At 67.9% G+C, this 57,671-nt stretch carries 45 protein-coding genes (2 of these 45 only partly in view); 33 read left to right on the top strand and 12 right to left on the bottom strand.

Features of this window, described 5'->3' with window-relative positions; translation table 11 throughout:
* On the bottom strand, positions 1-689 hold the 5' portion of the coding sequence (locus tag ACSFBF_RS30140) for an ABC transporter substrate binding protein (RefSeq protein WP_435473432.1). The gene continues 382 nt to the left of window position 1, outside the view; 689 of the gene's 1,071 nt are visible here — the first part of the coding sequence; it begins with the start codon at positions 687-689; its stop codon lies beyond the left edge, outside the window.
* A gap of 154 nt (positions 690-843) precedes the next feature.
* On the bottom strand, positions 844-2,733 hold the full coding sequence (locus ACSFBF_RS30135) for an ATP-binding response regulator (RefSeq protein ID WP_435473430.1): 1,890 nt from the start codon (positions 2,731-2,733) through the stop codon (positions 844-846).
* 162 nt (positions 2,734-2,895) lie between these two features.
* Here ACSFBF_RS30135 and phnD (ACSFBF_RS30130) point away from each other — a divergent pair, with 162 nt between their 5' ends.
* The 31 genes from phnD (ACSFBF_RS30130) (at position 2,896) to ACSFBF_RS29980 (ending at position 46,788) form a co-directional block, all read left to right on the top strand.
* Positions 2,896-3,933, top strand: coding sequence for a phosphate/phosphite/phosphonate ABC transporter substrate-binding protein (phnD, locus tag ACSFBF_RS30130; RefSeq protein ID WP_435473428.1), 1,038 nt, complete (start codon positions 2,896-2,898; stop codon positions 3,931-3,933).
* Positions 3,934-3,935: 2 nt separating this feature from the next.
* Positions 3,936-5,018: a phosphate/phosphite/phosphonate ABC transporter substrate-binding protein gene (gene phnD, locus ACSFBF_RS30125; protein ID WP_435473622.1), complete on the top strand. Its 1,083-nt coding sequence runs from the start codon at positions 3,936-3,938 to the stop codon at positions 5,016-5,018.
* 143 nt (positions 5,019-5,161) lie between these two features.
* A complete protein-coding gene (gene tssK, locus ACSFBF_RS30120; RefSeq protein ID WP_093077066.1) occupies positions 5,162-6,493 on the top strand; it encodes a type VI secretion system baseplate subunit TssK in 1,332 nt (443 codons plus the stop codon).
* Between the two features lie 32 nt (positions 6,494-6,525).
* Positions 6,526-7,875, top strand: a complete 1,350-nt coding sequence (locus tag ACSFBF_RS30115; protein WP_435473426.1) for a DotU family type VI secretion system protein — start codon at positions 6,526-6,528, stop codon at positions 7,873-7,875.
* Entirely contained in the window at positions 7,872-11,474 is a 3,603-nt protein-coding gene (tssM, locus tag ACSFBF_RS30110; RefSeq protein ID WP_435473424.1) for a type VI secretion system membrane subunit TssM, read from the top strand. Before ACSFBF_RS30115 ends, tssM begins: the two co-directional genes overlap by 4 nt.
* Complete coding sequence (gene tagF / locus ACSFBF_RS30105) at positions 11,471-12,118, top strand: type VI secretion system-associated protein TagF (protein WP_435473422.1); 648 nt, start codon at positions 11,471-11,473, stop codon at positions 12,116-12,118. The genes tssM and tagF overlap by 4 nt, the downstream gene beginning before the upstream one ends.
* Before the next feature lie 604 nt (positions 12,119-12,722).
* Entirely contained in the window at positions 12,723-14,630 is a 1,908-nt protein-coding gene (locus ACSFBF_RS30100; protein ID WP_435473420.1) for a protein kinase domain-containing protein, read from the top strand.
* Between the two features lie 55 nt (positions 14,631-14,685).
* A complete protein-coding gene (gene mltA, locus ACSFBF_RS30095; RefSeq protein ID WP_435473418.1) occupies positions 14,686-16,314 on the top strand; it encodes a murein transglycosylase A in 1,629 nt (542 codons plus the stop codon).
* Positions 16,315-16,427: 113 nt separating this feature from the next.
* Positions 16,428-17,087, top strand: coding sequence for a hypothetical protein (locus tag ACSFBF_RS30090; RefSeq protein WP_435473416.1), 660 nt, complete (start codon positions 16,428-16,430; stop codon positions 17,085-17,087).
* Positions 17,088-17,114: 27 nt separating this feature from the next.
* Positions 17,115-18,296 (top strand): hypothetical protein, encoded by a 1,182-nt coding sequence (locus ACSFBF_RS30085; RefSeq protein WP_435473414.1) that lies wholly within the window; start codon positions 17,115-17,117, stop codon positions 18,294-18,296.
* Positions 18,293-20,386 carry a caspase family protein gene (locus ACSFBF_RS30080; RefSeq protein ID WP_435473412.1) on the top strand — a complete coding sequence of 698 codons (2,094 nt, stop codon included), beginning with the start codon at positions 18,293-18,295 and terminating at the stop codon, positions 20,384-20,386. Before ACSFBF_RS30085 ends, ACSFBF_RS30080 begins: the two co-directional genes overlap by 4 nt.
* A gap of 54 nt (positions 20,387-20,440) precedes the next feature.
* Positions 20,441-20,998 (top strand): type VI secretion system tube protein Hcp, encoded by a 558-nt coding sequence (locus ACSFBF_RS30075; protein WP_435473410.1) that lies wholly within the window; start codon positions 20,441-20,443, stop codon positions 20,996-20,998.
* A 31-nt stretch (positions 20,999-21,029) separates the two neighbouring features.
* Entirely contained in the window at positions 21,030-21,869 is an 840-nt protein-coding gene (locus ACSFBF_RS30070; protein WP_435473409.1) for a type VI secretion system accessory protein TagJ, read from the top strand.
* On the top strand, positions 21,862-22,377 hold the full coding sequence (gene tssE / locus ACSFBF_RS30065; RefSeq protein WP_093058744.1) for a type VI secretion system baseplate subunit TssE: 516 nt from the start codon (positions 21,862-21,864) through the stop codon (positions 22,375-22,377). Before ACSFBF_RS30070 ends, tssE begins: the two co-directional genes overlap by 8 nt.
* Before the next feature lie 7 nt (positions 22,378-22,384).
* Positions 22,385-24,277: a type VI secretion system baseplate subunit TssF gene (tssF, locus tag ACSFBF_RS30060; protein ID WP_435473406.1), complete on the top strand. Its 1,893-nt coding sequence runs from the start codon at positions 22,385-22,387 to the stop codon at positions 24,275-24,277.
* 8 nt (positions 24,278-24,285) lie between these two features.
* Positions 24,286-25,338: a type VI secretion system baseplate subunit TssG gene (gene tssG / locus ACSFBF_RS30055; RefSeq protein WP_435473404.1), complete on the top strand. Its 1,053-nt coding sequence runs from the start codon at positions 24,286-24,288 to the stop codon at positions 25,336-25,338.
* Complete coding sequence (gene tssH, locus ACSFBF_RS30050; RefSeq protein ID WP_435473402.1) at positions 25,335-28,046, top strand: type VI secretion system ATPase TssH; 2,712 nt, start codon at positions 25,335-25,337, stop codon at positions 28,044-28,046. Before tssG ends, tssH begins: the two co-directional genes overlap by 4 nt.
* A 324-nt stretch (positions 28,047-28,370) precedes the next feature.
* Positions 28,371-31,178, top strand: a complete 2,808-nt coding sequence (locus ACSFBF_RS30045; RefSeq protein ID WP_435473400.1) for a type VI secretion system Vgr family protein — start codon at positions 28,371-28,373, stop codon at positions 31,176-31,178.
* A gap of 12 nt (positions 31,179-31,190) precedes the next feature.
* Complete coding sequence (locus ACSFBF_RS30040) at positions 31,191-33,788, top strand: DUF2169 family type VI secretion system accessory protein (protein WP_435473398.1); 2,598 nt, start codon at positions 31,191-31,193, stop codon at positions 33,786-33,788.
* Positions 33,785-34,837: a pentapeptide repeat-containing protein gene (locus ACSFBF_RS30035; RefSeq protein ID WP_435473396.1), complete on the top strand. Its 1,053-nt coding sequence runs from the start codon at positions 33,785-33,787 to the stop codon at positions 34,835-34,837. The genes ACSFBF_RS30040 and ACSFBF_RS30035 overlap by 4 nt, the downstream gene beginning before the upstream one ends.
* Positions 34,838-34,871: 34 nt before the next feature.
* The gene (locus ACSFBF_RS30030; protein WP_435473394.1) at positions 34,872-35,486 is read left to right on the top strand and encodes a DUF3540 domain-containing protein; all 615 of its coding nucleotides are present in this window, start codon (positions 34,872-34,874) and stop codon (positions 35,484-35,486) included.
* Between the two features lie 21 nt (positions 35,487-35,507).
* Complete coding sequence (locus ACSFBF_RS30025) at positions 35,508-35,903, top strand: DUF4150 domain-containing protein (protein WP_093058752.1); 396 nt, start codon at positions 35,508-35,510, stop codon at positions 35,901-35,903.
* Between the two features lie 73 nt (positions 35,904-35,976).
* Positions 35,977-38,322, top strand: a complete 2,346-nt coding sequence (locus ACSFBF_RS30020) for a type VI secretion system Vgr family protein (protein ID WP_435473392.1) — start codon at positions 35,977-35,979, stop codon at positions 38,320-38,322.
* A 3-nt stretch (positions 38,323-38,325) separates the two neighbouring features.
* Entirely contained in the window at positions 38,326-38,799 is a 474-nt protein-coding gene (locus tag ACSFBF_RS30015) for a DUF6484 domain-containing protein (protein ID WP_435473390.1), read from the top strand.
* 17 nt (positions 38,800-38,816) lie between these two features.
* The gene (locus tag ACSFBF_RS30010; RefSeq protein ID WP_435473388.1) at positions 38,817-39,884 is read left to right on the top strand and encodes a DUF2169 family type VI secretion system accessory protein; all 1,068 of its coding nucleotides are present in this window, start codon (positions 38,817-38,819) and stop codon (positions 39,882-39,884) included.
* Between the two features lie 39 nt (positions 39,885-39,923).
* A complete protein-coding gene (locus ACSFBF_RS30005) occupies positions 39,924-40,997 on the top strand; it encodes a beta-ketoacyl synthase N-terminal-like domain-containing protein (RefSeq protein WP_435473386.1) in 1,074 nt (357 codons plus the stop codon).
* 3 nt (positions 40,998-41,000) lie between these two features.
* On the top strand, positions 41,001-41,966 hold the full coding sequence (locus ACSFBF_RS30000) for a DUF4150 domain-containing protein (protein ID WP_435473384.1): 966 nt from the start codon (positions 41,001-41,003) through the stop codon (positions 41,964-41,966).
* Between the two features lie 12 nt (positions 41,967-41,978).
* Complete coding sequence (locus ACSFBF_RS29995; protein ID WP_435473382.1) at positions 41,979-42,908, top strand: type VI immunity family protein; 930 nt, start codon at positions 41,979-41,981, stop codon at positions 42,906-42,908.
* Positions 42,905-44,173 (top strand): TIGR02270 family protein, encoded by a 1,269-nt coding sequence (locus tag ACSFBF_RS29990; RefSeq protein ID WP_435473380.1) that lies wholly within the window; start codon positions 42,905-42,907, stop codon positions 44,171-44,173. The genes ACSFBF_RS29995 and ACSFBF_RS29990 overlap by 4 nt, the downstream gene beginning before the upstream one ends.
* Positions 44,174-44,261: 88 nt before the next feature.
* Positions 44,262-45,953: a type VI secretion system-associated FHA domain protein TagH gene (gene tagH / locus ACSFBF_RS29985; RefSeq protein ID WP_435473378.1), complete on the top strand. Its 1,692-nt coding sequence runs from the start codon at positions 44,262-44,264 to the stop codon at positions 45,951-45,953.
* A 40-nt stretch (positions 45,954-45,993) separates the two neighbouring features.
* Positions 45,994-46,788: a PP2C family protein-serine/threonine phosphatase gene (locus ACSFBF_RS29980; RefSeq protein ID WP_435473376.1), complete on the top strand. Its 795-nt coding sequence runs from the start codon at positions 45,994-45,996 to the stop codon at positions 46,786-46,788.
* 61 nt (positions 46,789-46,849) lie between these two features.
* Here ACSFBF_RS29980 and ACSFBF_RS29975 read toward each other — a convergent pair whose 3' ends face one another.
* From ACSFBF_RS29975 to tssA, 5 genes are all read right to left on the bottom strand, one after another.
* The gene (locus ACSFBF_RS29975; RefSeq protein ID WP_435473374.1) at positions 46,850-47,350 is read right to left on the bottom strand and encodes a peptidoglycan-binding domain-containing protein; all 501 of its coding nucleotides are present in this window, start codon (positions 47,348-47,350) and stop codon (positions 46,850-46,852) included.
* A gap of 85 nt (positions 47,351-47,435) precedes the next feature.
* Positions 47,436-47,915: an Hcp family type VI secretion system effector gene (locus ACSFBF_RS29970; RefSeq protein ID WP_435473372.1), complete on the bottom strand. Its 480-nt coding sequence runs from the start codon at positions 47,913-47,915 to the stop codon at positions 47,436-47,438.
* 151 nt (positions 47,916-48,066) lie between these two features.
* On the bottom strand, positions 48,067-49,563 hold the full coding sequence (gene tssC, locus ACSFBF_RS29965; RefSeq protein ID WP_435473370.1) for a type VI secretion system contractile sheath large subunit: 1,497 nt from the start codon (positions 49,561-49,563) through the stop codon (positions 48,067-48,069).
* A 43-nt stretch (positions 49,564-49,606) separates the two neighbouring features.
* Entirely contained in the window at positions 49,607-50,125 is a 519-nt protein-coding gene (gene tssB, locus ACSFBF_RS29960) for a type VI secretion system contractile sheath small subunit (RefSeq protein ID WP_093058765.1), read from the bottom strand.
* Between the two features lie 51 nt (positions 50,126-50,176).
* Positions 50,177-51,214 (bottom strand): type VI secretion system protein TssA, encoded by a 1,038-nt coding sequence (gene tssA / locus ACSFBF_RS29955; protein ID WP_435473367.1) that lies wholly within the window; start codon positions 51,212-51,214, stop codon positions 50,177-50,179.
* A 71-nt stretch (positions 51,215-51,285) separates the two neighbouring features.
* Here tssA and tssJ point away from each other — a divergent pair, with 71 nt between their 5' ends.
* Positions 51,286-51,798 (top strand): type VI secretion system lipoprotein TssJ, encoded by a 513-nt coding sequence (gene tssJ / locus ACSFBF_RS29950; RefSeq protein ID WP_435473365.1) that lies wholly within the window; start codon positions 51,286-51,288, stop codon positions 51,796-51,798.
* A 26-nt stretch (positions 51,799-51,824) separates the two neighbouring features.
* Here tssJ and ACSFBF_RS29945 read toward each other — a convergent pair whose 3' ends face one another.
* Together ACSFBF_RS29945 and ACSFBF_RS29940 are read right to left on the bottom strand one after the other, a co-directional pair.
* Entirely contained in the window at positions 51,825-52,946 is a 1,122-nt protein-coding gene (locus tag ACSFBF_RS29945) for a type VI secretion system protein (protein ID WP_435473363.1), read from the bottom strand.
* On the bottom strand, positions 52,943-54,277 hold the full coding sequence (locus tag ACSFBF_RS29940; protein ID WP_435473362.1) for a DotU family type IV/VI secretion system protein: 1,335 nt from the start codon (positions 54,275-54,277) through the stop codon (positions 52,943-52,945). Before ACSFBF_RS29940 ends, ACSFBF_RS29945 begins: the two co-directional genes overlap by 4 nt.
* Positions 54,278-54,520: 243 nt before the next feature.
* On the opposite strand from ACSFBF_RS29940, the gene ACSFBF_RS29935 reads away from it, so the two are divergent.
* The gene (locus ACSFBF_RS29935; RefSeq protein WP_435473360.1) at positions 54,521-55,210 is read left to right on the top strand and encodes a LuxR C-terminal-related transcriptional regulator; all 690 of its coding nucleotides are present in this window, start codon (positions 54,521-54,523) and stop codon (positions 55,208-55,210) included.
* On the opposite strand, the gene ACSFBF_RS29930 is transcribed toward ACSFBF_RS29935, so the two are convergent.
* The 3 genes in view from ACSFBF_RS29930 to ACSFBF_RS29920 are tightly spaced (at most 33 nt apart) and all read right to left on the bottom strand, a layout consistent with a single transcriptional unit that may run on beyond the window.
* Entirely contained in the window at positions 55,207-56,508 is a 1,302-nt protein-coding gene (locus tag ACSFBF_RS29930; protein ID WP_435473358.1) for an MSMEG_0569 family flavin-dependent oxidoreductase, read from the bottom strand. The two genes, ACSFBF_RS29935 and ACSFBF_RS29930, sit on opposite strands and share 4 nt — an antisense overlap.
* A 33-nt stretch (positions 56,509-56,541) precedes the next feature.
* Positions 56,542-56,826: an MSMEG_0570 family nitrogen starvation response protein gene (locus ACSFBF_RS29925; protein ID WP_435473356.1), complete on the bottom strand. Its 285-nt coding sequence runs from the start codon at positions 56,824-56,826 to the stop codon at positions 56,542-56,544.
* Positions 56,817-57,671, bottom strand: the 3' portion of a protein-coding gene (locus tag ACSFBF_RS29920; protein WP_435473354.1) for a sll0787 family AIR synthase-like protein. The gene runs 156 nt beyond the window's last position; the window shows 855 of its 1,011 coding nt (coding positions 157-1,011); its start codon lies off the right edge, out of view — the gene reads right to left on this strand; the stop codon is at positions 56,817-56,819. The genes ACSFBF_RS29925 and ACSFBF_RS29920 overlap by 10 nt, the downstream gene beginning before the upstream one ends.

Genomic DNA, 57,671 nt, shown 5'->3' with positions numbered 1-57,671 from the left:
GCGAGCGACTTGGCGTCGGGCGCATATTCCACGCGCAGATCCCACGGCGGGTTCGCGCCTTGCGCCGCGCGCTGCAGTTCGCGCACCAGCGGCTCCGACTCGGGCGTGGCGACCACGCCGATGCGGTGCTTCTGCGGCAGCACGGCGGTGATCAGCGCGAGCTGGTCGGCCATGGCCGGGTCGCGCAGCAGCACGCCCACGCGCCGGTCGCCGCGCCGCAGGGCAGGGCTGCTGGCCTTCAGGGTTTCGTATTCGAGCCGGCTCAGCATCGCCAGCACCAGCGGCTCCTGGCCCGGCCGCTCGACGGCGGCGCGCGCGGCGGCGGGGCCCACCGCCATGGTGAGCGGTGCGTCGGAAGCCGTGCGCAGGCTGCGCGTGCGCACGCCGGCGTTCGCGGCGCGCTCAGTGTCCGCGGCCTCGGTGGACGGTTGCGGCTCGGCGCCCCCCGGCGTGAGCCGCACCAGCTCGAACTTGCCGCCGGGCTCCTGGTCTGCGCGCAGCTGCTGCACGAACTCGGAAGACGCCGCCGCATCGTCGCCCATCAGCACCGTGAGGCTGGTGGCCGAGGCCGGGGCAGCGAACAAGACAGACGAGACAGCAGCACCGGCCCACGCGAAGCCCACGGCCAGCACGGCGCGGCGCAACCTTCCGGAGAAGGGCGAGAGAAAGGAATTCACGGCAACAAACATGGACTGCTTCCGCAGCGAGGGGCGATAGTCCAATGTAAGGACGGACCCGGCTTGGCGCGATAAGGCGGAGGGCTTATGTCCGTGTCGGCGAGGGCCTGCTCGTGTGACGGATTTCACACGGTGGCAGCCGCACGGTCTATGTCCGATGGACTACCTACGCACCTACCGCCAGGGCTGCGACGGCCCTTTGTGCCTGGATGGCCTGGCGCAGCACGCGCGGCGACACCGGCTTGTAGAGCACCGTGATGCCCGCGCTCGCCACTTCGCGCAGGCGGTCGGGCTTGGTCTCGCCGGTGACGAGCAGGCGCGCGGTGCCGGGGCCGATGCCGCGCGGATGGCGCTCCAGCGCGGCGATCACGTCGAGCCCGTTGTCGCCGCCTTGCAGCAGCAGGTCGCTGATGACCACGTCGGGTGGCTGCTCCCAGGTGTCGGCCAGCGCCAGCGCCTCGGCGCGGTTCTGCGCGGGCAGCACTTCGGCGCCCCAGTTCGACAGCACCACCGTCAGGCCTTCGAGGATGGTGCGCTCGTCGTCGATCACGAGGATGCGCACGTTGGCCAGGCTTTCTTCTTCCTCGATGGCGGCAACGGCGGGCGAGCCCGCTGGCGGCGGCAGTACGGCTGGGGCCGAGCGCACCAGCACTCGCACGCAGGTGCCCTTGTGCAGCTTCGAGCTCAGCTCGACGCGCGTGTTGAGCAACTCGGCCAGGCGCTGCACCGTGGCCAGGCCCAGCCCCATGCCGCGCGCGCCGCGCGCCGCCTGGCGGCCGGTGGGCTCCACCTGGTAGAACTCCTCGAACACCCGCGCCTGGTGCTGCGCGGCAATGCCCACGCCGGTGTCGACCACGTCGATGCGCACGCCCCTGCCGCGCCGCCGCGCGCCGATCAGCACGCCGCCCTCGATGGTGTGGCGCAGCGAGTTCGACACCAGGTTGTTCAGGATGCGCGACAGCATCACGTAGTCGCAGCGCACCCACATGTCGGTCTTGCGCACCACCAGCCGCAGGCCCTGCTGCTCGGCCACCGGGCGGAAGTTGCGGCTGATCTCCTCGAACAGCCGGTCGAGCGGAAAGTCGATCCACTGCGGCTGCAGCACGCCCGCGTCGAGCTGTGACAGGTTCAGCAGCTCCGAGAACAGCCGGTCGAGCGAATCGACGCATTCGCGGATGTGGCCGATGCGCTGCAGCTTCACCGGGTCGTGCTCGCCGTTGGCCAGCCCGTCGGAGAACAGCGTGAGCGCATGCAGCGGCTGGCGCAGGTCATGGCTGGCGGCGGCCAGCAGGCGGGTCTTGGCCTGGCTGGCCACTTCGAGCTGCTGGTTCTTGCGGGCCAGCTCGGCCGTGGCCTCGTTGATGCGGCTTTGCAGCAGCCGGTGGCTTTCCGCGAGCGCGCGCGCGGCCTGGTTGAAGCCGTGCTGCAGGTGGCGCACTTCGGAGGTGCCCTCGATGGCCACGCTCGCGTCCTCGCCCGCGCCGAGCCGGTCGACCGCCTTGCCGAGCGCGCGGATCGGCTCGCTGATGCGCCGCGCTGCCCACCAGCCCGCCAGGCTCACGCCGAAGAGGCTGATCGCCAGCACCAGTCCCACGTTGAACCAGACCGAGCGCCGCGCGCTTTCCACCGCGGCCAGGCTCATCTCGACCATCACCTGGCCGTTGTGGCGGCCGTCGTCGCCCACGATGGGCACCACCACCTGCAGGCCGTCGGCGCGGGCGCGGTCGACGGTTTCGGAGTTGGCCACGATCTCGCCGTCTTCCGTCCAGATCTGCACCTGCTGCACGTTGGGCTGGTAGGTGCCCGACTGGGCGGTGCGCGCCAGCGCGCGGCGGTCCATGCGCGCCAATGGCGCCTGCGCCACCGTGGCCACCTGCAGGGCCACCGTTTGCGCATTGGCGCGCATCAGCTCGGTGAGGTTGCCCAGGTGTTGCCGCGTCAGCACGGTGATGGCCGCCAGCGTGGCCAGCGCCGCCGGCACCAGCGCCAGCAGGATCAGCTGCTGGGCAAAGGTCAGGCGGGCCAGGCCGCGCAGGACGCGGAAGTTCCAGTTCATGGGGGCAGCGGACGCATGGGCGCCGAGCTTGGGGGAGCGGTCCGGAACTGGCAAGACAGGAAAAACATCACAAAAATTGCTTGCAATTGATATTTAATGGCGTCCGCGTTGCCCATGTTAGACCCGCCGGTGCGCAACGGCCCTATCTCTTTAGGACCAGAAATGCAGGCTTCCATGCGCCGATTCGTCGGTTTCTCCGGTGCCCTCCGAGCGGCGGCACTGGCCTTGTTCATGGGCTTTCCGCTGTGGGCCGCGGCCCAGGCTGCCCCCCCGCCGGACGCGCCGATCCGCTTCGGCATCCTGCCGCTCGGAGGCGCCTTCGAGTCGCGCAGCGACTGGGAGCCGCTGCTGGCCGAACTGAGCCGCGCCATCAACCGCCCGGTGAGCGTGCTGTCGGTCAACTCGTACGAGGCGCTGGAGCAGGCCATCCAGCGCGACGAGGTCGACATGGCCTTCCTGTCCGGAAAGATGGCGCTCGACGCCGTGACCCAGCGCCGCATGAAGGTGGTGGCGCAGGTGGTGCGGCACGACGGCCTGCCCGGCTACCGCGCGCTGCTGCTGTCGCGCAAGGCGCCGCCCTTCAACTCGATGAAGAACATGCTGGACCAGCCCGAGCGCTGGCGGCTGGCGCGCGGCGAGAAGCAGTCGATGTCGGGCTTCATCGTGCCCCAGCTGCAGTTCTTCCTGCCGAACCACATCGTGATGGAGACGCGCTTTCGCAGCGAGATCGTGGGCACCCACCAGGCCAACGCGCTGGCCGTGGCCAACAGCGAGGCCGACGTGGCCACTAACAACACCGCCGACTTCGAGCGCTTCAAGCTGCGCTTTCCGGCCGAGACCGAGCGGCTGCAGGTGCTGTGGGAGTCGGACCTGATCCCGCACGCGCAGATCGTGGTGCGCCGCGAATACACGCCCGAGCTGCGCAAGCGCGTGCAGACCTTCCTGACCAGCTACGGCCGCGCCAAGGGGCCGCGCGGCGACGCCGAGCGCCTGGTGCTCAAGTCGCTGCACGACCTGGCCGGCTTCGTGGCCGCCGACAACAGCTCGCTGCAGCCCGCGGCCAAGCTGGCCTACCAGCTCGCCAGGCAGAACGCCATGACCGCGCAATGGGTGAACGACGCCGCGCGCGAAGCCCGCCTGCAGCGCATCGAGAGCGGCTATGCGGAACAGGTCAGCGTGCTCAAGGACGTGACGCCGTGACGATGAAGGCCTGGCGCGTGGCGGCCGTGCTGGTGCTGGCCTTCGCGGCCATGCTGGCCGGGCCGCTGCCGGCCATGGCGCAGGGCGCCGCCGCATCACCTGAGAAGACCGCCGAGAAGACGGTCGAGAAAACAGCAGAGAAGGCCGCACCGGTGCCGATCAGGATGATCCGCTTCGGCGTGCTGCCGCTGGGCGGTACCGTCGAGTCGCGCGCTTTGTGGACGCCGCTCATGGCCGACATGAGCCGCAGCCTCGGCATGCCGGTGAGCGCCTATTCGGTGCCCACGTACGAGGAGCTCGACCGCGCCATCGGCCGCGACGAGATCGACATGGCCTTCCTCTCGGCCAAGATGGCGCTCGACGCCGTGATGCAGCGGCGCATGAAGGTAGTGGCGCAGATCGCGCGGCACCCCAGCGTGCCCGAGCACCGCGCCGTGCTGCTGGTGCGCAAGGCCGGGCCGCTCAACACCCTCGAAGGCGTGCTCGCACAGCCGGAGAAGTGGCGGCTCGCGCGCGGCGACAGCCGTTCGGTCACCGGCTTCATCGTGCCGCAGAGCCAGCTTTTCCTGCCGAACAACATCGAGATGGAGACGCGCTTTCGCAGCGAATTCGTCGGCACCCACCAGGCCACCGCGCTGGCCGTGGCCAACGGCGACGCCGACGTGGCCACCAACAACACCACCGACTTCGAGCGCTTTCGCGATCAGTTCCCGGTGGAGGCCGGGCGGCTGCAGGTGGTCTGGCAATCGGAGCCGCCGCCCGGCGCGCCGATGGTGGTGCGGCGCGACTTTCCGCCCGAGTTCCAGGCGCGGCTGCAGAACTTCCTGACCGGCTACGGCAAAGGCAAGGGCCCGCGCGCGGACGCCGAGCGCGAAGTGCTCAAGACCCTGCGCGCGGCCTACGGCTACGTTGCGGCCGACGACAGCGCACTGCTGCCGGAGGCGCGGCTGGAGCACCAGCTGGGCAAACAGCGCGCCATGGCCGCCTCGTGGGTCAACGACGCCGCACGCGAACAGCGGCTGCAGCGCATCGAGAAGACGTACGCGGAGCAGGTCGAGATCCTGCGCGCGGCTCCGGCGCGCTGAACGCCCGGCCCTAGTCCCTTCGCCGTAGCTCCAAATCCCCCCGCCTAGGCCATTAGCTAGGCCTTAAGGCGGATTTGCCTCCCGTCCCCCGCGCCGGAAACTTCGTGTTTCTTTCAGGCACCCTTGCCGTTGACGGAGTGCGGATGAGTTGGCGAACAAAAGTGGTCTGGAGCGAGGGGATGCTGTTGCAGCCTCAGCACCTGCAGCAGAGCGAGCGTCATGCCGATCATGCGAGGCATGTGCTCCTGCGTTCGACCACCCCCTACGCCTGGGGCTTTGCCGAGCTGGAGATCGACCCCGCCGCGCTCACGCTGGGCAAGCTGGCGCTGGTGCGGGCGGTCGGCGTCTTCGGCGACGGCACGGTCTTCGACATGCCGGCGGTCGACCCGCTGCCCGAGCCCATCGACATTCCTTCTTCCATGCGCGACGAGGCCGTGGTGCTCGCGCTGCCGCTGCGCCGTGCCGGTGCGCGCGAGGCTGACGCCGAAGAATATGAAGAGCTGGTGCGCCACCGCGTGCTCGAATCCGAAGTGCCTGATTCGAACACCGCCGGCGAGCGCACGGCGATGCTGCAGCTGGGCCAGCTTCACACGCGCCTGATGCGCGCCGGCGAAGCCACCGACGCCTGGACCACCATCGGCGTTGCCCGCGTGGTCGAGCGCCGCGTCGACAACCAGGTGCAGCTGGACCGCGCGATGCTGCCGCCGCTGCTCGACGTGGCCGGCCATGCCGTCATCCGCGCCTGGCTCGACGAACTGCTGGGTTTGCTGCGTCAGCGCGGCGAAGCACTCGCGGGCCGCATGACGCAGGGCGGCACCGGCGGCGTGGCCGAGATCGCAGACTTCATGCTGCTGCAGGCCGTGAACCGCAACGAGGCCATCTTCGCGCACCTGGCAAAGAGCGCGATGCTGCACCCGCAGCATTTCTTCGAGCATGCGCTGGGGCTGGCCGGCGACCTTTCGAGCTTTCGCGACTCGCGCCGCGTCGCACGCTTCGGCCCCTACATCCACGACGACCTCGCGCTGAGCTTCCGCCCGGTGATGGACGACCTGCGCCGCAGCCTCTCGATGGTGTTCGAGCAGTCGGCCATCCGCATCGAGCTGCACGACCGCAAGCACGGCGTGCGCGTGGCGATGGTGACCGACGTGGAATTGCAGCGCAAGGCGACCTTCGTGCTCGCGGTGAACGCGAACATGCCGAGCGAAGCGCTGCGCGCTCGCTTCCCCACGCAAGTGAAGATCGGCCCGGTCGAGCGCATCCGCGACCTCGTCAACCTTGCGCTGCCGGGCGTCACGCTCACGCCGATGCCGGTCGCGCCGCGGCAGATTCCCTTCCACACCGGCGCCAACTACTTCGAACTCGAAACGCGCAACAGCGACCTGTGGCGCCAGCTCGAGCAATCCGGCGGCATCGCGATGCACATCGCCGGAGATTTCCCGGGCCTCGACCTCGCGTTCTGGGCCATTCGTTCCTAGCCACATCGGGCTGACGGAAACGGAACACCATCATGAGCACACCTCCCGACCCCTTCGCCGCCTTCGAGTCGGAACGCACGGTCATCAAGCCCAAGCCGCGCACGCCTGGTGGCACGCCGCCCGCGCCGGCACCGGCGCCTTTCTTCGGCGGTGCCGACCCGACGCCGGCCGCCGATGTCGGCGAACTCGGCCTGCTCAACCCGCTGGTGTCGGCGGCCGGCAAGCTGCTGGTGCTGATCGGCAAGCTGCGCAACCTGGCGCAGCCGCCCAACGTGCCGGCGCTGCGCGCCTCCACCGCCGATGCCGTCAACCAGTTCGATGCCAATGCGCGCCGCGCTGGCGTGAGCAATGAATCGGTGCTCGCCGCGCGCTACGTGCTGTGCACCGCACTCGACGAAGCCGTGGCCAACACGCCCTGGGGCGTGCAGGCCGGCTGGAACAAGCAGAGCCTGCTGGTGCAGTTCCATAACGAAACATGGGGTGGCGAAAAAGTCTTCCAGCTGCTCGCCAAGCTCGCGCAGGACGTGCCCACGCACCGCCAGCTGCTGGAGTTGATCTACAGCGTGCTCGCGCTCGGCTTCGAAGGCCGCTACCGCGTGGTCGACAACGGCCGCGCGCAGCTCGACTCGGTGCGCCAGCGCCTGGCCGACCTGATCGCGAAGGACCGGCCGGCCGTCGAGCCCGAGCTTTCTCCGCACTGGCGTGGGCAGGGCGCAGGCACGGTGCGCCTGCGTGAGTCGCTGCCGCTGTGGGTGTTCGCGGCCGGCTTTGCGCTGCTGCTCGCGCTCGCGTGGTTCGGCCTGCGGCTCACGCTCAACTACCGCTCCGACACCACCTACGCCGCGGTGTCGAGCCTGCGTGCGCCCAACATCCAGATCGCGCCGCCCGCCTTGCCGGCGAAGACGCCGCGCCTGGCGCGCTTTCTCGAGCCCGAGATCAAGCAGGGCCTGGTCACGGTGACCGACGAGGCCGACCGCAGCGTGGTGCGCCTGCGCGGCGACTCCTTCTTCGGCTCCGGCAGCGCCGAGCCGATGGTGCAATCGCTGCCCGTGCTGCGCCGCATCGGCCAGGCGCTGTCCGAAGTGAAGGGCGAGGTGCTGATCACCGGCCATTCAGACAACCAGCCGATCCGCTCGCTGCGCTATCCATCGAACTGGCATCTCTCGGCCGCGCGGGCCGATGCGGTGAAGGGCGCGCTGACGACACTGGTCGACCCCGCGCGCATGCGCTCCGACGGCAAGGCAGACGCCGAACCCGTGGCCGCCAACGACACGCCCGCCAACCGCGCGAAGAACCGCCGCGTCGACATCGTGCTGCTGACCGAACCCGACCGGCTCGCCGCCGCCGCGCCGGCTGCTCCCGTTCCAGGAGCGACGAAATGATCAAGAAAATCTTCGGCTTCCTGTTCAGCCCGCTGCTGCTGACACTGCTCGCGCTGATCGTCGTCGCGCTGCTGATCTGGTGGATCGGCCCGCTGGTGAAGATCGGTTCGCTCGCGCCGCTCGAAGGCGAAATGACGCGCGCCATCGTCATCGGCGTCATCGTGCTCATCGTGGTGCTGCGCGCGCTGTACCGCCGCTGGCGTGCGCGCCGTGCGAGCCAGCACTTGACCGACGGCCTCATGAAGGCGCCGGCCGCCAAGACCGATGCACCGGTCAACGGCGAACAGAAGATCCTCGACACGCGCTTCAGCGAAGCCGTTGCCACGCTCAAGCAAATGCGCCTGCACGCCGCTGGCAAGAAGCCCGGCTGGCGCGACTGGATGTCGATTTCGGGCGGCAGCTACCTGTACGACCTGCCGTGGTACGTCTTCATCGGCGCACCGGGTGCGGGCAAGACCACGGCGCTGGTCAACTCCGGCCTGAGCTTCCCGCTCGCCGAGAAGTTCGGCCCCGGCGCCATTCGCGGCGTGGGCGGCACGCGCAACTGCGACTGGTGGTTCACCGACGAGGCCGTGCTCATCGACACCGCCGGGCGCTACACCACGCAGGACAGCCACCAGTCGGAAGACAAGAGCGCATGGGAAGGCTTCCTGGGCCTGCTGAAGAAGGCGCGCCCGCGTCGTCCGCTGAACGGCGTGTTCCTTACCGTCAGCGTGGCCGACCTGCTGAGCCAGGGCCCCGAGGCGCGCACCCAGCTTGCGGCCTCGATCCGCGCGCGCCTGCTCGAACTCGACAGCAAGCTCACCACGCGCCTGCCGGTGTACGTGCTCGTCACCAAGAGCGACCTGCTCTACGGCTTCACCGACTACTTCGACGACCTCGGCAAGGAGCAGCGCGCGCAGGTCTTCGGCTTCACGCTGCCGGCCAACGAGAACGTGCAGCTGGAAGAGAAGGGCCTCTCCACGGCCTTCAACCGCGAATTCGCGCTGCTGCACAACCGCGTGAACGACGGCCTCATCGCGCGCATGCAGCGCGAGACCGACGGCACGCGCCGAGCGGCCATCTTCGGTTTTCCGGCGCAGTTCGGCTCCATCGGCTCGCTGCTGTCCGACCTGCTGGAGCAGGTGTTCACCGGCTCGCGCTTTGCGCAGCCGCCGTGGGTGCGCGGCGTGTACTTCACCAGTGGCACGCAGGAAGGCAGCCCGATCGACCGCGTGATGGGCAGCCTTGCGCGCAGCTTCGGCATCGAGCGCGCGATGCTCGCGCCGCAGAAGTCGAGCGGGCGCAGCTACTTCCTCACATCGCTGCTGCGCGAAGTGGTGTTCCCCGAGCAGCGCCTGGCCGGCGCCGACGTGAAGCTGGAGCGCCGCCGCCACACGCTGCGCGTGATCGGCGTGACGGCGATGACGCTGCTCACAGTCGGCCTGCTCGCAGCCTGGGGCTACAGCACGCTGCAGAACATGAACTACCTGAAGTCGGTCGAGGCCCGTGTCGAGCCCGCCAAGCAGAACCTTGCGGCGCTGCCCGCGCGCGTGCAGAACCTGGTCGAGGTCGCGCCCGTGCTGCAGAGCCTGCGCGACATCTGGAAGACGCCCGACAACCACCAGGGCGACGAGCCGCTGTCGATGACGCTGGGCCTCTACCAGGGCGACAAGCTCGACGCCGCCGCCATGCTCACGCACCAGCGCGCGCTCAACGACGCCTTCCTGCCGCAGATCGCCAAGCGCATCGAAGACCAGCTGCGCACCGCGCAGAAGGACAACCTCGAGTACACGTACGAAGCGCTCAAGAGCTACCTGATGCTCTACCAGCCCGAGCACTTCGACGCCGAGGCGCTCAAGGCCTGGATCACGCTCGACTGGTCGCGCAACCTCGACCGCGGCATTCCCGAAGACCAGCGCAAGGCGCTCGAAGACCAGCTCGACGTGCTCATCGCCCAGGGCCCGCCGCGCTCGCCGCTCAAGATGGACGAGAACCTGGTGCGCAGCGTGCGCGCCGTGCTCGCGAGCTACCCGCTGGAGCAGCGCGTGTTCAGCCGCCTGAAGCGCCAGCGCGCCACCAAGGACATTCCGGCCTTCAGCGTGGCCACCGCCACCGGTCCCTCGGGCCCGCTGGTGTTCGAACGCATCAGCGGCAAGCCACTGACCGATGGCGTGCCGGGCATGTTCACCTACGACGGCTATCACAAGCGCTTCCAGAACGAAGTGACCGTGCTCACCGGCCTGCTCGCCAACGAAGACCCGTGGGTGCTGGGGCAAGACCGCAATGCCGCCGACCGCCTGCGCGACGTGACCGCGCTCGGCGCGCTGACCGACCGCGTGCGCCGCCTGTACCTGGAGGAATACGTCAAGCAGTGGGAGGCGCTGCTCGCCGACGTGCGCCTGATCCGCGCGACCGGCCTGGAGAAGAACATCGAGACCGCGCGCATTCTCTCGGGCGTCGATTCCCCGCTCGCGAACTTCCTGCGCGCGGTGGTCAAGCAGACCACGCTGATCCCGGCGGCAGACGCCAACAAGGACGTCGTCAGCAAGGCGACCGAGACAGTGCGCAACACGCGCAAGGGCCTGGAAGACCTGTTCGGCAGCGACCCCGGCCGCCAGGTGGCCCCGGGCAAGCGCATCGAGAGCATCGTGGACGACCGCTTCGAGTCGCTGCGCCGGCTCGTCACAGCCGGCGGCCCCAACCAGCCCGCGCCCATCGACGACGCGCTGAAGCTCTTCAACGAGGTGTACGTGTACCTCAATGCGGTCGACACGGCAGTGAAGGGCCGCACCTCGCCGCCGCCCGGCGACGTGGCCGGCAAGCTCAAGTCCGACGCGGGCCGCCTGCCCGAGCCGGTGCGCTCGATGGTCGAGAACCTCAGCCAGTCGGGCGCCGCGCAGGCGCAGACCGCCGAGCGCGGCAACCTGAGCCAGGACCTGCGCCCCGTGGCAGAGTTCTGCGCGCGCGCCATCGCAGGCCGCTACCCGTTCTCTCCCACCAGCAAGCGCGACGTGCTGCCCGAAGACTTCGGCCAGATGTTCGGCCCCGGCGGGTTGATGGACGACTTCTTCCAGAAGCGCCTGGCCGCGCTGGTCGACACCAGCACCAAGCCGTGGCGCTACAAGCCCGTGGCCGAACGCGGCGCCATTACCACGCAGGCACTTGCGCAGTTCGAACGCGCGGCGCGCATCAAGGACATCTTCTTCCGCGGCGGCGGCCGTGGGCCGTCGATGCGGCTGGACTTCAAGCCGGTGGAAATGGATGCGGGCATCACGCAGTTCATCCTCGACGTCGACGGCCAGCTCGTGAAGTACGCGCACGGGCCTGTGGTGCCGATGGCGGTGCAGTGGCCGGGGCCGAAGGGCAGCAACCAGGTACGCATCCAGGTGAGTCCGCCTTCGACCACTGGCAGCTCGGGGGCGGCTGTGGATGGGCCTTGGGCGCTGTTCCGGGCGCTGGACGATGGGCAGCTTGAAGCTGGCGATGCGCCGGAGAAGTTCTTCATCACCTTCCAGATTGGTGCGCGCAAGACTCGCTTCGAGGTGACTACGAACAGCGTGCAGCATCCGATCCGGTTGCGCGAGTTGCGGGAGTTTTCTTGTCCGGAGGGGTTGTGAACGAGGCGGCTTCTTCACCTTCTCTTTTCGCCTCGACCGCGTTGCCGGGGTGGTTCGGCAAGTTGCCGGGCATGGGGGACTTTGCGCATCGGCGGTTGCCGGAGGCGTTTCGCGCCGTGTGGGATCAGTGGTTGCAGCGGGGGATGGCTCGGCTGCGGGATCGGCATGCGGATTGGACTGAGCGGTATCTCGAAGCGCCTATCTGGTGCTTTGCGTTGGGGCGGCAGGTGGCGGGGGAGCAGGCTTGGATTGGGGTGTTGATGCCATCGGTTGATGGGGTGGGGCGGTACTTTCCGTTTGCTCTGGCTATGGAGCTTGATCAGTCTGTTTCTGGGCAACTGCAGGGGGAGGCGCTGGCTATGGCGTTGCAGTGGTGGGCGCATGCGACGCAGGCTGCGTTGGAAGGGCTTGATGGGGATTTGGATGCGCTGCGGTTTGATGCGGTGCTGCAGAGGTTGTTTGTTGAGGATGCTGGCGGTTTGGTTCGTGAGAGCTCGATGGAGTTGTTGGATCTGCCTGTTGCGGGGGCGTCGCTTTGGTTGGGGGATCCTTCTGCTGAGCATGGGATTCGGATGCTTAGTACTGGGCTACCTCGGGATGAGCAGTTCGAAGCCTTGTTCCTTGGCTTTGCGGAGGAGGGGTGATGACCGCCTCTTCTCGTTTGCTTTTCCGGGGCCGGGTCTCGGCCCGGCGGCCGACTCACTTTCTTTTGCTTCGCCAAAAGAAAGTAAGCAAAGAAAAGGCGACCCTACTGTCTGCGACCCTCCGCTTCGCTTCGGGCAACCTGCGGTGCTCGACTCCGGAGGGGGTCCGCAGAACTCGCTTCGCTCAAACAGCTGCGGCCCTGATCCCTCCTACGTCTGCGCTCCTCGGCGCAACCAGAAGGGATTGGGGAACCGGGCGGGCCATTGCTGCGCTCGGCCCCCAACGCGACTGCAGGCGCTGCGCGCCTGCAGTCGCACCGTGCCGAGCGAAGCGATGGCCCGTGTTGTCTCCACCTCCCCTCTGGCTGCGCCGAGGAGCGCAGCGTTTCGCGGATCAGGGCCGCAGCTGTTTGAGCGAAGCGAGTTCTGCGGACCCCGCGAAACGCGAGCACCGCAGGTTGCCCCGTAGCGCAGCGAAGGGGTCGCAGACAGTGGGGTCGCCTTTCTTTTGCCTACGTTTCTTTGGCGAAGCAAAGAAAAGTAGGTCGGCCGCCGGGCCGAGACCCGGCCTCGGAAAGCAAACCCACAACAAAGGAGCCAGTCAATGACCGACTCCAACGACGACCGCACCCGCGTAGTCCCCAAACCAGCCCAGCCAACAACAACCGGCGACACGGCCGCCACCGTCATCACCGCAGGCGCAACCCCGGTGACAAGCCCAGCCACAGGCACCACAGACGCAGGCCTGTTGCCAGTAGGCAGCCGCCTAGCCGAATTCGAAGTCACAAGAGTCATAGGCCAAGGCGGCTTCGGCGTCGTCTACGAAGCCTGGGACCACACGCTAGAACGCGTAGTAGCAATCAAGGAATACCTCCCCACGTCACTGTCGACAAGACAGAACGACGGCACAGTAGTCCCCCTGTCCGAACGCCACAGAGAAACCTTCGACCTAGGCATGCGCAGCTTCATCAACGAAGCCCGCCTGCTGGCCCAGTTCGACCACCCGTCGCTCCTGAAGGTCTACCGCTTCTGGCAAGAAAAAGGCACCACCTACATGGTCATGCCTTTCTACAGAGGCGACACGCTAAGAGAGGCCCTGGTGGCCATTCCCGCAGGCGTAGACGAGTCCTGGCTCATCCGCATCATGGACGGCGTCACGCAGGCGCTCGCGGTGATGCACAACGCCAACTGCTACCACCGCGACATCGCCCCCGACAACATCATCCTGCTCGAAGGCTCGGGCCGCCCGGTGGTGCTCGACTTCGGCGCCGCGCGCCGGGTGATCACCGACAAGACGCAGGCGATCACCGTCATCCTCAAGCCCGGCTACGCGCCCATCGAGCAGTACGCAGAGATGCCCGACATGTCGCAGGGCGCGTGGACGGACGTGTACGCGCTCGCTGCCGTGATGCACGTGGCAGTGTGCGGCCGCGCGCCGCCGCCATCGGTGGCGCGGCTGCTGTCGGACAGCTATGTGCCGCTCGCGGGCAACGAGATCCTGCGCCAGCGCTACAGCCTGCGGCTGCTGGAAGCCATCGATGCAGGCCTCGGCGTGCGGCCCGAGCAGCGGCCGCAGTCGATGGCCGAGCTGCGCGCCGCGCTCGATCTGGAAGTGGGGCACAGCATCGCGCCGACGCCGCGCACGCAGCCGCCTTCGGGTGCGCGCAGCGGCAACAGCAACGCCGACGCCGCGACAGTCATCGCGAGCGGCAAGAGCAATGCAGGTGGCAAGGCAGCTGGCAAGGCACCGGCGCCCGCACCCGCTCCCACCAGCGGCAGCAATAGCAAGACCGTCGCCGCACTCGTATCGGTCGCCGTGCTCGCCGCCGCGGCAGGTGGCGGCTGGTGGTGGTTCCAAGGGCGCACCGGCGGCAGTACGAACACCGATGACAAGAAGGTCGTCACCACCACGCCGGCCCCGCCACCCGACACAAAGATCGCAGAGGCTCCCCCAGCACCGCCACCACCACCGCCCCCTCCGGCACCGCCCCCTCCGGCACCGCGCACGCCCGCCGAGTCGCTGCAATCCCTCGCGACCGGCGCCGCGCCCGGCTTCGAGGTGACGGCCACGCCGAAGAAGGCCGAAGTCGCCATCGGCAAGGACCGCCTCGCCTTCGAGGTGCGCAGCAAGCGCGAAGGTTTTGTCTATGTGTTCCTGCTGTCCAGCGGCGGCGAGATGTTCCTGCTGTTCCCGAACTTGCTCGACAAGTACAACAAGATCACCGCGGGCGGTTCGCTCTCATTGCCGCGGGCTTCGTGGCCGATGGATGCGGGCGGCCCGGCCGGCACCGACCAGTTCGCGGTGCTCGTGAGCGAGCACGAGCGCGACTTCAGTGCCGCCGGCGTGCAGAACGACGGCGTGTTCCCGGTGTTCCCGCTGCCGGTGCTGGCTGCGCTCGAAGCCACGCGCGGCACCGGCCCTTCGCCGTTGCTGGGCAAACCCGTGTGCGCACCCGGCGCCCCGTGCAACGACGTCTATGGCGTCGGGAATTTCAAAATCGTCGAGAAGTAATCGTCTGTAGAGCGTTGGCCCCTCGGGTCGCCACTTTCCGGACAAGGAGACTTTCATGACCACCTCGCAAGCACTGCAGCAGCAACAACAACAGCAGCTGCAACAGCGCCTCAACTACGTGCTCCAGTGGGCCGCTACTGCCGCCGTTGTTGCCGTCATCGCCTCGCTGGCGGGCTGCACCGTGCCGCCGCCGGCCGCCACGGGCACCGGCGCGGCCACGACCGACACCGCCGGCAGCAGCAGTAGCGCCTCGCGCCCGCCGCCGACCGGCGCCAGCGTGGCCGGCCAGGCGCGCACTTTCTCGACCCAGCTCGCCACCTACACCTCGGTGGGCTTCGACTCGGTGCCGGGCTGGGCGCGCGACGACTTCTCCGAAAGCTGGCCCGCCTTCCTCGGCAGCTGCAAGGTGCTGACCGGGCGCGGCGCCGAATGGAAAGAGGTGTGCGACCGCGCGCTGAAGGTCGACGGCAAGAACAGCAACGCCATCCGCGGCTTCTTCGAGGGCGAGTTCTCGGCCTATCAGATTCGCGACGACGACCGCAAGCCCGACGGCGTGGTCACCGGCTACTTCGAGCCCGAGATCGCGGGCGCCCGTCAGTATGGCGCGCCCTTCATCTACCCCGTGTACGGCCAGCCCGACGACATGCTGTTCGCCGACGCGCGCAAGCTGCCCGCCGGCAACGGCACGGTGGCGGCCCGCGTGGAAGGGCGCAACGTGGTGGTGCAGACCGGCCTGAGCACGCGCGACATGGGCGCGCCGGGCCTCTTTGCGCTCGACCTCTCGGGCATCTCGCGCGACACGCTCGACCGCAAGGTGCGCCTGCGGGTCGAGGGCAAGCAACTGCTGCCGTACTACACGCGCGAAGAAATCGAAACCAAGGGTGCGCCCAACGCCAAGGTGCTGGCCTTCGTGAGCAGCGCCACCGCGCTGTACGAAATGCAGATCCAGGGCTCGGGGCGCATCAAGCTGGCCAACGGCGACATCGTTCGCGTCGCCTACGCCGAGCAGAACGGCCAGCCCTTCCGCCCGACGCTGGCGCAGGCCGCCAACGGCAAGCCGCGCAGCCCGGTGAAGGTGCGCGGCTCGTCCATCGAGCTGCAGCTTGACGACGGCGATGACGACGACGTCGGCGCGGTCGACAGCGGCACCATCCGCACGCGCGGCTTCACGCTCGCGCGGCCCGTTGCCAGCGGCCCGGTCGTGGTGCCGGGGCGGCGCGCGGCCGGCGCGGTGGCCGGCTCGGGCATCAAGGACCCGAGCTATGTGTTCTTCAAGGAATCGACTTCGCCCGTGGGCGGACCGGTGGGCGCCTTCGGCGTGCCGCTGTCGGCGGGGCGCTCGATTGCCGTCGATCCGCGCAGCACGCCGCTCGGCTACCCGGTGTTCGTGTCGACGCGCACACCCGGCAGCGGCGCGCCGATGCAGCGCCTGACGATTGCGCAGGACACCGGCGGCGCCATCCGCGGCGCGGTGCGGGCCGACTATTTCTTCGGCAATGGCCAGCAGGCCGCGACCAACGCGCGCCGCATGAAGGAGCGCGGCCAGCTGTGGATATTGCTGCCGCGCGGCCTGGCCGTGGCGCAGGCCGCGGTGTCGTCGGCCATCCGCACGCGCGGCGGGCCGGTGGGCGCGAACCTGCCGCAATGCCTGGTGCCTTCGGAGGGCAGCTGCGTCGACGACTGATCGATCGGGCGCCTTGACTCTTCATGCAGGAAACCCTTTCGTCCGCGGAAAGTTCTGAACTCGTTCGCCTCTGGCGGCGGCGTCAGACGCTGTCCCCGAACGACATGGGCGCCATGTACCGCATCGTGGGCGATGCGCTGGTGGCCTGCAATCCGCCCGAGCTGCAGGTGCTGGGCGAAGGCCGGCAGGAGCTGGTGGCGCAGTTCATCTACGTGAAGGTGCTGCGGCTCGATGCCGACCCGGACGAGGCCGACGAGCGCGCAAGCCACAGTGCGCCTTCCACCGCCTTCGCCCTGTGCGCCTACTTCCGCCGCTATCTCATTGACTGCACGCGCGCCAGTTCCTTTCGCCGCAAGCTCTCCATCGGCGACCAGATCACCGAGGCGCAGCTCGAAGACGAGATCGGCGCGGGCGAAGACCTCGATGGCTGCCTGGCCGAGCACGGCCTGAGCGCGCAGGCCGTGCAGTTGGCCGCGCGCGCTTTCATCGCCGAACTGCCCGAGCCCGAGCGCCTGCTGCTGTGCGAGGGCTTCGGCAAGGAGGCCGAGGGCGGGCTGTCGGGCGTGGCCTCGCGCCACGCCATTGCTTCTTATCACTACCGCGCGGGCCGTCTGGGGCTCGTGCACAAGCGCGAGGGGCTGACCGCGGACTACGCCAAAACCCGGATCGGCGGCTGGCTCCAGCAGACGCTGGGCATCGCCATCGAGTCCGACAACATGGCCGCGATCCTGCAGGTTTTCAAAATCCTCGGTGCTGAAGCGTCTTATGCCTGAAGACATAGCCATTCAGGAACAGACGCCATGACCCACGACCTCTGGCCCCCGCTCAGCGTGATCCGCCACGCGTTGGAAACCGGCGCGGCCGTGCCCGACGATGCGCCGGACAGTGCACCCGGCACGGCCACCGTGGCCATGCCGGGCACGTCCCCTCCAACGGGCGCCACACCGGCCTCGGCCCCGGCCGCCGCCGCATCCGACCTGCTGCTGCCTCTTACCGAATTGGCCCGGCGCCGAGAGGCTGTCGCCCAGCGCGCCTTTCCGGCCCGCTGGGCGCCGGGCCGCCTCGTCAGCGTGGTGCACGAAGGGCGGCTGCTCGGCGTGCTGCTCGACCGCTGCATCCAGGGCGATCTCTGGCAGGGCTGGATGGCCGCCGGCGAGGCCGATTGGGCATCTGCCTTCGACGTGCTGCTGGAGCCCGACGACGAGCCCTTCGAGCCGATGTTCGGTGTGATCCAGGCCTGGAACGTGCTCACGCTGGCACCCACTCCGCAGTTGTGCGCGCGCGTGCTCGGCGAAGTCTCGGCCACGCGTCTCGCCGCGATTCGCGCGGTGCACGACGAGTGGGCCGCGCACGCATCGCTCGCCATCGCGCCGGAGCCGGGGCGCATCGCATTGCGCAGCGTGGGCGGTGTGTTCTCGGTGCTGTCGGGCACGCCGCTCGGGCCTCAGGACCCGCGTGCCGACTACCAGGAGCTGTACCGCGACGTGGGCTTGCAGCTAGGGAAGGCGCTGACGCGGCCGCAGGGCGACGAGGCTTCTTCTTCTCCGGCTCCGTCGCCCGCGCGGCCGCAGCCCGGGCCCGAAGGCGGCTGGTGGGGCAGCATCCGCCGCTGGTTCGGCGCGGAAGGCTGGGCGCGCCCGGCCTTCGCGGTGCTGGCGTTGTGCGTGGTGATCCAGAACGTCGGGCTGCTCGGCGGCCGAGGTGCCGGTCCCGAAGAGGACGAGGTGCGCTTCCGCGCCGTGCCTACCGCACCCGCGCAGGCGCGGGCCGACCTGGTGGTGCGCTGGAAAACCGGCGTGCGAATGGACGAGGCCGACCGGCTGCTGCATTCGATATCGGCCGATGTGGTGGGCGGGCCGGGCGATCCGGGCGGCAAGGGCACGTGGCGCCTGCGGGTGCCGGAGCCCGTCGAGGCGCTGTCGGTGCTCGCGGCTTCGCCGCTGGTCGAGTCGGCCGGGCCGGCAGCGGAGCAGCGGCCATGACACGCGCCGCGGCCTTCGGGCATGTCGCCCGTCTGCACCTTCACCTGCGGCCCAAGGGAAAGGGCCTCACGCAACTGCGCTTTCTCCAGGTACTGCTCGTGCTGTGGCTGCTCGCCTGCTGCACCCTGGCCTTCGCCACCCAGCGCGCGCTGCTCGTCGGCGTCTCCGAACTCGTCAACCAGCCGCAGGCGCTGTGGCTGCAGGCGCCGCGCAACGACGTGATGCTGATGCGCGACGCGCTGCTCAAGCAGGGCTTTGCGGCGCCCGACATCGCCGTGCTCGCCGACGGCGTGAACGGCGCCGCGCTGCCCGAATCGCAGGCCATCCACGACGCGCTGGCCAGGCTGCTCGCGCAGTCCAGGAGCGGTGACTTCGTGCTGCTGTATTTCTCCGGCCACGGCACCCGCCTGCGCGACATCGCCAAGCGCTACCAGGAGCCCGACGGGCTGTCGGAGAACTTTCTCGCGCGCGACGTGCGCGGCACGCTCGGCAGCGACAACGTGCTCACGGGCGACCTGCGCGACGTCGACTTCGACGCGTGGATCCAGTCTTTCCTGGCGAAGAACGTGTTTGTCGCCTCGGTGTTCGACACCTGCTCCGCCAACTCCATGACGCGTGGCACGGCCGATGCACCCGCCACCGCCGAAGGGCCACCCGACGACGAAGTGCGCTGGCGCGGCCTGCGCGTGACGCAATTGACCGGCGGCGCACCGCCCGCGCGGCCCCTGACGCCGCCCGTGCCGGCCGAAGCCGTGCCGCGCGCCCGCTACGTTGCCTTCTTCGCATCCGAAAGCCACCAGATCACGCCCGAGCTGCGTCTGCCCCGCAAGGCGCGCAACGCCCGGCCGCAGGGCCTGCTGACATGGGCCGTGGTGGAGGCACTGTCGCGCAAGCCCGCCACCTGGCGCGACCTGTTCGACGGCGTGCTCGCGCAGTACCCGCCGGTCATCGACGAACTTGCGCAGCGCTTTCCCACGCGCGAGCTACCGTCTCCGGTGGCTGAAGGCAACCTCGATGCGCCGCTGTTCGCCAACAGCGGCGCGCCCGCATCCACGCGCCCCGTGTGGCGCGCGCAGCGCAGCGGCGACAGCCTGGCCGTCAAGGCGGGCCTGCTCGACGGCCTCGCGCAGCAGCAGGAGCTGCGCGTGCTCGCCACGCTCGAAGACGGTGCCGTGCGCAGTGCGCCGGCCACCGTGTCGCAGATCAAGCTCGGCGGCGCATGGCTGGCCGTGCCGGCGGCGTTGAAGGACGTGTCGGGCGCTGCGTTCTGGAGCGTCACGCCCATGACAGAGCCGGCCGCCACTGCCTTGCGCGTGCGTGCCGACAAGCCGCTGCCCGGCGGCCTCAGCCTCGACTACCCGGCCGCGATCCGCCCTACCGACGATGCGGCCAACGCCGACGTGCGCTGGACCGACCTCGGCCCTTCGGGCCAGCGCCTCGAACTGCTCTCACCGCTGTTCGGCGCTACTGTCTCCGCAGTGGTGCTGCCCGACACCGCCGCGCTGCGCCGCCGCCTGCAGGCCCTGGCGCAGCTCAAGTGGCTCGCGCAACTGCAGGCCTACGGCAAGGATGGCCAGCTCGACGGCTTCGACGCCGCGCTCGAAGTCTGGAGCGCCGACCGCATGCTGCGCAGCACCCCCATCGTCCAAGTTCAGGCACAGGCCGCGAACGCGCTGCCCTCGCTGCGCACCGGCGAGCGCCTGCGCCTGAACGTGCGCAACACCAGCGGCCGTTCGCTCGACCTCGTCATCGCCGGCATCGACGCGCGCGGCAACCTGCAGTCGGTCTACCCCGACGAACTCGTCGGCGAAACCAACCGCTTCAAGCGCGGCACGCCCGATCAGCCTTCGGTCAAGCGCTTCGACCTGCCATGGCTCGATGCCGCGGGCGACGCGCGACTGCTGGTCATGGCCGTGCCCGCCACGCCCTACAGCGCGCCGCGCCTGTTTGGCGTGGCCTATGCGCAGGCCGATGTGTCGGAAGTGCGCGTGCGCGGTGGCCAGCCACCGGCGGAGAGCGGCGAGCGGCAGGTGTTCGCGGCCCTGCTGCGCAGGAGCGGCGGCGCAGCGGACGGCGGAGCCCGGCCATGACGACGCGGCCCGAGATCACGGTTTCTTTTCCTTGTTTCGATTTCCGGAGGTGATATGGCATTTCTAGACGACGGCTCCTGGAGCCCTGAAGACGCCCGGCAGTTCTTCGACCTGATCGGCACCGGCTCGGCCGAAACCGACCTGGTCATGCTGATCGAGAACAAGGGCGCGCCAGTCGAAGGCGAGCTCGACCGCCCCTTCGACGACGGCAAGGCGCGCCTGAACATCGGGGGCTACTACTGGTCGGTGCAGGTGCCCGAGTCTTCCAGCCAGAACCAGGTCGTGCCCAACAACCTGATCGTTGCGCGCCGCAGCGACGCGGCCACCGCCACCATTGCCAGCTTGCTGCGCGCGCAGGAGAAAGACCTGAAGGTCATGATCAGCGCCTACAAGTCCGGCGGCGACGATCGCTCGCCCGATGCGCAGTCGACCTTCGAGCTGGTGCTGGAGAACGCGCGCATCTGCCGGCTGGTGCTCAACTCCGGCGGCCACTGGGGCGTGCCCTCGGAGCTGATCTCGATCAGCTACCGCACCGTGAAGGTCAGGTCGGCTCCGCAGAAGACCACTGGTTTGCGCGGCGCGGTGCGCGAATGCCAGTTCACCCGCGCCTGAGCCTCATCACACCACCCAGGAGCCGCACACCATGACGACCGCCGCCGAATTCCTCAAGGCTGCCGACCCGGCCGCCGCGCTCAAGGCCCTGAGCGACGACGTGCGCGCCAAGCCTTCCGACAGCAAGCACCGCGTGTTCATGGCGCAGCTGCTGTGCGTGCTCGGGCAGTGGGAGCGCGCGCTCAACCAGCTCACCGTTGCGGCAGAGCTCGACGCGCTGGCCGTGCCCATGAAGCAGGTCTACGGCGAGGCCGTGCGTTGCGAGGGCCTGCGCGCCGAAGTGTTCGCCGGCACGCGCACGCCCATGATCTTCGGCCAGCCCGACCAGTGGCTGGCGCTGCTCATCGAGTCGCTGCTGCGGCAGGGCCGCGGCGAGAGCGAACTGGCTGAAGACTTGCGCCAGCGCGCCTTCGACGGTGCGCCCGCCATCAGCGGCACCATCGACGGCGCTCCCTTCGAATGGCTGGCCGATGCCGACATGCGACTGGGCCCGGTGCTCGAAGCCTTCGTCAACGGCAAGTACTACTGGATTCCGTACGCGCGGCTCGCGCACATCAAGATCGATCCGCCCGAAGACCTGCGCGACTGCGTGTGGATGCCCGCGCACCTGCAGTTCGAGAACGGCGGCGAAACGCTCGCGCTGATTCCCACGCGCTACGAGGGCACAGAGAAGGTCGAAGACGGCGAGCTGCGTCTCGCACGCAAGACCGAGTGGCGCGAGCTGCGCCCCGAGGTATGGGCCGGCTACGGCCAGCGCGTGCTCGGCAGCGACGCGGGCGAGTACGCACTGATGGACGTGCGCGAGATCCTGTTCACGCAGGCCGCGGACACCTCGGCGGGCGAAGCCGATGAGGGCAGCGCCGATGGCTGAGCTCACCGCGCAGGAGCGGTTGCAGCCTTCGCTGCTCGACCGCCTCGTCGACAACGCCCCCGACGAAAAACGCGAGGGCGACGAGAAGCGCACGCTGACCAAGCAGGCGCTGCGCCAGGCCGTGCTGCGCGACCTTGGCTGGCTGTTCAACGCCACCGGCTACGGCCTCTCGATGGACGACAAGCAATACCCGAACGCGGCGCGCTCGGTCATCAACTACGGATTGCCTATGCTGTCTGGCCAGTTCACCTCGTCGGTGCAGCGTGTCAGCATGGAACAGGCTTTGAAGAACGCAATCCTGCAGTTCGAGCCGCGCATTTTGTCCCGCACACTCGAAGTGGAACTCGTCATGGAAGGCCCGGCACTGGACTCCCACAACAGCATCGGCCTGCAGATACGCGGCATGCTGTGGGCACAGCCCGTGCCGCTGGAGTTCCTGATGCGAAGCCGCGTTGACCTGGAAGAAGGACGCATCGAGATAGTGGACATGGCGCAAAACCCAAGGTGAGTCCCGCATGGACCCTCGGCTGCTGAGCCTGTACGAACAGGAGCTGCGCTACTTCCGCGAAAGCGCTTCCGAGTTCGCGCGGGCATTTCCAAAGATTGCGCATCGACTTGGCATCGAGGGCCAGGAAGTGGCCGACCCGTATGTGGAGCGGCTCATCGAGGCCACGGCGTTTCTGTCGGCACGGGTGGGCCTGAAGCTCGACGCCGAATACCCGCGCTTCACGGGGCACCTGCTCGACATCGTCTATCCGCACTTTCTTTCGCCCACACCGGCGATGGTGGTCGTGTCATTCGTGCCCGACCCCGACGATGCGAACCTTGCGACCGGCCCTACCTTGCCGCGCGGCAGCGGCCTGCGTGCAAGGCAGGCGGTAGGGCAGAACACGCACTGCGAATTCCGCACGGCCAGCGCATTGCGTATCTGGCCCATCGAAGTGCAGCGCGCGCAGTACTTCACCTACGCGCCCGACCTGCCGCTCAACACGCACCCGCAGTCGCGCGCCATCCGCGGCGGCTTGCGCATTGCGCTGCACGCCACGGCCGGCCTGAACTTCAGCCAGATCGCGCTCGACGATCTTGTGCTGCACTTCGGCGGTGCCGAAGACGTGGCCTGGCAACTGCACGAATGCGCGCTGGGCCAGCCCATCGGCGTGCTGGTGCGGCCGCTCGCGCCCAGCGGTGCGCTGCAAGGCACGGCGCAGAGCCTGCCGGCCAGCGCCATCGGCGCGGTCGGTTTCGAGGAAGACGAAGCGCTGCTGCCCACCACCGCCACCGGCTTCTCGGGCTTTCGGCTGCTGCAGGAGTACTTCGCGTTTCCGCAGCGCTTTCAGTTCGTGCGCATCGGCGGGCTCCATGCACTGCTTGCGGCCATGCCCGTGACCGACGTGGAGATCGTGCTGCTGTTCTCGCGCGGCGACGCGGCGCTCGAAAAACTGGTGAGCGCCGACAACGTGCAGCTGCACTGCGTGCCCGCCGTCAACCTGTTCAGCAAGCGGCTAGACCGCGTGCCCATGACCGAGGGCGTGAGCCAGTTTCACCTGGTGCCTGACCGCACGCGCCCGCAGGACTTCGAGGTGCACACCATCACCGAGGTCATCGGCCATGGCGCGCCCGGCGCCGATGCGGTCGCGGCCGAGCAGCCTTTCAGGCCTTTCTATTCGGCCTTTCACGGCAGCCGCAACAGCCACCCGGCCTACTTCACGACCACGCGCGAGCCGCGCATGCTGTCGGTGCGCCAGCGCACCGAGGGCAACCGCAGCAGCCACATCGGCTCCGAGGTCTACATGCAGATCGTCGATCCGCAGCAGGCGCCGTACTCGGCCACGTTGCGGCAGCTGGCGGTGACGGCGCTGTGCACCAACCGCGACCTGCCGCTGCTGATGCCGCTGGGCCGCGAGAACGACTTCGACTGCGTCGATTCATTTCCCGTGCAGCGCGTGCGCATGGTGCGAGGGCCGTCGCGGCCGGTGTCGCCGGTGGTGAGCCAGGGGCTCGGTTGGCGCGTGGTCGATCACCTCGCGCTCAACTATCTGTCGCTGTCCGACAGCACGCCGGAGCAGGGCGCCGCCGCGCTGCGCGAAACGCTGATGCTCTACGCCGTGCATGCCGACGAGATGCGCCAGGGCCAGGTGCGCGGCCTGCTGTCGGTGAAGTGCAAGCCCGTTGCGCGCAGGCTGCCGCTCAAGGGGCCGATCGCTTTCGGGCGCGGGCTCGAGGTGACGCTCGAAGTCGACAAGGACGCCTTTCATGGCCACAGCGCCTTCCTGTTCGGCGCCGTGCTGGCGCGCTTTCTCTCGCGCCATGTGGAGGTGAACCATTTCGTCGAGACCGTGCTGCGCGTTGCAGGCAAGGGCGAGACCATGCGCTGGAGGCCGCTGTGCGGGACGCGACAGATTCTGTAAGCACGCGGGTGGATAACGCGCTGCGCGGGTGGTCTGCGGAGCCGTGGTCGTTCGACTACTTCGCGGTGATGCGCCGGCTGGAGTCCGTTGCCAAGACCACGCCGCGCTGGGGCCGCGCGCTGCTGCCGAGCGCAGAGCCGGTGCGCGTGGGACAGGAGCCGTCGCTCTCGTTCGCACCCGCGAGCTTCAGCCGTTTCGAGCCCGCCACCGCCTATTCGCCGCCGCGCCTGCGCCAGCACTTCTTCAGCTACATCGGCCCCAACGGCCCGCTGCCGGTGCACCTGAGCGACTTCATCCGCGAGCGCAGCCTGAACCATGGCGACCCGACGTGGCTGGCTTTTCTCGACAGTTTTTCGCACCGCTTCTCGCTGCACTTCTATCGCGCATGGGCGCAGTCGCGGCCGGCCGTGGCGCTCGATCGGCCGGGCGAAGACCGCTTTCGCCTGCAGGTCGGTGCGCTGGTCGGCATCGGCACGCCGGGCCGCGTGGACCGCGACGAGATCCATGACGACGCGCGCCTGCATTTTTCGGGCTGGCTCTCGCGCCGCGTGCACAACGTGGAGAGCGTGGAGTCGGTGCTGTGCAGCTACTTCGGCGTGCCCGTGAAGCTGGAGCGCTGGGTCGGCCACTGGATGAGCCTGCCGGTGGCAGAGCTCACGCGGCTGGGGCAGGGCGAGAGCTCGCGCTCGATGGGCATGGGCGCCATGCTCGGCACCCGCGCGTGGGATCGCCAGCATCGAGTGCGCCTGCACATGGGCCCGCTCACGCTCGAGCAGTACCGCATGTTCCTTCCCATCGGCAATGCGCGCCCCGTGCTGCAGCGCTGGATGCAGCAGCTGCTCGGCGACGAGCTCGAGTGGGACGCCGAACTGGTGCTCGAGAAGGCGCAGGTTCCGCTCACGCGGCTTGGCGACACGAAGGGCAACGCACCGCGCCTGGGCTGGGTGTCGTGGCTCGGGCAGCGCAAGCGTTCGCGCGATGCGGCGGACGTGCGCATCGGCAACCAGTCTTTCAACAAACCCATCTTCATTCGTTCAGAAGAGATACGGAGTCCCTCATGAGTGAAATCAGCCGCACCGCCCTTTTCGGCAAACTCAACTCGCTGGCCTACAAGGCCATCGAAGGCGCCACCGTGTTCTGCAAGATGCGGGGCAATCCGTACGTGGAGCTGGAGCACTGGTTCGCCCAACTGCTGCAGGCGCAGGACTCCGACCTGCACCGCGTGATCCAGCACTACGGGCTCGACGTGTCGGTCATCGCGAAAGACATGACTACCGCGCTCGACCGCCTGCCGCGCGGCGCCACCGCCATCAGCGACTTTTCTCCGCACATCGAGAACGCCATCGAGCGCGCATGGACCTATGCCACCCTGCAGTTCGGTGAGGCGCAGGTGCGCACCGGCTACATCATGGTCGGCATGCTGAAGACGCAGAGCCTGCGCAACCCGCTGTTCGGTTTGTCGAAGCAGTTCGAGAAGGTCAAGGTCGAAGACCTGGCCGACAACTTCGCAAAAATCTGCGACGCCTCGCCCGAAGCGCAGATGCGCGCGCAGGACGGCACCGGCATGGGCAGCGGCACCCCCGGCGAAGACTCGGGTGCGATGGCGCCGGCTGCCATGGGCAAGGGCGATGCGCTGAAGAAGTTCGCGGTCGATCTCACCGAAAAGGCGAAGAAGGGCGAGATGGACCCGGTCACGGGTCGCGACGAAGAGATCCGCCAGATCGTCGACATCCTCATGCGCCGTCGCCAGAACAACCCGCTGCTCACCGGCGAGGCCGGCGTCGGCAAGACGGCGGTGGTCGAAGGCTTTGCACAGCGCCTCGCGCGCGGCGACGTACCGCCGCAGCTGAAAGACGTGAAGCTGCTCACGCTCGACATCGGCCTGCTGCAGGCCGGCGCGAGCATGAAGGGCGAGTTCGAGCAGCGCCTGCGCCAGGTGATCGACGAGGTGCAGAGCTCGCCCACGCCCATCATCCTGTTCATCGACGAGATCCACACGCTGGTGGGCGCGGGCGGTGCGGCAGGCACCGGCGACGCGGCCAACCTGCTGAAGCCGGCGCTCGCGCGCGGCAACCTGCGCACCATCGGCGCCACCACTTGGGCCGAGTACAAGAAATACATCGAGAAAGACCCGGCACTTACCCGTCGCTTCCAGGTCGTGCAGGTGCCGGAGCCCGACGAGACCAAGGCCATCCTGATGCTGCGCGGCGTGGCCAGCGTGCTGGAGAAGCACCACCGCGTGCAGCTGCTCGACGAAGCCATCGAGGCGGCCGTGAAGCTGTCGCACCGCTACATTCCCGCGCGCCAGTTGCCCGACAAGGCCGTGAGCCTGCTCGACACGGCCTGTGCGCGCGTGGCCGTGTCGCAGCACGCGACGCCGCCCGAGGTGGAAGACTGCATGCGCCGCATCGAGGGGCTTACTGTCGAGCAAGAAATCATCGGCCGCGAAGAGGCCATCGGCATCGACGTGACCAAGCGCGCCGCGCAGGTCACCGCGCTGCTGGCCGAATCGAAGGTGCAGCTCGATGCGCTCAATGCGCGCTGGCAGGAGGAAAAGGGGCTGGTCGACCGGCTGCTCGAACTGCGCAGCAAGCTGCGCGCAGGCAACAAGCCGGTGGATACGCCTGCTGCTGCCGGCACCGATGCGGCACCAGCCGCCGCTGCAGAGCCCACGCACGACCGCGCCGCGCTGCTCGCCGAGCTGCATGAGCTGCAGGCCAAGATCCACGCAGTGCAGGGCGAGTCGCCACTCATCCTGCCTTCGGTCGACGAGCAGGCCGTGGCCTCGGTCGTCGCGGACTGGACCGGCATTCCCGTCGGCCGCATGGTGAAGAACGAAGTGGAGGCTGTGCTCAAGCTCGCCGACACGCTCAACCAGCGCGTCATCGGTCAGAAGCACGGGCTGGAAATGATCGCGCGCCGCATCCAGACATCACGCGCGCGGCTCGACAACCCGCAGAAGCCCATTGGCGTGTTCATGCTCTGCGGCACCTCGGGCGTGGGCAAGACCGAGACCGCGCTGGCGCTGGCCGAGGCACTGTACGGCGGCGAGCAGAACATCATCACCATCAACATGAGCGAGTTCCAGGAGGCGCACACCGTCTCCACGCTCAAGGGCGCGCCTCCGGGCTACGTGGGCTATGGCGAGGGCGGCATCCTGACCGAGGCCGTGCGCCGCCGCCCCTACAGCGTGGTGCTGCTCGACGAAGTGGAGAAGGCCCACCCCGACGTGCACGAGATCTTCTTCCAGGTGTTCGACAAGGGCTGGATGGAAGACGGCGAGGGCCGGATGATCGATTTCAAGAACACGATCATCCTGCTGACCACCAACGCCGGCAGCGAGCTGGTGATGAGCATGTGCCGCGACCCGGAGCTGCTGCCCGACTCCAACGCGCTCGCCGATGCGCTGAAGGCGCCGCTGATGAAGGTGTTCCCTCCCGCGCTGCTGGGCCGCATCGTGACCATTCCCTACTACCCGTTGTCGCCCGAGATGATGAAGAAGATCGTTCGGCTGCAGCTGGGGCGCATCAAGAAACGCGTCGAGACCAATCACGGCGTGCCCTTCGAGTACAGCGAAGCGGTGGTCGAGCAGGTGGTCGCGCGGTGCCAGGACCCGGAGTCGGGTGGGCGCGTGATCGACGCGATCCTTACCAACACTGTGCTGCCTACGATTTCTGTCGAGTATCTGCAGCGTCTTGCTTCCGGCGGGGAGATCCGCCGGGTGGCGCTGGACGTGAAGGATGCGGACTTCACTTACGCGTTCGACTGAGATGAAGACCTGTCTTTTTGTTCGCCGCGTTGTTTGGGGGCGCGATCACGCCGACGGGGTGCCTTGCTCCGCGAATGTCCCCCGGCCTGCGGCCTCCTCCTTTATTTCGCTGCGCAAGGCACCCCATCGTCGTGATCGTCCAGCGCAGCGGTTGAACCGCCCGCACAAGCATGGCGTTCCCTGTGCACAGGGCATCGGGTGCTCCCCGCAGCGAAATAAAGGAGGAGCCGAAGGCGGGGGACATTCGCGGAGGGGAGTACCCGGTGTCCTGTGCACACGCCCTGAACCAGCGCATCCCGAACGACCCAACTGAGAAAAAAGAAAATGGCCGACCACGAGTTCCGCATAGAGAGCGATTCACCCGCGAAGGACGACCTGATGTTCTGGCGCATCGTGGGCCACGAGGCGCTTGCGCGTGCGTCGGCCTACGAGCTCACGGTGATCTCGGAGAACAGGGCACTCGACGCCAAGGACATCCTCGGACATGCCTTCGACGTGGTCATCGAATTCCAGGATGCCGATGGCGGTACGCACGAACGCCACTGCCAGGGCCATGCCGTGCGCTTCGTGCGCGCCGGCCACATGGGGCGGCACTACGAATATCGCATCACCCTGCGCTCGTGGTTCTGGCTGCTCACCAAGCGCGCCAATTCGCGCATCCTGCAAGAAAAGAAAGTTCTCGAAGTGCTCGATGCTGTGTTCGAGGACAGCCCCATCAAGCGCTTCAAGAAAACCAAGGCCGACAACGTGATCGGCACCCACAACCCGCGCCGCTACTGCGTGCAACACCAGGAAAGCGACTACCAGTTTCTCTCGCGCCTGCTGGAGGACGAAGGCATCTACTACTGGTTCGACGCGCATGACGCGCCCGGCACCATGCATCTTTCGGACGCCAGCGACATGGCGCACGACAAGCTGCCCGCCGCCGACACCCTGCGCCACATGGCCACCAATGCCGCCGAGCCGCGCTTCAACGAGATCTCGCGCTGGGTCAGCGGGCGCCAGTTCGACACCGGAAAGCATGCCTCGCGCGATAGCGACTTCAAGGCCATCAAGAAGAAGCTGGGCGCAGACATCGACGCTTCGGACGACCACGAACTCGCCAACCTGGAGCTGTTCGAGTTTCCGGGCGGCTACTTCACCGGTGACGAAGCCGAGACCCGCGCCAAGCTGCGCGGCGATGAACTCAACGCGCGCCGCGACCGCCACTGGGCGGTGACGCCGTGGCCCGACGTCACCGCCGGGCGCGGCTTCAAGTACGAGGGCGACCCCGACGGCACGCGCAACGGCGACTACGTCATCGCCGCCTGCACCTTCGTCGCCAGCCACCGCGGTTACGAGGGCGTGAGCGCCAGCGCCACGGCGCGGCCCGTGCACAACGCGCTGGCCGACGTGCTGCGCGACGACGCGGTGAACGCCGACACGCTGCCGGTGCTTGAGGAGATCATCGCCGCCACGCCTGCGCTGGCCGCTGCGCAGACCGGCAGCAGCATCTTCCTGCTCACCGTGATGCCGGCTGAGCGCTTGTTCCGCGCGCCGCGCCTCACGCCGCGCGTGACCATGCCTGGCCCGCAGACCGCCATCGTCGTCGGCCCCAAGGGCGACGAGCTGCACGTGGATGACCACGGCCGCGTGAAGGTGCACTTTCACTGGGACCGCTACGACGAGAGCAACGAGAAGTCGACCTGCTGGGTGCGCGTGTCGCAGCCATGGGGCGGCAAGGGCTGGGGCGGCTACTTCATTCCGCGCATCGGGCAGGAGGTGATCGTCGACTTTCTCAACGGCGACCCCGACCGGCCGATCATCGTTGGGCGCGTCTACAACGACGAGCAGCCCATTCCGTACAAGTCGCCCACGCAGAGCGGCTTCAAGACCCGCTCCACGCCCGGCGGCGGTCCTGCGAACTACAACGAGATCATGTTCGAGGACAAGAAGGGCGAGGAGAACATCAACATCCACGCCGAGCTCGACATGAGCCGCAGCGTGGAGCGTGACGACTCCACCACCATCGACCGCGACCAGACCATCACCGTCAAGCGCGACCAGACCAGCCTGGTCGACCGCGACCGCAAGAGCACCGTCACGCGCAACGACACCAACATGGTGGTGGTCGACCAGAAGAACACGGTCAAGGGCAAGCAGAACAACCAGGTGGTTGGCACTCGCACCACCTTCGTCGACAGCGACGACAAGACCATGGTCACGGGCACCAGCCTGAGCGATGTGACCGGCGCGCGCACCGACACCTCGCGCGCCGGCGAAACCCGCAACGTCACCGGCAACCAGACCATCACCGTCAGCGGCAACGTCACCTACAAGGCTGCGAAGATGAGCTTCGAGGCGGCCCACATCGACTGGCTGGTGACGGGCTCCAACTCCAAGTACATCACCGTGCCCAGCGGTCCGCTGGGGCTGATGGCCGACAAGATCAAGCTGATAAGCAACACCAAGATCGAGATGATGGCGGTGGGCGACATCAACGCTACCTCCATCGGCTCGAACACCACGGTACTGGGCTCCAATTCGAGCGGCTACATCGGCACCAACAGCGAAGCCAACATGGGCGTGACCCGCTCGACCTTCATCGGCATGAGCATCGAGAACGCGCTGGCGCTGGCCATGGCCAACGTGCTGGGCGTGAACATCGAGAACACGGCGGGCGTGAAGCTGACGAATTGCGCGGCGCCCGACATCGCGGCGGTGGCGATGGATGTCAAGCAGTCGGCGCTGCACACCTTCACGCCGGGCGCCGGTGGTGCGGGCGCGGGAGCCGCGGCGGTGGGCGGCGCCGTCGCCGCGATAGCGGGCGCCGCCTCGGCCTACACAGACATCGGCGCCACGCTCAAGCAGTACGCCGATGCGGCAACGGCACTGGGCAAGGCCGCCGACGACGCGCATGCAGAAGGCCTGCACAGCCTGGAAGACCGGCTGCGGTCGCTGGCGGGCAAGGCCAGCAACCGGCGCTTCGACGCCATCCTCGGGCTGGTGCCGATCATGGGGCTGGGGCTGCCGATCGCGGAGGTCTTTACCAGCGACCCCAGCGGCACCGCCGATCTCGGCAAGGTCAACAACGCCGTCGAGCCCGACGGCTCGGCCCGGCCGCCCGCAGAGCGCGAGCCCGAAGACGACTAGCCAGGGCGCCGAATGCAAGTCCTCAAGCCCCAGGCGCTCGGCCTCTCGACGCGGCCCATCGAGTTCCGCAAGCGGTTCGGACTCAGCGTCAGCGCGTACCTGCACCTGCCGTTCGCGCAGGGCGAGCGCGGCACGCTGTGGGCCGAGCAGTCGATGTGGTCCTTTCTTGCGAAGGAAATGGCGCAGCCGCTGATCGACGAAGGCGTTGCCAAGCTCACACCCGAGTTCCTGGTGCACGGCAAGGCCTTCGCGCCGCCCGACCGGCCAGACGCCTGCGCGGTGCGCGCGCGCTTCGGCGCGTGCGAGAAGACGCTGCTCGTCTTCGGCGAGCGGCACTGGGAGGGTACGCGCGCCACCGCGCCGCAGCCCTTCGAGTCGTTGCCGCTCGACTGGGCTGCCGCATACGGCGGCGCCGATTTCGCGCAGAACCCGCAAGGCCGGGGCCGTCAAGCACGCGACGGCGTCCTGTGGCTGCCCAACACCGAGTTGCCGCAAGACCGGCTGCTGCGGCCCGACCAGGCCATTGCGCCGGCCGGCTTCGGCGCGCTCGACCTGATGCATCCGCAGCGCGCGCAGTACCGCGGCATCTACGACGCCGACTACCTGAAGCTGCATGCGCCGGGCTTCGCACCCGACACCGACTGGCGCTACTTCAACCTCGCGCCTCCCGACCAGTGGATGGCTGCGCCGCTCGCCGGCGACGAGCCCTTCGCCTTCGACAACATGCACCCGCAAAAGCCGCGCATCGAAGGCCGCCTGCCGGGCCTGCGCGCGCGCGTGTTCGTGGGCTACAAGATTGCCGGCAGCAGCGAGCCCAAGGTGCGCGAGGTGCCGCTGCGGCTGACCACCGTGTGGTTCTTCCCGCACGCGGAGCGCTGCATCGCGATCTTCCAGGGGCTGGCCGAGGTCGGCACCGACGACGGCTCCGACGTGGCCAGCCTGATGGGCGCGGTAGAGCGCACCGACGAGCCGCGCAGCGACGCGCATTACCTCGAAGCTGCGGCCAAGCGCGCAGACCCGAAGATGGGCCCCGTCTACGCCATCATCGACAGCGACCTGCTGCCCGAAGGCATCAGCACGCTCGACCCCGACGTTGAAGCCGCCAAGGCACCGTTCGGCATGGACGGCCTGCAGGGCGAGGCGCAGTACCGCCGAGCGGAGATGGACGTCGAGTTCGCGCGCGACAAGGCCGTGGAAATGGGCAAAGACCCCGACGCGCTCGGCATCAAGATGCCGCCGCGCGAGAAGGTGCCTGTGGGCGACGAGCTGCCCCCGTACATCGAGAAGAAGATGAAGGAGGCCAACGCGCAGGGCTGGGCCGCCGTCGAAGACGCCGTGACCGTGCTCGAGAAGGCGCTGGAAGCGGCGGAGCAGCACCGCATCGACCTCGCCAAGGTGCAGCACCGTGGGCCGCCGCTCTACAGCGCCGAGAAGCATCTGGCCGAGATGCAGGCGCAGGCGGCCGTCAGCACCCGCAAGGTCGACCTGATGCCGATGTTCCCCAAGCTCTGCGAACTCGAGGAAGTGCAGCGCAAGGGCTACCTGCAGTCCGCGCACGTGCAGCCGCCGGCCTTTGCGATGCCGGCCGATGCGGCAGCGGCATTGCGCGCCGAGATGACGCGCGCCATCGCGGCCGGCATCAAGCTGTTTTCGCGCGCCGACTTCACGGGCGCCGACTTTTCTGGCCTCGACCTGCGCGAGGTGAACTTCGAAGGCGCATGGCTGGAGAGCGCCAATTTCAGCAACGCCAACCTCTCGGGCGCCATCTTCGCGGGGGCGGTGCTCGCGCATGCGAACCTCGAAGGCGCCATTGCCATCGGCGCCAGCTTTCGCGAGGCCAACCTCGGCAAGGCGCAGCTCGCGCGCGCCGTGTTCGACGGCTGCGATTTCTCGCAGGCCATGCTCATGCACTGCGCCTTCGGCGGCACGCAGATGCGGCGCGCCAACTTCACGAAGGCCCAGCTGCTCGACACCACCTGGGGCGAGGCGGACTGGACCGGCGCGCTGCTCGCGGGCCAGGTCTTCCACAAGCTCGACCTCAAGGGCATGCGCTGGCCCGAGGCCGACCTGTCGGCCTGCAACTTCATCGAGTGCGACCTCACGGGCGTCGACATGCACGACGCCACGCTCGCCGCCGCCACTTTCGTCACCTGCAAGCTCGACGCCGCCCGGCTCATGGGCGCGAAGTGCGCCGGCGCCGTGGCCGTGAAGGGCACCAGCCTCACCGATGCCGAGATGGGCCTGGCCGACCTGCGCAACTTCAACTTCGGCGCTTCGGACCTGCGCGGTGCGAAGCTGGTGCGTTCCGTGCTTGATGGCGCCAACCTCTGCGATGCGCGGCTCGACGGGGCCGACCTGCGGCTGGCCAGCGCCAAGGGCGCGCTGCTGCGCAAGGCCGTCTGCACCGGTGCGCTGCTGTCGGGCGTGAACTTCAGCGACGCCGTGTTCCAGTCGGCCGACCTGCGCGGCGCCGACCTGCGGCGCAGCAACCTCTTCGGTGCCGACCTGAGCCGCGTGCGGCTCGACGGCTCGACCAGCTTCGACGGTGCGTTGCTCCAGCGCGCGCGCACCTGGCCCCGGCTCACCCCTGAACAGCAGGCAGCAGCATGACACCGCAACTGCTCGCCATTGCCGTTGGCGTCGGAGAGACGCTGGAAGGGCTCGACCTGCGTAAGGGCCAGTTCGCGAAACTGCCGTTGGGCGGTGGCGTGTTCTCCAAGGTCAACCTTGCCGAAGCCGACCTGCGCGCTGCCGACTTGCGCGAGACCGTGTTCGACCAGTGCGACCTGCGCGGCGCGCTCGTCTCGGGCGCAAACCTGCGCAAGGCCGTGTTCAATCGTTGCCTGCTCGACCACGTCGACCTGCGCGAGGCCAACCTGCACGGCGCCGTGTTCACCGAATGCGACCTGACGCACGCGCAGCTGGCCGGCACCGTGCTCACCATGGCCACCGTCACGAAGTGCCGACTCGACCACGCGGTGCTGCGCGGCGCGCAGCTCGACTCGGCGGTGTTCAGCCAGTCGGTCTTGCTGGACGTGTGCGCCGACGACACCAGCTGGCACTACACCACAGTGAACGAGTGCGACCTGTCGCACCTCACGTGGACCGGCGCGCGCATGCTGCGCAACGTGTTCTTCAAGACCTCGCTGAAGGGCATGTCGTTCGCGGGGCTGGAGCTGGAGGGCTGCCAGTTCTCGTCCACCGACCTGGGCGGCGCGGACTTCAGCGGCATCGTGCTGCGGCAGTGCAACTTCCAGGGCGCGCGGCTCGATGGCGCGAAGTTCGCGAAGGCGGTGGCGCCCTCGTCGATCTTCTGCGAGGCGGGCGGCACCGGGTGCGACTTCTCGGGCGCGAAGCTGAGGCAGGCGCTGTTCACCGGGGCCGTGCTGCCGCAGGCCAACTTCTCGGGCTGCGACCTGTACCAGACGCACTTCGCGGGCGCGAAGCTGCGCGGCGCCAACTTCACGGGCGCCGAACTCACCTATGCCGATTTCCGCCATGCCGACCTGGCCACCGCCGACCTGCGCCACGCCACGTTGATGCGCACCGTGCTGCATGGCGCCAATACGGAAGACGCGCAGATGACCGACCGCGCACGCGCCATCGAGAGCGACCCGGAGCTGGAGAAATCCGAGCGCTGGCAGCCACTGGTCGCGTGACGCCACATCGAAGCAAGCAACGGAGGAACACACCATGAAGACAAGCAGCCTGAAACCAGCGCCCGCCCAGGCCATCACTGGCCAATGGTGCGTCGGCGTGCTCGGCCGCGACGAGGTCGGGGCGCTCGTCGTCGACAGCGGCGGCCTGCGGCTTCGCACGCGGCGCGCGGCGAGCTGCCTGCTCGAACCTGCCGCCGGCGACAGCGTTGCCTGCCTGCGCATCGCGCCCGACGAGGTCTGGGTCATGGCCGTGCTGCAGCGCGAGGAAGGCACCGCCAACGTCGTCAGCTGCGAAGGCAACAACATGCGCATCGCCGTGGAAGGCGGCCGGCTCGAACTCGCGGCGGAAGAGCTCGACGTGGCCACCCAGCGCACCCGCCTCGCCACCGACACCGCCGACGTCGTCGGCCGCCAGCTCACCGTGGTGGGCACCGGCATCAAGCTGGTCGGCTCGGTGCTGTCGTCGGTGATGGACCGCGTGCAGCACTTCAGCAAGCACTACCTGCGCACCACCGACGGCATCGACCGCGTGGCGGCCACGCACCTGGAGTGCGAGGCGAAGCAGCTGCTGCGGCTCGAAGGCGAGCACACGCTGGTCAACGGCCGCGAGCTCATCAAGGCGCGCGGCGCGCAGATCCACTTCGGCTGAAGCGAAAAGGGAGAACAGGAAATGTTCGCCAACTGCCAGCTGATGGGCACCGACATGGGCTTTCCCGATGTCTGCATCACGCCCGCCGCGCCGTCGCCCATTCCGGTGCCGTATCCGAACATCGCGATGGGGCCGATGGCGATTCCGAACTGCCCCACGATCCTCATCATGGGCGGGCCGGCGCACAACCTGGGCACCACCATTCCCATGACCAACGGCGACAACCCGGGCGTGATGCTGGGCGTGGCCTCGGGCACGGTGATGGGGCCGAGCCGCCATCTCACCGGTGCCTTCACGGTGCTGTGGATGGGCATGCCCGCGTCGCGGCTCACCAGCACGTCGCTGCAGAACAGCACGAATTGCCCCGGTGTGCGCACGGTGCCGAGCCAGCCGCTGGTGCTGCTGCTGGCGCCGTAGGCGGAGGTAGCTGCGCGGCCGCACGGCGGTGCGGCTCGCGAGGGAGGGGAACGCAAAAAAAGGGACGGGAAGCATGGCCGATCACAAGTTCAGCATCCAGGGCGATTCGCCCGTAGTCGACAAGCTCATGTTCTGGCGCATCGTGGGCCACGAGGTGCTTGCGCGCCCCTCGGCCTACGAACTCACCGTGCTGACTGACAACGAAAGCATCGATGCAGCGGACGTACTGGGCCGCTCCTTCGACGTGGTGATCGAGTTCGCCGATGCCGACGGCGACACCCACAAGCGGCACTGCCAGGGGCATGCCGTGCGCTTCACGCGCGTGGCGCAGAGTGGGCGCTTCCTCGAATACCGCATCAGCCTGCGCTCGTGGTTCTGGCTGCTGAGCAAGCGCGTCAACGCACGCATCCTGCAGAACAAGCCGGTGCTGGGCGTGATCGATGCCGTGCTCGACGACAGCCCCATCGGCAGCCTCAAGAAGCTCAAGGCGGGCGGCGTGGTCGGGCCCCATGAGCCCCACGTGTACTGCGTGCAATACCGGGAGAGCGACTACCAGTTTCTCTCGCGCCTTCTGGAAGAAGAGGGCATCTACTACTGGTTCGACGCGCATGACGCGCCAGGCACCCTGTACCTGTCGGACAGCAGCACGCTGGCGCACGAGAAACTGCCCGTTGCCGACACGCTGAACCATGCAGAGCGCGGTGCGTCGGAAGGGCGCTTCAACGAGATCACGCGCTGGATCAGCTCGCGCCAGTTCGAATCGGGCAAGTTCGCGTCGCGCGACCGGGACTTCAAGGTCATCAGCAAGCAGCTGCACGCGGACAAGGGTGACCCCGACACGCACGAACTGTCCGACCTGGAAGTGTTCGAGTTCCCGGGCGGCTATCAGTCGGGCGACGACACCGACAACCTCGCTCAGCTGCGGCTCGACGAGCTGATCGGCCGGCGGCAGCGCCACTGGGCATTGACCGGCTGGCCCGACGTGACGGCCGGGCGCAGCTTCGCGTTCAAGGGCGACCCCGACGGCAAGCGCGACGGCGACTACCTGATCGCGGCCTGCACCTTCGTCGCGAGCCACCCCGGCTACGAGGGCGCGAACTTTCCCGAGAGCCAGCGTTCGATCGACGTCGTGCTGCACGACGCGCTGGCCGACGACCCCGTCAACACCGGGCTGGGCGAACTGGTGGGCGACCTGATCGCAGAGACGCCGGCGCTGACCACCGGCCAGCGCGCGAGCAGCAGTTTTTTGCTCACGGTAATTCCGCTGAACACGCCCTGGCGCCCGCCGCGCCTGACGCCGCGCGTCACCATGCCCGGCCCGCAGAGTGCGATCGTCACCGGTCGCAGCGGCGAACAGATCTGGACCGAGGAGCACGGCCGCGTGAAGGTGCAGTTCCACTGGGACCGCTACGGCAAGAACGATGAGAACAGCTCATGCTGGGTGCGCGTGTCGCATCCCTGGGCCGGCAAGAGCTGGGGCGCGATCAGCATCCCGCGCATAGGCCAGGAAGTGATCGTCGATTTTCTGGACGGCGACCCCGACCAGCCCATCATCGTCGGCCGCTTCTACAACGGCGAATCGATGGCGCCCTTCGGCCTGCCGGCCGGTGCCGTGGTGAGCGGCATCAAGTCGAACACGCACAAGGGCAAGGGCTACAACGAGCTGTCGATGGACGACACCGCCGGCAAGGAGAAGGTGACCATCCACGGCCAGTACGACATGAACACGACGGTCGAGAACAACCAGACGACCACCGTGCACAACAGCCGCACCGACACCATCGACGTGGACGACTCGGAGAGCGTGGGCAACAACCAGAAGCAACACGTGGGTGTCGACCAGACCGTATCGATAGGCTCCAACCGCAGCGAGACTGTGGGCGGCACCGAGACCATCGTCATCACCGGCCACCGCACCGAGACCGTGAACGGCGGCGAGACCGTGACCGTGAACGGCGGGCGCAGCCACACCGTCAATGGCATGCAGACCACCACCATCTCGGTGGCCGAGGCGCACACCGTGGGCGCGGGGCGCATGCACAGCGTGGGCGCGGGCGAGGCCATCAACGTGGGCGGCGTGCAGACCGTGAGCGTCGGCGGTGCGCAGATGGTCAGTGTGGGCGGTTTGCAAAAGGTGAGTGTGGGCGCGCTGCAGTCGATATCCGTGGGGGGCCCGCACAAGCTGTCGGCCGCGGTGATCTCCGAGACATCGAAGGGGCCGATCAAGATCAAGGCGGGCGCGATCTGCATGGTCGAGGCGCCCACCATCATGCTCAAGGCAGGCGGCAGCAAGATCGTCATGAACGCCAGCGGCATCACCATCAAGGGCGCCAAGATCACTATCAAGGCCGACGGCAGCGCGTCGTTCAAAGCCGGCGGCTCGATCAAGATCAAGGGCTCCAACCTGGGGGAGGACTAAGCCGTGGAAGACCACACCGATCTCCAGAGCGCGCGCAGCGTGCTGCACAGCGTGGCCGCCTGGTCGAAGCTGTCGGGGCAGGGGGTGGCGGTGGCTGCCTTTGCCGGCTTCGATGCGGAGGGGCGCTTCCTGGTCACGCTGGGCGATGGCATGGCGCCGGTGCAGGCGCTCTCGACAGTAGGCTTGGCGCCTGGTGATGCAGGCGCGGCGATCGTCGTGGCCTTCGAGCAGGGCGAGGTACGGCACCCGGTCATCGTCGGGCGTGTGCAGCCGCCGCGCACGGAATCGCCGGCGCTCGATGCGCGCGTGGATGGCGAGCGCGTCGTGCTGCAGGGGCGCGAGCGCATCGAGCTGCGATGCGGCGAGGCCAGCATCGTGCTCACGCGTGCGGGCAAGGTGCTGATCAACGGCAACTACGTGCTCACGCGCTCGCGCGGTGCGAACCGCGTCAAAGGTGCCTACGTGGGCATCAACTGACCAACGAGGCACAGGCCATGTGGCAGCTCGACAACCGTACGCCTTATGCCGCCGAACGCACCTGGGTGCGCGACCGCGATGGTGCGGAGATCTGGCTCGTGGCGGTGAAATGCAGCTTCGATATTTCGCCCGATGGCGAGACGAGCGTCTCTCCCGAACAACCGCCCGTCGCGCAGGCGCCCGTCTTCGTCGACGAGGCCGCGCCGCAGCCCAGCCTGCTCTACGAGATGGACCTGGTTCGCACCAAGCAGACGACCGACGTGCTGCTGATCGGCCACGCGCATGCGCCCGGTGGAGTGCCGGTGACGCAGCTCGACGTGGGCCTGCGCGTCGGCCCTATCGCCAAGCGGTTGCGCGTGACGGGCGACCGCGTGTGGCTGGGCGGTGCGCCGTCGGAGCCCGAGCCCTTCACCACGATGCCGCTGGTGTGGGAGCGCGCGTACGGCGGCGTCGATCCATGGACGCGCGATGCGCCGAATCCACAGTTCGACGTGCGCAACCCCGTGGGCACCGGCTTCGCGCTCGAAGCTGCGCATGCGGAGGGCACGCGGCTACCGAACATCGAGTACCCGGATCAATGCGTGCGGGCATGGAGCGACCGGCCGGAGCCTGCGGGGTTCGGGCCGCTGTGCAATCACTGGCAGCCGCGCGCGGGGTTCGCGGGGACGTATGACGAGGCGTGGCAGCGGGATCGGTTGCCGTTGCTGCCGGTGGATTTCGATGATCGGCACTATCAAAGCGCGCCTGCTGATCAGCAGGCGCCGCAGTTCTTGCGGGGAGGCGAGCTGGTGGTGTTGATCAACGTGTGGCCGCATGGAGAAGTGCTGCGCTTCGAGTTGCCGCGGGTGATACTGGGCCTCGAGAGCTTTTTCAGCGATAGCAGACGGCGGCTGCACGAGCGTGCGAAGTTGCATGCCGTGATCGTCGAGCCCGGCCTGTCCCGTGTCTCACTCGTGTGGCACAGCGCGTTGCCATGTCATGCATCGGTCAACAAGTTGCAGAAAACGCGCATTGTCGAAAAGAGATTTGTGCGGCTCGGTGCGGTTGCGCGGGAAGAGGTGACCCAGAATGCACATTCCAACTAAATGGCAGCCTGTAGCGCAACATGCGACGGAGCCACCGGGATGAGCTGCGCCGACCCACCGCTGTACCTTTCAGCTCTTGGCGCGAGCACCCCCGTCGGGCGTAACGTGTGGGCGAGCGCCGCCGCTGCGCGTGCTGGCGTCTGCGGTTTTTGTGAGCATCCGTACATGGTGGATACGGCAGGCGAACCGATGCGCATCGCGCGTGCTCCCTGGATCGATATCGAGGTCGAAGGGGTGGAGCGCTACGCCGAACTTTTGCTGCCCGCGATTGACGAAGCCATGGCTTCGTGGCGTGGCGTGCCCACTCACATCGGCCTCACGTTGGCGTTGCCGCCTCAGCGACCCGGTCGGCCGGCGTCGCTGGCCGGCGATCTGCTGGCACGCATTGAGCACCGGTACCCGGGCCGCTTTGGACCGGCGCTGGCTTTCGAGACCGGCCACGCTGGTGGACATCTCGCGCTCGATGCGGCCGTCAGGAGCTACGCTGCCGGGTCGATCGAGGCGTGCATGGTTTGCGCCGTCGATTCCTATCTGGATCCCGAAACGTTGGATTGGATCGAAGCACGCGATCAGCTGCACGGCGGCGGACCACTGAACAACGCATGGGGCTTCGTTCCGGGTGAGGCGGCAGGCGTGGCGTTGGTCGGCGGCGCTGATTTCGTGCAACGTCACGGCCTCGCACCGATGGCGGCCATCGATGCCGTTGGCATCAGCCACGAAAACAAGGTGCCCGGCAGCGATGAACCGATCACGGGTGAAGGGCTATCGGAGGCCTTCCGAGCGGCGCTGGCCGAGCTTGCGAGCGGAGTGTGCATCGACAACGTGGTGTGCGACATGAACGGCGAGGCTTGGCGTGCCGATGAATACGGGTTCGCCGTGCTGCGCGGTGGCGACCGTTTTCGCGCCGCCACTGCCTTCGTCGCGCCGGCCGATTGCTGGGGTGACGTGGGCGCGGCAGGCCTGCCGCTGCACATGGCGCTGGCAGCCATCGGCAACCTCAAGCGCTATGACAAAGGGCCGTTGTCGATGGTGTGGGGAAGCTCGGCGTCAGGCGAGCGCGGCGCGGCACTGTTGCGCGCGGGATCCTGGCGCGTGCCCGGAAGCGAAGGCTGAGCCATGCCTGTCACCATCCAAGTCAATGGAACGACGTTGTCGCTGGTGCACAAGTTCAGCACCGGCCTCACGATCGCCACCATCCCCGACGTGTGCAAAACCCCGAGCCCGGGTGGCCCGGTCCCGGTGCCGTACCCCAACATCGCGAACTCGATCACGCTCTCGGATGGCACCAGCACAGTCAAGGGCGACAAGGCGATGGCCGCCAACAAGGGCTCAAAGTTCGCGCTGTCCAACGGCGACAACGCGGGCGTGGCGGGGGGTGTGAAGTCAAGCACCTTCATGAAGGAAGCAACCTGGATCCTCTACTCCTTCGACGTGAAGATGGACGGCAAGAGCGCTTGCCGCTTGAGCGACAAGATGTTCCACAACGCCGAGAACGCGGCCAACCTGTCGGGCTGCGTGAACCCACCTATTGCTGTGCCGGACTTCGAGGAAATTCTCAAAGATTGCATGAACAAGGCCTCTGACGATTGGGAGAACGACAACGGTCCGACGGACTACAAGAAGTTCTGTGCCTCGTCCAGCAGGCGGCAGGCGCGCGGCGAAAAGATCGGACAGGACGCTGCGGATTGCGTGGCCAATGCGATGGCGGCGCAGGGTCGATCGAACGAGGTGGCTCTCGACCAGTCGTTCCGCAATGTGCGCGGCGGAGGACCGGGTGCCATCCAGGCGGTCGGCGCTCCCGGGCAAGTGGTGGCCAATACGGTGCGACCCGACGTGGTGTTGCATGCGCCTGGTCCGCTGTCGGGAGTCAGCGCGGCCCGGGCCGTCTACGACTTCAAGGCGCCTTGTCCACCCGGGTCTAACAGTCCGAGCTGGTCGGGCAATCAGGGGGCCGACTACCTGGCCACCTTTCGCGTGGTCGCGAAACTGGTATCGCCGTACAACGCGCTGATCGCGGGCAGCGCAAGCACTGCGTTGCGTGTTGCGGCGCAATTGCTGAACATCCGGTTGCCCTTCCGCTGAGGTCATGAAGCTATGACAGCTTACGAACACATCGCTATTGACCTGACCGATGGCAACGCCAACGTGCTGCTGCGCAGCGGCATCGTGGCAATCTTCTTCCTCGACGATGTGCATGCGGCGCATGCCGGTCTCGTGAAGTTGGCCATGCAGGGCTTCGCGGCGCGTTTCATGTCCGGCGGCCCGATCTACTATCCGGACGCCGATGTCTTTGGCGAGGCCGGCATTGAAGAAGTTGCGGCCCTGCTCGAGGCACGTGTCGTGCGTTCCGCGCAGCCTCCCAAGTTCGCGCTGCTCGATAGTGCGCTGCACGCGTCGCGCTTCTCGGCCACTTACTGCGGCATGGATCGCGAACATCTTGCGGAACTCGGATGGCCTCAGGCGGTGTGCGGGCTGCGTTTCACGTTTTCGCTCGACGCCATGGACGAAAACGGCCTGTGTGACATTTGCGACTTCGCAACCCGGTGCGCACGCGCTTTGCCCATCACCACTGGGTACGTGGCGCCGGCCTTCATCTGGCGCGAAGGCATCGATGAGGACATGGCGATGAAAGCCGTCGCCCGCCTGTGCCGGCGTTATCGCTGCATGGACATTCCAGCGCTGCTGGTCGATTGCTTCGAGACCGGTGCCGGTGTGAAGGGTGTGTATTGGTGCAATTTTCTAGGGCCGAAGGTGATCGCGCTCGCTGGCGGCGAGGCGCGGCTGATCACGGCCCTGGCTGATACCGATGCGCGCGTGGAGCACATCGGTGACGAGCGGCTGCAGGTGACGCTCGGTTCGCTGCCGATCTTCGGCGACGTGAATCGCCGCCAAGACCTGAGCCTGTACCAGTGGGTTTTCGGCCTGCTGGAGGTCGCGCTCCAACCGCGAACCGTGCCGTACATGGATTTCGACGAAGAGTCCATGCAAGCATGGATAGGTCGTTTTACGGGGAGCTCGTCGTGAATGCCGTTGCGGCCCCGACGCTGGCGCACGTGTTGGAGGAGCACGCCGACGAAGCCTCCTTCCTCTGGCTCCAACGCGCCAGCGCAGTCCACGCCCCCAACTACTCGCCCCAGCAATTCGCCGACCTCGACGAGCGCCTCGCCGCCCACATCGACGGCCTGCGCGTCGCCGGCGACGAAGGCTGGCAGCAAGCACTGGCGCTTACCGACAACGAAGGTCCCGAAGACTTCTTCGTCGCCGCGGTGCTCGCCATCGAGGCGGTCGATGGTCGCTTCGACGATCTGGTCGAGCGCGCCAAGGACCTGCCCGAAGTCGTGCCCGGCCTGATCTCCGCGCTCGGATGGGTCGAGCCGAAGTATCTCGGCGGCCGCGTCAGGGCTTTGCTCGAAGACACCTCTCCGTTGCGGCAGAAGCTCGGCGTGGCAGCCTGCGCGCTGCATCGGCGTGACGCGGGCCCGCTGCTCGGGCAACTGCTCGCAGGTGCGCCCGACAGCGTGCGCATCCGCGCGCTGCGTGCAGCCGGCGAGCTGGGCCGCGCCGACCTGTTGCCGCAGGCCCAATTGCTGCTCGGCGAGGCCAAGCCCGAGCTGCGCTTCTGGGCCGCGTGGGCGGCGGTGCTGCTCGGCGACCGGGCGCAGGCGCTCGATGCGCTCTCAACCTTTGCGCTGAAGAGCGGGCAGCGCCAGCCGCGTGCGTTCCAGCTCGCGCTGCAGGCGATGGAGCTGGCACCGGGCCACGCATTGCTGCTCGACAGCGCCGCGCTGCCCGAGGCGCAGCGCCTGCGCATCATCGGCTCGGGCTTCATCGGTGACGCGCGTTATGTGCCCTGGCTCATCGAGCAGATGGCGCAGCCGGCCACGGCACGCATTGCGGCCGAGGCCTTCGTCACCATCACGGGCGTGGACTTCAATCTCGCGCAGATGGAGGTTCCGCCGCCCGATGGCTTCGAGGATGGGCCGACCGACGACCCTGACGACGACAACGTGGAGCTGCCCGAGGACATCGCCTTGCCTTGGCCCGATGTCGACAAGATCCGCGCGTGGTGGCAGCAGAACGGCGCGCGCTTTGCCCCTGGTGTGCGGCTCTTCATGGGGCAGCCGGTCTCGCCCGACAGCTGCACGGGTGTGCTGCGCCAGGGCTTCCAGCGCCAGCGTGTGGCGGCGGCGCTGCATCTGGCGCTGCTCGACGCGCGCGCGCCGCTGTTCGCAACCAGCGCGCCGGCGTGGCGGCAGCAGCGCTGGCTCGGCGACGGCATACCTCTTTAGGCGAGATTGCCAACATGCCCCACGGAATGAATACTCCTTGCGAGTTTGTTCGGGCGCATTCAGGCACAGAGCCTTCGGGGGCCGATTCATGATCCATATCGCTGTCATCACCCGGCAAGGCGCTCCGGCGGGGCAGGCCATTGCCGCGGACTTCGGACCCAATGGCGGAACCATCGGCCGGGCCGACACCAACACGCTGGTGCTCGACGACCCCGACCGCACCGTCTCGCGCGTGCATGCGCAGGTGCTGTGCCGCGACGGGCAGTATTTCGTCATCGACCGGGGCAGCAACCCGATGCAGTGCAACGGTGTGTCGCTAGGCTCGGGTAAAGAGGCCGCGCTGACCGATGGCGCGCGGCTGGTGGTGGGCAGCTTCGAGCTCACGGTGCGCGTGACGGCTGCCGTCGCGCCGCCGTCGCTGGCCATCCCGAACACGGTGCTTGGAGGGGCCATGGCCGCGCCAGCCGCGCCTTCGAGCGACGACCCCTTTGCCGACCTGCTGGCGGGCCTCGCGCCACCGGCCGCACCGGCTGCAGCGCCAGTTGCTTCAACCCCCGCCGCGGCGCTGCCCGATTCGCTGCTGTTCCCCGACCCGATGGAAAGCGGCTCGCGCAACGTGCAGGCCGCGCAGATCGATCCTTTCGCGAACCTGCTCGGGCCCACACCGTCGTCGACGCCGGCGGCCGGCCTTGGCGCGCTCGACGATTTCTCCGATCTCGGCGCGCCGCCCGCGCATGGCAAGGCCGCGGGCATCGACGAGCTGTTCGGTGGCATGGGTGGTGGTGGCGGCATCGGGGGCGATCCGCTCGCGCTGTCGCCGTTGGCCGATCCGCTGCTGCAGCCCAACACCGCTTCTGAAGCCGATCCGCTGGCCGCGCTGCAGCATGCGGCGCCGCGTACGCCCACGCCGCGCTCCGACCATCTGCCGATCGACCAGTTCGGCTTCACGCCGCCGAAGGCCATCGAGCCGCCACCACCGCCGCCGCCACCCGCACCGCCTCCGGTGGCTGCGCCGGCGCCCGTGCAACCGCTGGCGCAGTTCGACGACATCACCGGCCAGCCGATTCGCATCAGCGGGCCCGAGAATTCCGGCAAGCCCGTCGAGTCGCTGCCGCCGCCCATCGACATCGCGCCTGCGCCGCCAGCCAGGCGCACCGCAGCAACGCCGCCGCCAGAGCGCATCGCTACTGACGACGAGCTGCTCGCCGCCTTCCTGCGCGGCTTGGCCAGCACGCACCAGCCGCCCGAGATGCTCACGCCGGGCCTGATGGAGCGCATCGGCTCGATGCTGCGCAGCGCCACCGAGGGCACGCTGCAGCTGCTGCTCACGCGCCAGGAGTTCAAGCGCGAGGTGCGCGCCGAGGTCACGATGATTGCGGCGCAGGCCAACAACCCGCTGAAGTTCTCGCCCACGGTCGAGGTGGCGCTGGCCCATCTGCTGGGGCCCGGGGTGCGCGGCTTCATGCCGCCCGAGGCCGCGATGCGCGATGCCTTCAACGACCTGCGCGCGCATCAGTTCGGCGTGATGGTGGGCATGCGTGCGGCGCTGGCCCATGTCATTGCGCGCTTCGAGCCGGCGGAGCTGGAGAAGAAGATCAGCGCCAAGTCGGCGCTCGATGCGCTCTTCAGCGCCAACCGCAAGGCCAAGCTCTGGGACCAGTTCGTGTCGCTCTATGGCGGCATCGCGAGCGAGGCGGAGGACGACTTCCACAGCCTCTTCGGCAAGGCCTTCCTCGAGGCCTACGAAGAGCAGATGGCGCGCCTGAAGTCCGACGCCTGAAGAAAACCAGAACAACCCCAGCACCCGCGAGGCACCCCGCTTGGAAATCGAAATCGTCACGCTCTCCCGGCAGGGAGGCCGCACCTACAACGAGGACGTGCACGGCCATTGGCACGACGAGCGCTATGTCGCCTGCCTGGTGGCCGACGGCGCGGGCGGCCATGGCGGGGGCGACGTGGCGGCGGCCACCGCGCGCGGCAGCATGCTCGGCGGCTTCTCGGCTGCGCCGGGGCTCGACGAGGCCACGCTGCGCCGGCTGGTGGAGCAGGCCAACCTCGACGTGGTGGCGCGCCAGGCCGAGGGCGGCAAGCTCGCGGGCATGCGCTCGACCATCGTGTTCGCGGCCATCGACCTCGAAAGCCAGGCTCTGGCGTGGGTGCACAGTGGCGACAGCCGGGCCTATCTGTTCCGCGGCGGCGCCATCGTGGCGCGCACCACCGACCACAGCCTGGTGCAGCAGATGGTGGCTGGCGGCATGCTCGACGAAGAGGGTGCGCGGCTGCATCCGCAGCGCAATATGCTGCTGTCGGCGCTGGGCTCGGTCGAGGAAGCGCCCGATATCGCGGTGTCGGACCGCATGCGCCTCTTGCCCGGCGACGTGCTGCTGTTGTGCAGCGACGGCATCTGGGAGCCGCTGGGCGACGAATGCCTGATCGACACGCTGCACGCCTCGCGCACACCCAGCCAGTGGACCGAGCTGATCGACGCGCAGGTCAAGGCGAATGCCAAGCCGGGCTACGACAACTACACGGCGCTCACGCTGTGGGTGATCGAGGACGACGAAGACGACGCGACGCGGCTGATGCCCGAGAGCGCCGCATCGACGGACACCTGAGCCCCAAAAGAAAAACGCCCGTCCATCGGACGGGCGCCAGGCTGGCGGTCGCCGGGGCCGCTCAGCTGTACTTCTTGGCCGTCTTCTTGACCTTCTTCAACGCGCTGCGCAGCAACAGGGGCATGTCGTCCCGGTTCGGCAGGTTGGTGTAGTTGTCGATGCCCTGCTCCTTGCAGCAGTTGGCACAGGCGTTGTTGAGCAGGTCGAGCGCGTAGCGTGTCTTGCTGATCGTGCTGGACGCACCGGGCTCCCGGAACGGATCGAAGATGCCGTCCGGCAGGACTTTGTATCCGAGCGCTATAAGCTGCGTCTGGAAGTGCGTAATGTGCTTCTGCGTGATCTGCCCGTAGTAGCCGTCCACGACGATCACCTCTGTCTGGCCGGGAGGTGGGTTCAGATCGTGGTTGAAGCCGAGCAGTTCGTAGTAGAAGATCTTGAACAGCGCCTGCACGAGCATCACGTCTTCACGTGTGTTGGAGCCGATCCGGCCGACCGACCAGTCGGTGTTGTAGGTCGTGAGCAGCGCGCCGCTGCTGCTGGTGGTTGGGGTGCTGAATGCCATTGCATTGCTCCGGTGCGGTGAGGACGCATGGAAACCGCACCGGGCACTGGCGCGCCCGATGCCGTGCCCGGCGGTCCGTCGCCCGTCAGCGGGTTTCGGTGGTTGCCACGTTCCAGCCGAACTTGACTTCGCCGCCGCCGGCGCCCTTGTCGTCCTGGGCCTTGTAGGCGAACTCGATGTCCTTGAACGAGCACATCACTTGTTCGTACACGTCGCCGCCTTGCGCGCCGCCGGGGCCCACGCTGGAGATGAAGACTTCCTTCAGCGTGACCTTCAGGTACTCCTGCTGGCCTTCGCCCGACTTGCGGCAGGTCAGGACCATGTCCTTGAAGTGCTTGCCGCTCACGCAGTTCTTGGCCAGCACCGGGGAGGCCTTGTCGTAGGTGTGCGTGAAGTGGAATTCACCGGGCGTGGCCTTGCCCTTGCCCGAGCCGCCGCCAGAGCCCGCGCCCGACGTGTTGGCCACGCTCCAGGACCACGACGAGATCTCGATCTCGTCCTTGTGGTCCTTGTGGGAAGACTCGCCCTTGACGCCGTCGAGCTTGATGTGAAAGTCAGATGACATGTTCCTACTCCTTGGAACCCGATTGCGTTCGGGCGGTTGATGATCGAAACGAGAAAAATGGCTGCCGGCGGTGGGAGGGAAGTTCCGATGCCCGGCAGCTACTCATAGAACGAAACGGAACCGGGAATTCAAGAAGAATCCCCAGATTTTTTTAGCCAGCGCCCTTGGCCGTCGGCAGCTTCGACACCAGGCGCAAAGAAACCGTGAGGCCTTCGAGCTGGTAGTGCGGGCGCAGGAAGAACTTGGACGTGTAGTAGCCCGGGTTGCCTTCCACTTCCTCGACGACCACTTCGGCAGCGGCCAGAGGCTTCTGCGACTTGGTGATTTCCGATGAGTTGGCCGGGTCGCCGTCCACGTAGTTCATGATCCATTTGTTGAGCCAGCGCTGCATGTCCTCGCGCTCCTTGAAGCTGCCGACCTTGTCGCGCACGATGCACTTGAGGTAGTGCGCAAAGCGGTTGCAGGCAAAGAGGTAGGGCAGGCGTGCCGCCAGGTTGGCGTTGGCCGTGGCGTCCGGGTCGTCGTACTCGGCAGGCTTGTTGAGCGACTGGGCGCCGATGAAGGCCGCGAAGTCGGAGTTCTTGCGGTGGATCATCGACAGCAGGCCGGCCTTCGAGAGCTCGGCTTCGCGCCGGTCGCTGATGGCGATCTCGGTCGGGCACTTCTGGTCCACGCCGCCGTCGTCGCTCGGGAAGGTGTGCAGCGGCAGGTTTTCCACCGCGCCGCCCGACTCGATGCCGCGGATGCGCGAACCCCAGCCGTAGAGCTTGTACGAGCGGTTGATGTTGGTCGCCATCGCATAGGCTGCATTGGCCCAGGCGTACTTGCTGTGGTCGGCGCCGGCGGTGTCTTCCTCGAAGTCGAACTCTTCCACCGGATTGGTGTTGGCGCCGTAGGGCGTGCGCGCCAGGAAGCGCGGCATGCACATGCCGAGGTACTTGGAGTCGTCCGACTCGCGAAGGCTGCGCCAGCCGGCGTACTCGGGCGTGAGGAAGATCTTGGTCAGGTCGCGCGGGTTGGCGAGCTCCTGCCACGACTCCATCTGCATCAGGTTGGGGCTGGCGCCGGTGATGAACGGTGCGTGCGCCGAAGCGGCGATCTTGGCCATTTCGCCGAGCAGTTCGACGTCGGGCGGGCTCTGGTCGAAGTGGTAGTCGCCCACCAGCGCGCCGAAGGGCTCGCCGCCGAACTGGCCGTACTCCTGCTCGTAGATCTTCTTGAACATCGGGCTCTGGTCCCAGGCCGCGCCCTTGAACTTCTTCAGGCTCTTGGCCAGATCCGTCTTGGAGATGTCCATCACGCGGATCTTCAGGTTCTCGTCGGTCTCGGTGTTGTTCACCATGTAGTGCAGGCCGCGCCACGCACTCTCGAGCTTCTGGTAGTCGGGGTGGTGGATGATCTTGTTCACCTGGTCGGTGAGCTTGGCGTCGATCGCGGCGATCATGGCCTGGATCGATTTGGTCACGTCCTTGCCGATGACGGTGCTGTTGGCCAGCGCCTGCTGCGCCAGCGTGAGCACCGCGGCTTCGACGGCGCTCTTGGCTTCGTCGCTGCGCGGCTTGAATTCCTTTTGCAGCAGCGACGAAAAGTCGCTGCCCGCATACGCGACATCTTTCAGCGCGCTCTGTTCGAGTGCTTCGGTGGCCATGGTGGTTTACTCCTCGTGATCCTGTGTGGCGGTCGGATGGGTGTCAGGCGGCGGGTGTGCCACCGGCGTCTTCGGGTTTCTTGCTCGCGGCCAGCGTCTGCAGCAGGGCCGGGTCTTCGAGCACCTTGGCCAGCAGGTCTTCGGCGCCGCCCTTGCCGTCCATGTAGGTGACGAGGTTCGACAGCTGCGTGCGCGCTTCGAGCAGCTTGTTCAGCGCGCCCACCTTGCGTGCCACGGCGGCGGGCGAAAAGTCTTCCATGTTCTCGAAGGTGAGCTCCACCTTCAGGTCGCCTTCGCCGGTGAGCGAGTTCTCTACCGCGAAGGCCGCGCGCGGCTTCATGGCCTTCATGCGCGAGTCGAAGTTGTCGACGTCGATCTCCAGGAACTTGCGATCGGCCACCGGCGCGAGCGGATCTGCCGGCTTGCCCGAGAGGTCCGCCAGCACGCCCATCACGAAGGGCAGCTGCACCTTTTTCTCTGCCCCATAGAGCTCCACGTCGTATTCGATCTGGACCCGGGGCGCCCGGTTGCGGGCGATGAATTTCTGACTGCTCTTGGCCATGGAGATGCTCCTTACGGGTGTGAATGGGGGCGGGTGTGGGGTGGTGCTGGCTTACTCGGACGGGCGGCGGCCCGTGACCGTTTCGATGGTGTCCATCGCGTTCGGCGCGAGGTTGGCCATGATTTCGAGAAAGCTCACGCCGATGAGCTTCTTGGCGCGCTCGATCAAAAGCGGCGCGGGGTTGCCCGGCTCGGTCTGCTCGAGGTAGCGGATCACGCGGTCGAGCATCTGCACCGCGTCCTGCCGGTTCTGGATCTCGCCGCGTGCGGCTGCGGGGCGGGCGGTTGTGCCAGCCGCTTGCGATTCGCCGGCTTCGGCATCCGTGCTCACCGACGCTTCGTCAGGCGCGCCGGCGGCGGCGTCGCAGGCTTTCTTCAGCACGCGGGCAACGGCACGAAGCGGGGTCAGGTCGATAGCGTCGGCGCGGCCGGTGCGCTCGACCAGCAAGGCCTGCAGTTTGTCGAGAAGGGCAGGCACGTCCGCCACGGTCCGCAACAGTTCTGGCCGGGACGCCTGGATGGCCTCGAGCCCCCCCTTGACCTGCGAGGCCGAATAGGTGGCTTCGCCGCTCACGGCATCCAGCACGTTGTGGGCGACGGCGATGTCGCGCACGCGTATCGGCCCCACACCGGGTGCCATGCCCACCTGTGCGTCGTACAGCTCGCGCAGCATCGTCTGGCTCTCGTCGCAGAACGGCGCGAGCGCGTTCAGGCGCATCGTCGGGTCGTTGTCGTCGTCCGCATCCAGCTTTGGATGTATGCCTTCCCAGAAGGTGTCGAGCAATCCGTTGAGCAGGCGGAGTCCGGCGGCGAAGCCTTCCACGCCCTGCATGCGGGTGGATGCGCGCAGCAGCAGCACCGCGGCGCGCACGTCCTTGCTGCGGCGCAGGATGCCGTCGGCCCGTTCGCCCACTTCGCGCCACTCGGGTTCGACCGCGGGAATCACGGTGTCGCCGAACTGCTGCTCGGGCTTGCCCTGCGCGGCCGAGACCAGCGTCATGAAGTCCGCGTCGTACTCGAGATCGTCGCCGCACGGCGAGGCCTCGCCGATGGGCGCGAGCAGTGTGGCTGCGAGTTCGTTGGTCAGCATGTTGCCTGTTGGAGTTCGCTGGTGATAATCAAAGATGCGTCTTGACCGGTCAATGCAACGAAGGGAATAGCATGCGCACGCTGGGTACACACCATTCGTCCTATGAAGGCTTCCTTGGCGCGGCAACGCGGCGCCGCATCGCAGCTCTCGGCCTTGCTGCAGCGGGTCTTTTCATCACGGGCTGCGCGAGCAAACCGGTGGTCACCACGGTGGCCGTGACCCTCACGGCCGGCGCCGATGCCAACCCCGATGCGCGTGGCCGGGCCTCGCCGCTCACCGTGCGCGTGTATGCATTGAAGTCGCCCGGCCCGTTCGAGGGCGCCGATTTCTTCTCGCTGTTCGAGAAAGACCAGGCCACGCTCGGCGCCGAGCTCGTGCAGCGCGAAGAAGTGCTGCTGCGGCCCGGCGAGACGAAGAAGCTCGACTTCAACCTGCCGCCCGACGCGAAGTCCATCGGCGTGATGGCGGCGTTCCGCGATCTCGACCGTGCGCGCTGGCGCGAAGTGCGCCCGGTCACCACGGGCAAGGCGCAGGCGCTCGACGTGACTTTCGGCGCGCGCGCGATCCGCGTTGACGCGAAGTAGGCGCTGCGGCTTGCCAGGGGGGCGGGTCATGACGGCCGTCCCGGTCGCACCAATGGTTGGTCTGCGGGCAGGAAGTGCTCGAACAGATCGTTCACGAAGGCCCCGCCGGTTGAGTTCGATGCGGCTGCCGTGAGGTAGAGCCCACGCCAGCGCGGTGCGCGCGAGGACTTGCCGTGGTTCTCGAACAGCACCTGCGCGAACTGGCGCAGGCCGGGCTGCAGCGCGCGCACGGCCTCCACGAACTCATGGATGGCGAGCCGGCCCGCGGCGCCGGGCTGCTCGCGCAGCAGCGCCATGCGCAGCGCGTGCAGGTGCTTCGCGATGGGGTCGAACACGGTATCCAGCCGCTCGCCGGCCGGTGTCTCGATGAAGGGCGAGGCATCGGTCAGGCGATGCCCCAGCACCTGCGCCAGCACTTCAGGCGGCAGCGCGCCGCGCAGGGCCGCATAGCCCGTGAGCTGTTCGAGCCCGGTCACGACGAGGTAGGTGGGCAGCTGCAGGCGCAGGGTGTCGCTGGTTTCGTCGAGCAGGCGGCGCGCCCGTGCGGCCAATGACTTCAGCTCCATGGCATCGGCATGCAACAGCTCGCCCGCCGCCACGCCCACCACCAGGCCGTTGAGCGGCAGCCGGTCGCGCCGCTCGGCCAGCGCGAGCAGCGACTGCAGCCACAGGCCACGCAGCGGCGGCGTACCGGCCGTGTCGCCGAGCGCGCCCGGGTGGATCTCTATGGCCACCGTCGCGCCTGTCAGCCACCAGTGCCACCAAGCCGCGCCGAAGGGTTCGCCCCCATCTCTGCTCGCGGGTTCGGGCGGGGGCACGCGTTCGGCGTGCGCCGTCGCGAACAGGCCGGCCAGGTTGGCTGCCGCGTCGCCGAAGCACAGGAACCAAGGCGCGGGCACCGCGGCCTTCAGCCGCGGTGAGCGGCGCAGGGCTTGCTGTGCCTGCGCCATGCCGTCCCTCAGGGCATCGATGGCAGCCTCGTCGGCGCCGGTGGCCGGCGCACCGAGCGCCGCGATGCGCTTCTGCAGCCCCCGCCGGCGCGCACCGCGGCCCGCATCGCGTACCACCGCGTACAGCAGGCCGAAGCCGAGCAGGCACAGCGCCAGCAGCAGCCAGAAGCGATGGGTGGGCGAGAGCAGGGCGTTCATCGGGAAACGGTCTCGAGGAAGACGAAATCGGCGATCAGCCGCTCGCTGCTCTTGCCGGCCGCGAGCGCTTCGCGCAGCCGCAGCAGGTAGGCCGAGGCGAGCTCGAAGGGCGGTCGGTCGGAGGTTTCGGCAAAAGGTATCGGCGACGACAGCACCGTGACCAGCACGCTGCCGAAGGGCGGACTCACCAGCCAGCTCGACGGAATGTCGCGGCCCAGCTCCAGCGTTTCGCCGGCGTGCAGCCGCGTGGGCACCTGCCCGGCATTGAGGTGCATGACCGAGCCGTCGACCGTGTAGTAGTCGACCCAGATGTAGCTGTCGTGGCGCGGCGCCACCACCTGCACGCGCACGCTGTCGCCCTCGCGCAGCTGGCCTTCGCGGGCCGAGGGCGCGGTCACGTCCAGCCCGTAGACCTTCTCGCTGTTGCGCATCTGGTAGGGCTTGAGGATGGCGAACACCTCGCAGTGCGGCCACACGCGCAGGCCGATGTCGAAGCGCGGCGCCTTCACGCCGGGCAGCGCGCTCACTTCATGCTCCACGCGCGGCAGGTCGCCGGGCAGCGAGACAAAACCGGTGACCTGCGTGCGGCCGTCCCGGTCGACGGTGGCCGTGAGGTCGGCGCAGGCGAAAGTCTGCAGGTGCTGCTCGACGCGCTGGCTCAGGCCGGTGGAGGCTGCGGGCGGCCCGGTGGACCACAGCCACAGCAGGTAGAGCAGGGGCAGCGCCAGCGCCAGCGCGGCGCTGCTCAGCAGCAGCGTGCGGTCGCGCCGGCGCGTGTCGTTGGGGCCGCGCGGGTCGGGCACCTCGTAGGGCTGCGGCGTGATGCGGTCCTGCACAAGGCTGCCGGTGGACAGCGGGCGCAGCAGCAACTGGCTACCGTGCAGGTCTTTCAGCTTGCCCAGCTCGCCCTGATCGCCGTCCTCGAAGTAGTACTGGCCCTTGAAGCCGAGCGCCAGCGCATGCCAGTACACCTCGCGCACGGCGTCGTCCCGCGCGCCCAGGGCCGACAGGTGGTGAAAGAACTCGCTGTGCGCGTTGTTGGAGTTGAAGAGCTGCACCTGCAGCGGGGCCGCCGTGCTTGCCGCCGAGGTGGCCTCGGGGTGGCGCGCGAGGATCTCGTCGATCCAGGCCACCATTGCGAAAGCGGCCGATTCGATCTGCGCCGCGGGTGTGCCCGAGGCCTCAGCGGCGGCGCGGGCCGCATCGAGCTGCTGGCGGGCCTGCTGCTGTGCAGCATCGTGCGACAGCATGGGCGTGCCGGCCGCGATCGATGCGTCCAGTGCGAGGCCGAACGAGATGAAGCTGGAGAAGCAGTCTAGAAGGCGGGCCATGGGCGGGCCCGCTCAGCCATGCGTTGCGAAGGATGTCTTGCGCCGGAGTCTGCTGCGATGGCACATGCCCATGTCCCCGGTTCCTTCGAGTAGGCGTTCATTCTTTCAAAGGGGGAGCGGCGGGCGCCATATCGCTTGGGGTCTATGCCGTTGGTGGGGCCGCCGGCCTTGCTGCGCGGGGCATTCGCCGGTATCTTCAGCGTCTGCAAGTGCACTGCACGCTGGGACACGGGGAAAGACATCATGAAAATCCTGATCGCCGACGACCACCGGCTCGTCATCGAGGCGGTCAAAGCCAAGTTGTCGGAGCTGGAGCCTGGTATCGAATTCGTTCTGACGATGAGCGTCGACGAATTGCTTGCCGGAGCCACCGACGATCTCGACCTGGCCCTGATCGACCTCAACATGCCCGGCGCCGACGGCCAGGCCCACATCGACGAAATCCGCCGCCGCCATCCGGCCGTGCCGGTGATCGTGCTGTCGGGCTACGAAGACCCGGCCATCATGCGCAGCGCGCTCGAACGCGGCGTGCTCGGCTTCATTCCCAAGGCGTATTCGCCCGAGGTCATGCTCTCGGCCGTGCGGCTGGTGCTGGCCGGCGGCGTGTATGTGCCGCCGATGATGCTCACGGCGCTGCCGCCGGGCATCGTGGCCGGCGTGGCGCCGCAGGCGGCTGCCGAGGCGCTGACGCGCAGCGGCAACGGCGGCACCCAGACGCTGGAGCACCTGCGCAACGTGCTCACCGAGCGCCAGGTCGAGGTGCTGCAGCTGCTGTCGCAGGGCAAGCCCAACAAGCTGATCGGGCGCAGCCTGGGCATCAGCGAAGGCACCGTGAAGATCCACCTGGCAGCCATCTTTCGCGCGCTCAATGTGCGCAACCGCACAGAGGCGGTGGTGGCTGCGCAGGCGCTGACAGAGGCGCAGCAGGCCTAGGCAGCGCGCAACTCGGGGGGCGGTGCGGTATCGGCACTGTCGCGCAATCCCTCTTTTCTCTGCGCAATGGCTTGCGCCAGAAACTCCGCATCGCGCGCCACGCCCGAGAAGCGCCCCGACCCCCACGTGTGCAGCCAGGGCAGCCCAAGAAAGTAAAGCCCCGGCTCGTTCGTCACGCCGCGCAGGTGCACCGGCGCGCCGCGCCCGTTGAACACCGGCGCGTCGACCCATGCGAAATCCGGCGAGAAGCCAATGCACCAGACCACGCTGGTGATGCCCGCCGCAGCAAGGTCGAGCCGCGCGCGTTCTTCCTGCGGCTCCCACACTGGCGTGTAGACCGAAGGCGGCGGCGCCTCGATGCCCAGCGCGGTGATGTGCTTGTCGATCGATGCGTTGATGCGGTTGTAGGTGCCGTCGGCTTGGTCGAGGTTGTCGCGCAGGTTGGGCTGCAGCTCGAAGCTGCCGTTGTCGAAGCCGCTCAGCAGGCCATACAGCTCCATGCCTTCGAGTGCGAAGCGCCGCAGGTCGATGTCGCGCCCGCTGTCGCGGCCGGTCACGTAGTGGTTGGTGTTGTCGCGCACGCCTTCGCGCAGCGGATGCTCGGTGACGGGCATGTCGTAGTACTTCATGTCGGCGAGCCAGTCGACCACCTCGCGGCCGCGGTAGAAGCGCGCGCAGCGCGGCGCGTTGCCGGTGGCCAGGTGCACCTTGCGGCCGGCCAGGTGCAGGTCTTCGGCGATCTGCGCGCCCGACTGGCCGCAACCCACCACCAGCACCGCGCCCTCGGGCAACTGCGCCGGGTTGCGGTACTGCGCCGAGTGGAACTGCGCCACGCCTGCAGGCAGCTTCTCGGCCAGGCGCGGCACGATGGGGCGGTGGTAGCCGCCGGAGGCCACCACCACCTGGTCGGCGGTGTAGAGGCCGGCGTCGGTCTGCACGCTGAAGCGCTCGCGTTCGCCGTCACGTGCCACGCGTTCGACAGTCACGCCTTCGATGGCTGGTGCCTTCACATGCTCGACGAAGCCTGCGAGCCATTCGTTGATCTGGTCCTTGACCATGAAGCCGTGCGGATCGCTGCCGATGTAGCCCCAGCCCGGCAACTGGCACTGCCAGTTGGGCGTGACGAGGCAGAACGAATCCCAGCGCTGCGTGCGCCAGGTGTGCACGAGGCTGCGCTTCTCGATCACGAGGTGGTCGATGCCGCGCTGCTGCAGGCAATGGCTCAGCGACAGGCCGGCCTGGCCGCCGCCGACGATGACGACGCTGTAGTGGCTGCGTCCGCCGTAGGGGTGTGACATGGGTTTCTTCTTTCTCTCTGGATGTGGGGACGGTCAGTCGAAGGCGACGACGGTGACCTGGGCCTCTGCGGTTTCGTTGAAGCGCACGGCGATGTGCTCGATCTCGGCGAGCTGGTCCATGGCCTGCGAGCAGGCGAAGCCGTACTTCGCACGCACCCGCTCTGAGGCCATGCCCAATGCCTCGCGCGTGCGCCGCATGAAGTCGGCCAGGGCATAGCGCTCGCCGGGCGCGAGGTAGTCGCGCACCACGCTGGAAGGCGAATAGCAGCGGGTTTCGCTGGCATCGGGCCAGCGCACGCGGAAGTGCACTACAGGCATGTGGCGGGCTCCAGCAGGGCGGCAGGCGGCTGGATGAAGGCGTCGCTGCCGAAGTCCCACAGCAGCGCCTCTTCGCCTTCGGCGCGCAGCCGCACCTGCCGGGTGGCGTCGACCTCGCCGATCACGCCGCAGGCGATGTCGCGCGCGGCAAAGCGCGCCATCACCGAGGCCACCTGCGCGGGCGCCACGCTGAGCACGAAGCCGTAGCTCGGAAACGAAGAGAGCCAACGCAGCAGCGGCACGCCATCGGGCCTTGGCAGCGCATCAAGGTCAATGCGCGCGCCCACGCCAGAGCACTCGAGCAGCATCATGGCCGTGCCCACGGCGCCGGCCATGCTGATGTCCTTGGCGGCGGCGCACAGGCCGTCTTCGGCGATGGCCGGCAGCAGTTCCAGGTCGGCACGCAGCCGTGCGGCGGGCGCGCGGGTCGAGGCGTTCCAGTACGGAAAGGGCTCTTCGTAGGCGCCGCGCAGGTCTGCCGCCATCACGAGCAGGTCGCCCGGCTTCGCGTCGAAGCTGGTCAGCAGCCGGCGCGCATGGCCAAGGATGGCCACTGCCAGTTGCGGCCGCTCGCTGCGGTTGTTGCTGTGCCCGCCGACGATGGGCACGCCGTAGCGCACGGCGGCCTCGGCCATGCCGCGCAGCACGTCGTCGGCCGGGCTCATGCCGCTGCTCCACAGCGCGTCGACCACGGCGGTGGGGCGCCCGCCCATGGCGTAGATGTCGCTCACGTTGACCATCACGCCGCAGTAGCCCGCGAACCACGGCATGCGCACGATGAAGTCTTCCACCAGCCCTTCGATGGCGAACAGCAGGTAGCCGCCGTGGCCGTCGGGGATGGCCGC

This window comes from Variovorax nivicola, assembly GCF_051216475.1.
GTDB lineage: Bacteria > Pseudomonadota > Gammaproteobacteria > Burkholderiales > Burkholderiaceae_C > Variovorax.
This window is presented reverse-complemented; position numbering and strand designations above follow the sequence as displayed.

Bases quoted from the DNA above. Each gene is read 5' to 3' on its own strand.
- ACSFBF_RS30135 (WP_435473430.1), bottom strand. From the start codon at position 2,733: ATGAACTGGAACTTCCGCGTCCTGCGCGGCCTGGCCCGCCTGACCTTT.
- phnD (WP_435473428.1), top strand. From the start codon at position 2,896: ATGCAGGCTTCCATGCGCCGATTCGTCGGTTTCTCCGGTGCCCTCCGA.
- phnD (WP_435473622.1), top strand. From the start codon at position 3,936: ATGAAGGCCTGGCGCGTGGCGGCCGTGCTGGTGCTGGCCTTCGCGGCC.
- tssK (WP_093077066.1), top strand. From the start codon at position 5,162: ATGAGTTGGCGAACAAAAGTGGTCTGGAGCGAGGGGATGCTGTTGCAG.
- ACSFBF_RS30115 (WP_435473426.1), top strand. From the start codon at position 6,526: ATGAGCACACCTCCCGACCCCTTCGCCGCCTTCGAGTCGGAACGCACG.
- tssM (WP_435473424.1), top strand. From the start codon at position 7,872: ATGATCAAGAAAATCTTCGGCTTCCTGTTCAGCCCGCTGCTGCTGACA.
- ACSFBF_RS30100 (WP_435473420.1), top strand. From the start codon at position 12,723: ATGACCGACTCCAACGACGACCGCACCCGCGTAGTCCCCAAACCAGCC.
- mltA (WP_435473418.1), top strand. From the start codon at position 14,686: ATGACCACCTCGCAAGCACTGCAGCAGCAACAACAACAGCAGCTGCAA.
- ACSFBF_RS30090 (WP_435473416.1), top strand. From the start codon at position 16,428: ATGTACCGCATCGTGGGCGATGCGCTGGTGGCCTGCAATCCGCCCGAG.
- ACSFBF_RS30085 (WP_435473414.1), top strand. From the start codon at position 17,115: ATGACCCACGACCTCTGGCCCCCGCTCAGCGTGATCCGCCACGCGTTG.
- ACSFBF_RS30080 (WP_435473412.1), top strand. From the start codon at position 18,293: ATGACACGCGCCGCGGCCTTCGGGCATGTCGCCCGTCTGCACCTTCAC.
- ACSFBF_RS30075 (WP_435473410.1), top strand. From the start codon at position 20,441: ATGGCATTTCTAGACGACGGCTCCTGGAGCCCTGAAGACGCCCGGCAG.
- ACSFBF_RS30070 (WP_435473409.1), top strand. From the start codon at position 21,030: ATGACGACCGCCGCCGAATTCCTCAAGGCTGCCGACCCGGCCGCCGCG.
- tssE (WP_093058744.1), top strand. From the start codon at position 21,862: ATGGCTGAGCTCACCGCGCAGGAGCGGTTGCAGCCTTCGCTGCTCGAC.
- tssF (WP_435473406.1), top strand. From the start codon at position 22,385: ATGGACCCTCGGCTGCTGAGCCTGTACGAACAGGAGCTGCGCTACTTC.
- tssH (WP_435473402.1), top strand. From the start codon at position 25,335: ATGAGTGAAATCAGCCGCACCGCCCTTTTCGGCAAACTCAACTCGCTG.
- ACSFBF_RS30045 (WP_435473400.1), top strand. From the start codon at position 28,371: ATGGCCGACCACGAGTTCCGCATAGAGAGCGATTCACCCGCGAAGGAC.
- ACSFBF_RS30040 (WP_435473398.1), top strand. From the start codon at position 31,191: ATGCAAGTCCTCAAGCCCCAGGCGCTCGGCCTCTCGACGCGGCCCATC.
- ACSFBF_RS30035 (WP_435473396.1), top strand. From the start codon at position 33,785: ATGACACCGCAACTGCTCGCCATTGCCGTTGGCGTCGGAGAGACGCTG.
- ACSFBF_RS30030 (WP_435473394.1), top strand. From the start codon at position 34,872: ATGAAGACAAGCAGCCTGAAACCAGCGCCCGCCCAGGCCATCACTGGC.
- ACSFBF_RS30025 (WP_093058752.1), top strand. From the start codon at position 35,508: ATGTTCGCCAACTGCCAGCTGATGGGCACCGACATGGGCTTTCCCGAT.
- ACSFBF_RS30020 (WP_435473392.1), top strand. From the start codon at position 35,977: ATGGCCGATCACAAGTTCAGCATCCAGGGCGATTCGCCCGTAGTCGAC.
- ACSFBF_RS30010 (WP_435473388.1), top strand. From the start codon at position 38,817: ATGTGGCAGCTCGACAACCGTACGCCTTATGCCGCCGAACGCACCTGG.
- ACSFBF_RS30005 (WP_435473386.1), top strand. From the start codon at position 39,924: ATGAGCTGCGCCGACCCACCGCTGTACCTTTCAGCTCTTGGCGCGAGC.
- ACSFBF_RS30000 (WP_435473384.1), top strand. From the start codon at position 41,001: ATGCCTGTCACCATCCAAGTCAATGGAACGACGTTGTCGCTGGTGCAC.
- ACSFBF_RS29995 (WP_435473382.1), top strand. From the start codon at position 41,979: ATGACAGCTTACGAACACATCGCTATTGACCTGACCGATGGCAACGCC.
- tagH (WP_435473378.1), top strand. From the start codon at position 44,262: ATGATCCATATCGCTGTCATCACCCGGCAAGGCGCTCCGGCGGGGCAG.
- ACSFBF_RS29975 (WP_435473374.1), bottom strand. From the start codon at position 47,350: ATGGCATTCAGCACCCCAACCACCAGCAGCAGCGGCGCGCTGCTCACG.
- ACSFBF_RS29970 (WP_435473372.1), bottom strand. From the start codon at position 47,915: ATGTCATCTGACTTTCACATCAAGCTCGACGGCGTCAAGGGCGAGTCT.
- tssC (WP_435473370.1), bottom strand. From the start codon at position 49,563: ATGGCCACCGAAGCACTCGAACAGAGCGCGCTGAAAGATGTCGCGTAT.
- tssB (WP_093058765.1), bottom strand. From the start codon at position 50,125: ATGGCCAAGAGCAGTCAGAAATTCATCGCCCGCAACCGGGCGCCCCGG.
- tssA (WP_435473367.1), bottom strand. From the start codon at position 51,214: ATGCTGACCAACGAACTCGCAGCCACACTGCTCGCGCCCATCGGCGAG.
- tssJ (WP_435473365.1), top strand. From the start codon at position 51,286: ATGCGCACGCTGGGTACACACCATTCGTCCTATGAAGGCTTCCTTGGC.
- ACSFBF_RS29945 (WP_435473363.1), bottom strand. From the start codon at position 52,946: ATGAACGCCCTGCTCTCGCCCACCCATCGCTTCTGGCTGCTGCTGGCG.
- ACSFBF_RS29940 (WP_435473362.1), bottom strand. From the start codon at position 54,277: ATGGCCCGCCTTCTAGACTGCTTCTCCAGCTTCATCTCGTTCGGCCTC.
- ACSFBF_RS29935 (WP_435473360.1), top strand. From the start codon at position 54,521: ATGAAAATCCTGATCGCCGACGACCACCGGCTCGTCATCGAGGCGGTC.
- ACSFBF_RS29930 (WP_435473358.1), bottom strand. From the start codon at position 56,508: ATGTCACACCCCTACGGCGGACGCAGCCACTACAGCGTCGTCATCGTC.
- ACSFBF_RS29925 (WP_435473356.1), bottom strand. From the start codon at position 56,826: ATGCCTGTAGTGCACTTCCGCGTGCGCTGGCCCGATGCCAGCGAAACC.